At 53.3% G+C, this 54,430-nt stretch carries 35 protein-coding genes (1 of these 35 only partly in view); 9 read left to right on the plus strand and 26 right to left on the minus strand.

The genetic code is table 11. The features are described 5' to 3' along the window. The 4 genes from JIN87_RS03915 to JIN87_RS03930 form a co-directional block, all read right to left on the minus strand. Positions 1 to 182 carry the 5' portion of an Ig-like domain-containing protein gene (locus JIN87_RS03915; protein ID WP_200354216.1) on the minus strand. The gene continues 1,372 nt to the left of window position 1, outside the view, so 182 of the gene's 1,554 nt are visible here — the first part of the coding sequence; the start codon lies at positions 180 to 182; its stop codon lies beyond the left edge, outside the window. Positions 183 to 348: 166 nt separating this feature from the next. Continuing rightward, positions 349 to 1,419 (minus strand): 3-deoxy-7-phosphoheptulonate synthase, encoded by a 1,071-nt coding sequence (locus JIN87_RS03920; RefSeq protein WP_200354217.1) that lies wholly within the window; start codon positions 1,417 to 1,419, stop codon positions 349 to 351. Positions 1,420 to 1,685: 266 nt separating this feature from the next. Continuing rightward, positions 1,686 to 3,797, minus strand: coding sequence for a PAS domain-containing hybrid sensor histidine kinase/response regulator (locus JIN87_RS03925; protein ID WP_200354218.1), 2,112 nt, complete (start codon positions 3,795 to 3,797; stop codon positions 1,686 to 1,688). Then, positions 3,794 to 4,681: a thermonuclease family protein gene (locus tag JIN87_RS03930; RefSeq protein WP_200354219.1), complete on the minus strand. Its 888-nt coding sequence runs from the start codon at positions 4,679 to 4,681 to the stop codon at positions 3,794 to 3,796. Before JIN87_RS03930 ends, JIN87_RS03925 begins: the two co-directional genes overlap by 4 nt. A gap of 227 nt (positions 4,682 to 4,908) precedes the next feature. Here JIN87_RS03930 and JIN87_RS03935 point away from each other — a divergent pair, with 227 nt between their 5' ends. Beyond that, entirely contained in the window at positions 4,909 to 5,913 is a 1,005-nt protein-coding gene (locus tag JIN87_RS03935; protein WP_200354220.1) for a glycoside hydrolase family 130 protein, read from the plus strand. A 31-nt stretch (positions 5,914 to 5,944) separates the two neighbouring features. On the opposite strand, the gene JIN87_RS03940 is transcribed toward JIN87_RS03935, so the two are convergent. Continuing rightward, on the minus strand, positions 5,945 to 6,796 hold the full coding sequence (locus JIN87_RS03940) for a hypothetical protein (protein ID WP_200354221.1): 852 nt from the start codon (positions 6,794 to 6,796) through the stop codon (positions 5,945 to 5,947). A gap of 125 nt (positions 6,797 to 6,921) precedes the next feature. Further along, entirely contained in the window at positions 6,922 to 7,878 is a 957-nt protein-coding gene (locus tag JIN87_RS03945; RefSeq protein WP_200354222.1) for a glycoside hydrolase family 43 protein, read from the minus strand. A 236-nt stretch (positions 7,879 to 8,114) separates the two neighbouring features. Here JIN87_RS03945 and JIN87_RS03950 point away from each other — a divergent pair, with 236 nt between their 5' ends. The 6 genes from JIN87_RS03950 (at position 8,115) to JIN87_RS03975 (ending at position 18,807) form a co-directional block, all read left to right on the plus strand. Further along, the gene (locus tag JIN87_RS03950; RefSeq protein WP_200354223.1) at positions 8,115 to 10,220 is read left to right on the plus strand and encodes a TonB-dependent receptor plug domain-containing protein; all 2,106 of its coding nucleotides are present in this window, start codon (positions 8,115 to 8,117) and stop codon (positions 10,218 to 10,220) included. Positions 10,221 to 10,234: 14 nt separating this feature from the next. Then, positions 10,235 to 10,765 (plus strand): YfiR family protein, encoded by a 531-nt coding sequence (locus tag JIN87_RS03955; RefSeq protein ID WP_200354224.1) that lies wholly within the window; start codon positions 10,235 to 10,237, stop codon positions 10,763 to 10,765. A 3-nt stretch (positions 10,766 to 10,768) separates the two neighbouring features. Further along, a complete protein-coding gene (locus tag JIN87_RS03960; RefSeq protein ID WP_200354225.1) occupies positions 10,769 to 12,745 on the plus strand; it encodes a response regulator in 1,977 nt (658 codons plus the stop codon). A 381-nt stretch (positions 12,746 to 13,126) separates the two neighbouring features. Beyond that, the gene (locus tag JIN87_RS03965; RefSeq protein ID WP_200354226.1) at positions 13,127 to 14,209 is read left to right on the plus strand and encodes a carbohydrate kinase family protein; all 1,083 of its coding nucleotides are present in this window, start codon (positions 13,127 to 13,129) and stop codon (positions 14,207 to 14,209) included. A gap of 85 nt (positions 14,210 to 14,294) precedes the next feature. Then, positions 14,295 to 15,434 carry an aldose 1-epimerase family protein gene (locus tag JIN87_RS03970; RefSeq protein WP_200354227.1) on the plus strand — a complete coding sequence of 380 codons (1,140 nt, stop codon included), beginning with the start codon at positions 14,295 to 14,297 and terminating at the stop codon, positions 15,432 to 15,434. A gap of 388 nt (positions 15,435 to 15,822) precedes the next feature. After that, positions 15,823 to 18,807 (plus strand): hypothetical protein, encoded by a 2,985-nt coding sequence (locus tag JIN87_RS03975; protein ID WP_200354228.1) that lies wholly within the window; start codon positions 15,823 to 15,825, stop codon positions 18,805 to 18,807. A gap of 219 nt (positions 18,808 to 19,026) precedes the next feature. Here JIN87_RS03975 and JIN87_RS28715 read toward each other — a convergent pair whose 3' ends face one another. The 6 genes from JIN87_RS28715 to JIN87_RS04005 form a co-directional block, all read right to left on the minus strand. Then, positions 19,027 to 20,073: a LacI family DNA-binding transcriptional regulator gene (locus JIN87_RS28715; protein WP_200354229.1), complete on the minus strand. Its 1,047-nt coding sequence runs from the start codon at positions 20,071 to 20,073 to the stop codon at positions 19,027 to 19,029. A gap of 72 nt (positions 20,074 to 20,145) precedes the next feature. After that, positions 20,146 to 21,753, minus strand: coding sequence for an MFS transporter (locus JIN87_RS03985; protein ID WP_200354230.1), 1,608 nt, complete (start codon positions 21,751 to 21,753; stop codon positions 20,146 to 20,148). A gap of 91 nt (positions 21,754 to 21,844) precedes the next feature. Beyond that, positions 21,845 to 24,652, minus strand: coding sequence for an alpha-L-rhamnosidase (locus JIN87_RS03990; RefSeq protein WP_200354231.1), 2,808 nt, complete (start codon positions 24,650 to 24,652; stop codon positions 21,845 to 21,847). Positions 24,653 to 24,656: 4 nt separating this feature from the next. Continuing rightward, positions 24,657 to 26,285 carry a sulfatase gene (locus tag JIN87_RS03995; RefSeq protein ID WP_200354232.1) on the minus strand — a complete coding sequence of 543 codons (1,629 nt, stop codon included), beginning with the start codon at positions 26,283 to 26,285 and terminating at the stop codon, positions 24,657 to 24,659. A gap of 17 nt (positions 26,286 to 26,302) precedes the next feature. Beyond that, positions 26,303 to 27,307, minus strand: a complete 1,005-nt coding sequence (locus JIN87_RS04000) for a glycoside hydrolase family protein (RefSeq protein ID WP_200354233.1) — start codon at positions 27,305 to 27,307, stop codon at positions 26,303 to 26,305. Between the two features lie 83 nt (positions 27,308 to 27,390). After that, positions 27,391 to 30,438, minus strand: a complete 3,048-nt coding sequence (locus tag JIN87_RS04005) for a TonB-dependent receptor plug domain-containing protein (RefSeq protein WP_200354234.1) — start codon at positions 30,436 to 30,438, stop codon at positions 27,391 to 27,393. A gap of 319 nt (positions 30,439 to 30,757) precedes the next feature. Between JIN87_RS04005 and JIN87_RS04010 the strand changes: the two genes are divergently transcribed. After that, entirely contained in the window at positions 30,758 to 31,744 is a 987-nt protein-coding gene (locus JIN87_RS04010) for a zinc-binding dehydrogenase (RefSeq protein WP_200354235.1), read from the plus strand. Positions 31,745 to 31,839: 95 nt separating this feature from the next. Here the strand turns inward: JIN87_RS04010 and JIN87_RS04015 are convergent, their stop codons facing one another. The 9 genes from JIN87_RS04015 to rpe all read right to left on the minus strand — a co-directional run bounded on the left by JIN87_RS04015 (position 31,840) and on the right by rpe (position 45,530). Further along, positions 31,840 to 33,261 carry a sulfatase-like hydrolase/transferase gene (locus JIN87_RS04015; protein ID WP_200354236.1) on the minus strand — a complete coding sequence of 474 codons (1,422 nt, stop codon included), beginning with the start codon at positions 33,259 to 33,261 and terminating at the stop codon, positions 31,840 to 31,842. Positions 33,262 to 33,288: 27 nt separating this feature from the next. Continuing rightward, entirely contained in the window at positions 33,289 to 34,752 is a 1,464-nt protein-coding gene (locus JIN87_RS04020) for a sulfatase-like hydrolase/transferase (RefSeq protein WP_200354237.1), read from the minus strand. Continuing rightward, positions 34,749 to 36,188, minus strand: coding sequence for an arylsulfatase B (locus JIN87_RS04025; protein WP_200354238.1), 1,440 nt, complete (start codon positions 36,186 to 36,188; stop codon positions 34,749 to 34,751). The genes JIN87_RS04020 and JIN87_RS04025 overlap by 4 nt, the downstream gene beginning before the upstream one ends. 25 nt (positions 36,189 to 36,213) lie before the next feature. After that, entirely contained in the window at positions 36,214 to 38,613 is a 2,400-nt protein-coding gene (locus tag JIN87_RS04030) for a sulfatase family protein (protein WP_200354239.1), read from the minus strand. Between the two features lie 117 nt (positions 38,614 to 38,730). Next, positions 38,731 to 40,209, minus strand: a complete 1,479-nt coding sequence (locus JIN87_RS04035; RefSeq protein ID WP_200354240.1) for a sulfatase-like hydrolase/transferase — start codon at positions 40,207 to 40,209, stop codon at positions 38,731 to 38,733. 155 nt (positions 40,210 to 40,364) lie between these two features. Beyond that, positions 40,365 to 41,618, minus strand: a complete 1,254-nt coding sequence (locus tag JIN87_RS04040) for an L-rhamnose isomerase (protein ID WP_200354241.1) — start codon at positions 41,616 to 41,618, stop codon at positions 40,365 to 40,367. 39 nt (positions 41,619 to 41,657) lie between these two features. After that, complete coding sequence (locus JIN87_RS04045) at positions 41,658 to 42,764, minus strand: alcohol dehydrogenase catalytic domain-containing protein (protein ID WP_200354242.1); 1,107 nt, start codon at positions 42,762 to 42,764, stop codon at positions 41,658 to 41,660. 4 nt (positions 42,765 to 42,768) lie between these two features. Continuing rightward, on the minus strand, positions 42,769 to 43,839 hold the full coding sequence (locus JIN87_RS04050; RefSeq protein ID WP_200354243.1) for a galactitol-1-phosphate 5-dehydrogenase: 1,071 nt from the start codon (positions 43,837 to 43,839) through the stop codon (positions 42,769 to 42,771). A 2-nt stretch (positions 43,840 to 43,841) separates the two neighbouring features. Next, positions 43,842 to 45,530, minus strand: a complete 1,689-nt coding sequence (gene rpe, locus JIN87_RS04055; RefSeq protein ID WP_200354244.1) for a ribulose-phosphate 3-epimerase — start codon at positions 45,528 to 45,530, stop codon at positions 43,842 to 43,844. A 113-nt stretch (positions 45,531 to 45,643) separates the two neighbouring features. Between rpe and JIN87_RS04060 the strand changes: the two genes are divergently transcribed. Next, the gene (locus tag JIN87_RS04060) at positions 45,644 to 46,414 is read left to right on the plus strand and encodes a DeoR/GlpR family DNA-binding transcription regulator (RefSeq protein WP_200354245.1); all 771 of its coding nucleotides are present in this window, start codon (positions 45,644 to 45,646) and stop codon (positions 46,412 to 46,414) included. Positions 46,415 to 46,467: 53 nt separating this feature from the next. On the opposite strand, the gene JIN87_RS04065 is transcribed toward JIN87_RS04060, so the two are convergent. From JIN87_RS04065 to JIN87_RS04085, 5 genes are all read right to left on the minus strand, one after another. Beyond that, positions 46,468 to 47,415, minus strand: coding sequence for an aldo/keto reductase (locus JIN87_RS04065; protein ID WP_267909340.1), 948 nt, complete (start codon positions 47,413 to 47,415; stop codon positions 46,468 to 46,470). Positions 47,416 to 47,451: 36 nt separating this feature from the next. Further along, positions 47,452 to 48,936, minus strand: a complete 1,485-nt coding sequence (locus tag JIN87_RS04070) for an MFS transporter (protein ID WP_267909341.1) — start codon at positions 48,934 to 48,936, stop codon at positions 47,452 to 47,454. Positions 48,937 to 48,983: 47 nt separating this feature from the next. Then, positions 48,984 to 49,928, minus strand: a complete 945-nt coding sequence (locus JIN87_RS04075) for a hypothetical protein (protein WP_200354248.1) — start codon at positions 49,926 to 49,928, stop codon at positions 48,984 to 48,986. Positions 49,929 to 50,111: 183 nt separating this feature from the next. Next, positions 50,112 to 52,343, minus strand: a complete 2,232-nt coding sequence (locus JIN87_RS04080; protein WP_200354249.1) for an alpha-L-rhamnosidase — start codon at positions 52,341 to 52,343, stop codon at positions 50,112 to 50,114. A gap of 335 nt (positions 52,344 to 52,678) precedes the next feature. After that, on the minus strand, positions 52,679 to 54,025 hold the full coding sequence (locus JIN87_RS04085) for an AGE family epimerase/isomerase (protein WP_200354250.1): 1,347 nt from the start codon (positions 54,023 to 54,025) through the stop codon (positions 52,679 to 52,681). Positions 54,026 to 54,430: the final 405 nt, after the last annotated feature.

Below are 54,430 nucleotides of genomic sequence, written 5' to 3' on the forward strand. Positions count from 1 at the left end.
AAACTCCCATCGCCTACCGAGCGCTCGATATTGAAGCCATCCTCGTTATCCGAATTGTCGCTCCAAGTGAGCTGCACATCGTCGCCCCAAAGGGAGCCGGAAAAGGCAACAAGCAGAAACGCAAGGACGCTCCACTTAGCGAGACAGTTGGATGGGTTTGATAGGAAAGAGGTCGCTGACATGCCCCGCACTTCGGGGCTCGCAAACAGAATTTCACTCCCCAGTGCGAACATGAAGAGTTTGCCCACAAATAGCTGGGGAGAATTCCGACTTTTCGCAGAAGATTCTACCAAAGCCCCCCTTGGGGACTTTTACTTCCTTACGTCTAAGCGCCCTTTCAAGGCCGGTTCAAAGGCCATCCGCAAGCTCCTTGACGAGGTATTCGGTGTCCTTCCAACCGATACAAGCGTCGGTTATAGATTGCCCGAAACGACGCCCTCTCGAGTCGTTGGCATCCTGGCGTCCCTCGACCAAATGGCTCTCTAGCATAATGCCAGCGACACCGTTCTGCCCCTCCTTTACCTGGCGAGCAATCTCCTTGGCTACCAACGGTTGCTTTCGGTGGTCCTTACCTGAATTCCCATGAGAACAATCCACTACCACCGGCCGGACCAAACCGAGCTCCCGCCCTTGCTCAACGACCTGGGCGACCGTTTCCTCTGAGTAGTTCGGCCCGCATGAACCACCCCTGAGAATGATATGAGCCCCCGCATTTCCCTGGGTCTCAACCAGTACGGGCCTTCCCTCCAAGTCTTGTCCGAAGAACGAGTGAGCGCATTGGGCAGACTTCACAGCATTAAGCGCGGAAGCAGAATTTCCATCCATCGCATTCTTCATCCCCACCGGGAGCGCGAGCCGACTCGCGAGCTCTCGGTGAATCTGGCTTTCCACCGTGCGAGAGCCAATCGACCCGTAGGCCATGCAGTCCTCCAGATAGAGAGCGAGGAGAGGATTAAGAAACTCCGTAGCGCAGGCCACCCCGCTCTCGTTCAGGCGCACAGCCAAGCGCCGAGCAATCGTCATCCCCCCGCTCGGACTGCTTTCGCCTCCAGAAAGCGGATCGTAGAGCATCCCCTTCCACCCGACGACACTGCGAGGCTTCTCGAAATAAGTCCGCATAACTAACACAATCTTATCCGCGACTTCCTCAGACAAGCGACGCATCCGCTCCGCGTAGACCAACGCCGAATTCACATCGTCGATCGAACACGGCCCACAAATCACCGCCAAGCGGCCTTCGTCGCGCCCCGCGAAAATGTCTTCAAGCGCAACGCGCGTCCGAGTGACCGTATCCCGCCCAGCTTGCGAAAGCGGTATATCCCGCCTCAGCTTGCTAGGAGGTAAGATCGCAGTCGTCACATTCCGGTCCGCCTCCTCTGAAGAGGGAGACTTTAATTCAGGCAAAGCTGTCGTTTTCATGGGATCGTTCCTAATTTTTTGTTTTTCAAGATTCTGGACATGCAAAAAGCCCTGGGATTCACATCGGAATACCAGGGCTTTCTGCGGATTATTTTGGCTCTATACTAATGTGTGCTCAATCACGCCCCTGGATTCTTCCAGAAGTAATAAAACCAAAAAACGTAAGAAGTGAGCTGTCTCATTTAGATCGCCACCCTACCGCCCTCTGCCGCCAAAGGTCAAGAGCGAAGCTCACAGTCGACTCAACCACAAAGCTCGTATTCCAATCACGAATACTGTTCGAGGATTTCCCGGAAGCTCTCGATGCTGATGGGCTTCACCAAACAATCGGAACACCCCGCCGCAAGCGCCTTGTCCAATTCGCTCTGCATGGCGTGTGCCGTGTGAGCGATGACCGGTATGTCTGGCTTTATTCGCTTAATCGCTCGAGTAGCGTCCAAGCCATCCATGATCGGCATGCTTAGATCCATAACAATCAAGCCAATGTCATTGTACTGCTCGACCATCTCAACCGCCTCTTTGCCGTTCACCGCTCGGATCGACTCAATTTTCTCAAAACGGAGAAACTCCTCGATCACCAAATAGTTCGTGTCGTCATCTTCGGCGATGAGCACCTTGATCTTCGCCGCTTCCTCTTTTCGGGAAAGCCTGCCTTCGTAACCGTAATTTGCATTAGCCGCCACCGGTAGCGGATACTTGTCGGCATGGTCCTTCACTGTGAATTTGAAAACCGAACCGTGCGGATGATTATCCTCCACCCAGATACGCCCTCCCAACAACTTCACCAATCCTTCGCAGATCGACAAGCCCAAGCCCACGCCATCATTGCTCCGCCCCACGCTATCCGAGCCTTGGCGGAAACGCTGGAAAACACGCTTCTTCATCTCTGGCAAAATTCCGCTCCCTGTATCCGCGACAAAAAACTCGATCATCCCATCCGGCTGCTTCTGGTAACCAACATGAATAGTCCCTTGCAGGGTGAACTTGATCGCATTCGAAACCAAGTTGTAGACGATCTGCTTCAGACGCGTCTGGTCACACACCACGTAGTCCGCTTCACGCACATTGTTTTCAACCACCAAATCGATCAGGCCATCCGCCTGCGAACGTATCCGATCAAAAAATACAGAATAAGTCTCAGCCATCAAGAGCCCCAAATCGCAAGGCACCGGCTCTATCCTCAATTGCCCCGACTCGATTTGAGCCAGATCGATAATATCCCCCAAAATGTGCAGCAGATGATTTCCGTTGGACAAGATCACGTCCACGAATCGAGCATTCTCCTCCTCCGTCAACGCATCTCCTTTCAAAAGTTGAGCAAAACCCATCACCGCGTTTAACGGTGTGCGAATCTCGTGCGACATGTTGGCAAGAAACGCCGACTTCAACCGGTCGCTCTCCACCGCCTGCTCCTTCGCTTTCTGAAGCTCCTTCTCCCTTTGTCGCTGCTTCGTCACGTTCCGACTGTAGACGGCGACACCATTTATATAACCAGCCTCCCGTATCGGCTTCAATGATACATCAAAATAAAGCCGATCCCCCCGCACAAGAAAAGCATCTTCCACCCTCAAGGATTCTCCCGCCAAAGTACGATCAAATCGAGGCTTCCAAATTTTGACCAACTCATCGGACAAGTTTTCGATCACATCATCCCCAAGATGCAGCGACACCCCATAGGCCGCCCTCATGTCCGCCAAAAAACGACGATTAACCATTACCAAACGGAACTGCCGATCGATCGAAAACACCATATCATCGGTACTTTCCAAAATAGCCTCCAAATACGCCGAGCCTCTATCTAACTGCGCCTCCACGTGCTTACGCTCCGTCACATCGGTCAAGGCTCCCGCGATCTGGACACCGCGAGTCTCCCCTTCTACCAAGCACATCGTCACCTCGACCCAAACCAAGCTGTGATCGCGTTTCACGAAGCGACAGTCGATAGGACTTTTCCGATGCCCGCTGATGACGCCCTCAACCGCCTTATCGAAGACCTCCTTATCTTCTCTAAAAACAGACTCCTTAAACGCTTTGATCGAAAGACTATCGGAAGGATCTTCGAATCCCAAGATGTGCAATACATCCTCCGTACAATGGAATTCCCCAGAATCAACATCCCACAGCCAAGCCCCAACTCCCGCGGCGGACAAGGCCGGGTGACACTGGTTAGGCGTTATCAAGTCAGCCCTCGCCGAAGCGCTCTGCAAGCCAGGTCTCGCTTCTAAAACAAGAAATGTGGCCACCCCCACGACCATCGGCACGATGGCAAGAACAAGCCCGCTCTCCGGAAGAAAATGCGAAACGATCAACGCCGCTATTAACCCAACCGCAAGGGAAATGACAAAATGGAACAAGCGACTCTTACTCAAATCCATCATACTTCTGGACTCAAATTCAATCGAGCAACCGCTTCGTTGACATCCTTCTTCCAAATAAAGATCCGATCGTAAGCAGGCACTCGGTAGTAGTCCTGCGGCGAATACACCCCTCTTGTCGACATGTCGCAACAATAACGGTCAATCCAACGCAACCGCTCCGCCTTGCTAAGCTTCTTACCTTGCATCAGCTCCTTTGTCACCGTGTGAAGCTTCACGCACATACGAAATTCATAACCGGTCAGGGTGAGCGGATCGCTCCAAGCCCCCAGTCCATCCTCCACCGCCTTTCGCCCTTCTTCCTGAAAGAGGCAGAGATCAGAGTGCTTGGGCAGGCTCGGAAAGATAATGAAACTCGCCGCCCATCCCGAAGCGACCATCAGCAAATTGAAGGAGGCCGATTCCAGAGGCGTCATCTCATCCCGCTCCGCTCTCGTGTAGTTCGGAGCCATATAGGCAAGCAAACGTCCATATCTATCAAACGGCTCGTTTCCCGACTTCAGGTAGACGCGACGCTTTCGCCCACTCGGCTTGGTCAGCTTCTCCTCGACCAATCGCTCAAAATGCTCATGCGCCGCCTCTCCTTGCTCCCCGTGCAATGTTCCAGCCCGCCCCGTCTCCAACTTCGGCTGCAGGTGAGCCGCAAGCCCATCGTCGATTGGAGCAGCACCTTCCTGTATCCAACTCGCCAACTCAGCCAACTTCTCGTCCGACCGCGCAGGCTTCGACCGCCCCGGGTAATGCGTCTCTGGCGTGTCCACACTCAGCATCCGAATCGAAAGCGAAACGTAGGGCGTATCTCCGTCGGTGGATCGGAGATAGGAATTAGAGCCGAGCGAATCGAGCTCCAAACCAGCAGGGTCCCAGAAGATGGCAGGTTTAGGCATGGGGCGATGAGGAATTTGAGAAACGGAGCATGGATTTTTTGAGCGTGCAATGGCGCTTTCTCAAAATCCGTGTTTTTTCCTAGGAATTTACAACTACCGTGCCCTAAAAACCCGGGATTTCACGCACTTTTGGCGTTGAAAGGAATTCGGGCCAAACCTTCGCTCGCGAATGAAGTCAGCAAGCGAATTGCGACCGAAATCGACCTCGAAAAATAACTCCAAAACCTATGAGCGAAAACTCAAAAAGCACAACGATCATCGGCAACGCGCTCCCCAATCTTCCATGGGAAGATCGGCCCGAAGGCTCAATCGAGCCCATGTGGCGATTCAGCCAAAACCCAATCATCGGATGGAATCCCATGCCGAGCGGAGCCCGCGCCTACAACAGCGCCGTCGTGCCCTACGGAGACGGATTCGTTGGCGTTTTTCGAGTCGACAGCAAGTCCGGCCGCGCCGGCCTGCACTTCGGCACCAGCCCGGACGCCATCAATTGGCAGCTTGAAAACGACCTAATCGAATGGGTCGACGAAGCCGGAAACCCGAATCCCAACTCCTACGCCTACGACCCACGGGTCGTGAAGATCGAAGACACCTTCTACATCACTTGGTGCGACGACCTCAAGGGAGCCTCCATCGGCATGGGTTACACCAAGGACTTCAAGACCTTCGTCAAAACCGAAAACCCGCTCATGCCTTTCAATCGCAACGGCGTGCTCTTCCCTCGCAAAATCAACGGCGAGTACGTATTGCTCAGCCGCCCAAGCGACAGCGCCCACACGCCATTCGGCGACATCTTCCTCAGCCACTCGAAAGACATGACCTATTGGGGCAAACACCGCCACGTCATGTCATCAGGTGGATCCGGCTGGTGGCAAGGCACCAAGATCGGCGCCGGACCGATCCCGATCGAAACCAAGGAAGGCTGGCTACTCTTCTACCACGGCGTATCCGGCACCTGCAACGGCTTCGTCTACAGCATCGGAGCCGCTCTTCTCGACCTGGAAGATCCATCCAAGGTCCTCTACCGCACTCGCGGCTACTTGCTGACTCCAGAGAAGGAATACGAGACCACTGGTTTCGTTCCTAACGTCGCCTTCCCATGCGCTACCATGTACGACGCGCCGACTGGACGCATCGCCATCTACTACGGAGCCGCCGACACCTACTCAGCGGTTGCCTTCACTCAAGTCGACGACTTGATCGAATACATCAAGAACGACTCAGAAGTGTAAGCAAATCCTCACGACAGCGGCGAAGCAGCCTCTACTCTTCGCCATTCGTCTTCAAAACCTCGATACGCCGCAAGGAGATCGAGGTTTCTTTGTACAATTCCGGCACACTTCCATCCCAAGATTCGTTCAGGAAATTCCGGGCAACCTTCCCACCAGTCCCCTCCGGATTTATGCGAAAACCGACAAACTCCCGATCCAGCACCTCGTCTCGCTCCACTTCCCGCAAGCTGTAGTTCTTCTCAAAACCAAACGTGAAATCCTCCAGCAGAATCTCCAGTTCGCCCCATTGATTTAAATCCGTCTCCGGATCGAAGCTAACAAAGTAAAAAGCGTTCAACGACTCCGAACTCTGGTCATTGTATCCAGCTTCCACAAACGTGAAGCCAAGACAAGCGACCCCCTCGTCCAACGCGTCGATTTGATCCTGCGACAAATGAGCTCCATAATGCTCACGCAGCTGAGCTGGATCCGGAATAACCGATCCCTCCGAATGCACTTTCAGTGTCACGTGAACCGAATGCAAATCCCCCACCCGAATCGGACTCTCCACAAACAAAGGCTCTAACCCATTTGCGTGCTGACGCCCCCAGTCACTCAGCTTACGCACCAAAGTCGTACGAAAAACCTGAGCCCCACCAAGCTCAGCATCCCTCTCCATCGATCGCTCGTCCACGGCATAATGTTCCACCTCGCTCGCAATCAACGGAAAAGCATCCGGATCGCTCACGATGTGACTCCAGCCCTTCACCGGCCCCTCTTCGGAGTCGTAGATCGTCTGCGTCTCCAAGGCATCATGCGTCCCGCCGCACCCGGCCAAGACAACCAGCCAGCACAAATTCGCCTTACTAAAACGAGAGAGAAGCAGGGAACACAGATCAAGCATTCCGCAACACTGAGCCATCAGACAGCGAAAGCGCAAGCTCACCTGATCATCCGACGACTCCCCCAAATGAGCGTCACAGCTGAAACACGTAACCAACGAGCGGATACGTGCCATTCTCAGGCAAATTATTCGACCGGTAAGATCCGCCCCTCTTCGTCGTAGAAAATCTCTTTCACTTTCACGTTTCGGAGGTGGTTCACTCCTTTTGACAACTCGCAATCGTGATGGAAGAGGTACCACTTCCCCTTAAACTCCACGATCGAGTGATGCGTCGTCCACCCCAAGACCGGCTCGAGAATTCGACCGCCGTAGGTGAAAGGTCCATACGGCGAATCTCCAACCGCGTAGCAAAGGTAATGCGTATCTCCCGTTGAATACGAAAAATAGTACCGCCCCTTGTACTTGTGCAGCCAAGCCGCCTCAAAAAACCGGCGGTCATGATCACTCGCCTTCAGCAACTCCCCGTTTTCATCGCGTATCTCGATGCTACGCGGCTCCTCCGAAAACTCCTTCATATCCTCGCTCATGCGAGCGACCAGCGGCAGCAAGGCCGGAGCGTCGCCCGTAGGCTCCTCCCCCTGCGGGTCAAACCTCTCCCCTTGCCAATTCTGCAACTGCCCTCCCCAGATGCCCCCGAAGTACATAAAAGCCTCTCCGTCCTCGTCCACGAACACAGCCGGGTCGATGCTATAGCTTCCCTTGATCGGCTCCGGCTCGGGAGTGAAAGGTCCCTCCGGACGGTCGCCTACCGCTACACCGATCCTGAAGATACCCTCCGCATCCCGGGCCGGAAAATACAAATAGTACTTCCCGTTCTTCGTCGCCGCGTCCGGAGCCCAGAGCTGCTTGTCCACCCACGGAATATCTTCCATCCTCAACGCCGGACCATGATCCACCACCTCGCCACCAATCTCATCCAAAGAGAAAACATGATAATCCACCATGTCGTACTGGTCCCCGTTGTCGTTGGTCGGCTGATCCGTTTCACGGTCGTGTGAAGGGTAGATGTAAAGCTTACCCTCGAACACGTGAGCCGAAGGATCCGCCGTATAAGTGTGAGAAATGAGAGGTTTGTCCGACATGAGCTTCTTCAAATTAACAGGTTTCAATCAAGCGACTCAGCCCAAGTCGCCACTGCCGCAACCTCGATCAGGACCGGCCCAGAGACAAATCGATTAGAGCGCTTCCCCTCTCGTTTTCGGTCTAGCTATAGCTCAATTTCCTGCATCACGCACGAGGCGAACCCCTAGAGACGCCCCGACCTCAAAAAGACATTGCCACCGAGGGCGATTGTGTAAGCATTCGCCGCAATATCCGTATGTTACCCTCACCCTCAACCCCGAGCCTATCAGCGAGCCTGCGACTCTTTTGCCTAGTCGGAATCCTGGCAATCCTTCGTCTCGCCTCCGCTCAGCCCGCTAGCGACGATCTTTCGCCGGGCCCTTCGCCGCTCTCGCTCGAGGAACTCGCCAACAAGCCTGCCATCGTTTCCTCCCGACTCGAATCCCAGGTTTTCAACGCCCCCACCGGCTCCTTCGTCTTCGACGAAGACGACATTTCCAACCTCCCCGTCGACTCCATCCCCGAAATGCTGCGCTACGCCCCCGGCGTGCACATCATCCGGCCCAACAACGGGATCTGGGGACTCGGCATCCGCGGCATCAACTCCCGCTTCTTCAATCGCGCCCTCTTCACCGTCGACGAGCAAAACGTCTACGGCTCCATCTTCGCCGGCCTCTTCGGAAACCAGCACGACCTCCTCATGGAGGACGTGTCCTCAGTAGAAGTCGCCTACGGTCCGGGAGGCGGCACTTGGGACAACAACGCCGTAAACGGCATGGTAAACGTCCGCATGAAAACCGCCTTCGAAACCGAAGGCTCCCTTCTGCGGGTCAATCTCGGCACCGAAAACTACGGCGTCGCAGGCCGCATCGGCTGGGCTGTCAACGATACCACCTCCGCCCGCGTCTACGCCAAGGCGAACCACCGCGACTCCAGCTTCACCCGCTTCCCCTACGAAAACGATTGGGACACCGCCCGAGCCGGCTTTCGGATAGACCATCGCCCCACCTCCCACGACCTCGTCAGCATCTCCGGAGAGGCCTTCTACTCAGACCTCGGCTACGCCTACGATCTAGCAAACTTCGACACCGGAGACCTCAGCTTCGTCGCCACCTCCGAAAAGCTAGCCGGAGGAAACTCCCAGTTCAAATGGACCCGCAACCGCTCAAACGATAGCTCCTACTCCGTGCGAAGCTGGGTCGGCTACTCCGACCTCGACGCCGCCTATGCCGCCTTCAGCACCTGGAACGGCGGAATCGAAGCCCGCGGGAGCCAGCGGTTCTCAGACTTCCACAGCCTCAGCGCCAACATAGGTTTCGCCTATCACGAGGAACACACCTCCTCGACCGCCGCGTCAGATTTCACCGATCGCCAACTCGACAACCCATCCTATTACGCCGGGTTCCAAGACGAGTGGGAAATTAAACCCGAGAAAATCAAATTCTCCTGGGGCCTCGATTTCCGCCACGACGAACGGGCCAACGACTCCACCTACTCGCCCAACGCCCGCTTCATCTACGAAATCGACGACCGCAGCCGCTTCTGGCTCTCCTATTCGCAAGCCAACCGCACCCCGCCCGTTTCCCTCAGCGTCATCGAAAGCCTCCGCAGCGGAAAAGCCCTCGACGCCCCCATCACCATCCCCACGCCAGGCGGTCCACTCACCATCGAGCATAGCCTCGCAAACGCCGTCTCCCGCGAACAACTCGATGCCGAAGAGCTCGACTCCTACGAATTCGGCTACCGCGTGCTCTTTCCAGAAAACAAAGGCAGCTTCACCCTCAACGCCTTCTCTTATAAATACGACAAGCTGATCGGACGCGTCGGAGTCGACCAGTCCCTCTCTCTTTTCACCCCCACTCCCTACGTCGACATCGAGGTCGCCTACGACAACCTTCTAGAAGGCGACGCCCGCGGCTTCGAAGCCAGCCTCGACTGGCAATTCTCCCCGTGGCAACGAGCCCGCCTCAACTACTCTCGCATGACCGACGACTTCGAGTCGCTCATCATCCCCGAGAACGACTTCCAAGCGGGCTTCATCGCCTTCTCCCTCGACGAATTCGATAACAGCACGCCCAAACATCTGGCCACGCTAAACCTGATCACCCAGCTCCACGAAGATTGGAATCTGGATACAGGGTTTCGCTACTCCAGCGACTATGACTTCGCAAAAGGCTACCAGCAGGATATCTTCCAGCTTGATGCCCGACTTTCTTGGCAAAAATCAGAGTCCCTCAGACTCTCGCTTGTAGGACGCAACCTCCTTGACCCGACCACTCAGGAAGCTCGGCTCAAGGACTATTTCGGCCATTGGACCGAAATGAAGCGTGAAGCGTATTTGGAGATCACAGCGCAATTCTAAGCGCGTCCCCAAGCATGCGACCCGTAATTCACAAGCTTGCCATCCTCGTCATCATCGCTCTCGGAGCGATAGGACTCCCCTCCAAGCTGCAGGCCCAAACCCTGCAGATCGACTCCTTCACCGCAGATTGGATCGAAGGTTTCGCAGACTTCACCCGTTGGCCAAACGAATCCCAAAGCCACAACATAACCATCGCTCTGATCGACGCGCCTGAAGTCGCGAACTACCTGAAACGGCGAGCCGCCGAGCGCACCAGCAAGCCAAAGCTCAGGATTGTCAACCTATCCGCGAACGACTCCTTCGAGTACGTTGACATCCTCTTTGTTGGAGCAGGAAACCGAGCCAACTGGAAAACCATCTTCGAAAAATGCCAGGGAGAAGGCATCCTTAGCATCGGATCCCAAGAAGGCTTCTGCCAAAGCGGCGGCTGCGTAGAGCTCGTGGTAAGGAAAAACCGACTACGCTTCTTGATAAACACCGACAACGCGAACCAAAGCGACGTCACCCTAAGCTCCAAACTCCTCGAACTCGCAGTCCATCCCTAAGCGATGAAACTCTGGACCAAGCTCAAAGCCCTCGTGTGCGACTGGCAGATTTCATCAAAAATCGTCGCCATCTGCGCCGTCACCAGCTTCGTCACCATATCCGCGATCAGTACCATCTCCGTCTATCGCAATTGGTTAGAGTTCAAGGAAAGCAAACTCGCCTCGCTCAGCACCATCGCCGACATCATGGCTAGCAACAGCCAGGCCGCCCTCCGTTTCAACGATCAGCACACCGCCAACGAACACCTCCGCTCGCTAAGCTACGAACCAGACGTCCTCCAAGCCGCCCTCCTTGACGAAACAGGCTCCCTCTTCGCACGCTTCAATCCAGACGAATCCGCCACTCCGCCCAGTATCTATCCGTCAGATGGCATCGAGTGGCAGCCACGCTCGGTCGTATTCACAAAATCGGTCTACCTCGCCAACCAAAAACTCGGCACCCTAATCATCGAAGTCGATACACGCCCCTTCAGAGAATCCGTCTACCAAAGCATCGCCGCCGCCATCGCCCTCCTCGTAGGAGCGATGGCTCTCTCCATCTTCCTCGCGTCAAGAATGCAGCGGCTCATCGCCACCCCCATCAAAGATCTTGATATCATCGCCGCGGAAGTACGCAACTCGGAGGAATACACCGCTCGAGCGATCAAAAAATACAACGACGAAGTCGGTTCGCTGGTCGACAGCTTCAATGCGATGCTCGATAAGATCAGCGAACGCGATAGCTCTCTCCGTGAGATAAACGCCAATCTCGAAAACATAGTCGAGCAACGCACCAAGGACCTGCGTATCCAAAACTACGCCCTCCAAGAAGCCATGGAAGCAGCAAACGCAGCTTCCGTCGCCAAAAGCGAATTCCTCGCCACCACCAGCCATGAGCTTCGCACCCCATTGAATCCGATTATCGGATACGTGGAAAAAATCCAACGAGAAGCCCCCAATGGCCCCCACGCCCAAGAGCTCGGGCTCATTCGCCAATCCGCCGAGCAACTGCTCCGCCTAATCGAAGACATTTTGGACTTCAGCCGCATCGAGAACGGCACCCTCCGACTCACCCCAGAACCCGTCGAGATTGAGACTCTCGGTTCCGACATAGTCACCCTGCTCAAACCGCAAGCCACCGCCAAAGGACTGTCCCTGAGCTATCAGTTCGAGAACAAGATCAAGGCCTACAAAACGACCCCACTCGTCAGCATCGACGAAGGGCGGCTTCGCCAGGTGATGCTCAACCTCGCCAACAACGCGATCAAGTTCACCCACCAAGGCACCGTCTCCCTATCCGCCACCCTCCACAGCTTCGGCGACCAAACCGGGAAACTACGCATCCAGGTCGACGACACAGGCATCGGCATAGCCCAAGCCGATCAAGAAAAGCTCTTCAAACCCTTTTCCCAAATCGACGCGTCATGGACTCGCGAATACGGAGGCATGGGGCTCGGACTCGCCATCAGCCAACGCATCGTCGAAACCATGGGCGGAGAGATCTACTGCCAAAGCGAAGCCGGCAAAGGCAGCCAATTCACCGTCACCATTCCCGTACCGCTCGAAACTCGAGAACAGGACGCCGAAGAATCAGGCGAAGAAAACTCTTTCGCCCTAGCCTCAGCTGCGAAAGTCCTCCTCGTCGAAGACGAAGCCGTCAATCGAGAGCTAATGGACGCCCTTCTCTGCAGTCTCGGGCACGACGTCGAAATAGCAGTCAACGGGGCCGAAGCCGTACGAATGGCAGCCACCCAGCGGTACGACTTCATCCTGCTCGACATCAGCATGCCCAAAATGGACGGATTCGAAGCCTGCCGACAAATTCGGGCATTGGGCAACGGCAACGCCAGCACACCTGTCGTCGCCATGACAGCCCACGTGACCCCTGAAGACAAAGATCGCTGCTACGAGGCAGGCATGAGCGACTACCTCTCCAAGCCCGTATCCTTCTCCAAACTCAAAAAGGCGCTTTCGAACTGGCTAGAAAAACGCCCCGCCTAAACGGCTCCAAAAAAGGCAAATACCAGCCCCAAGCATTTGAAAAACGGGGCGGTAGGACGAACTCGGAAAAGAGAGCGCCAAGATCTGTGGATCACCGGACTAGCTTCATCGCATCAGGCACCCAAGAATAGGGATCGCCGACGAGAAGCGTTCTATCGGGCAAATCCAACTTTCTAGCATCCCAGTGGGTACAATCTTCGCGATGCCGTTGGCCCGCAGCGGTCAAGAAAGCCCTAGAAACGGTCAACTTAGTCAAAAAGTACAAACATCTTGTCAGTGAGTGCATTTTGCTCCGAAGCACTTTAAGATATATTAAGACAGTTTTATCGTTAATCTCATCCCGAAATGACTTGGGCTACGACAACAGCCCATGAGCTCAATATGGAAAACTACACAAGCTTCCTAAACAACATCAGTGGAAACGTACTTCTCGGCTGCGACGGATTTGTCGACGAGGTCTACCAAATCGTGGATGTCAGACAAAGCCTGACCGAGTTCACGCCGATGGACAACCTGAAGGAATTCGGCGAATTGATCACCAAGCGAGCAGATGGCGGAGTCGGCCTCGAAATCGTCCCTAAGCGCAGATGCTCAGGAGGCTTCACTCCCAACACTGGACGAGTCGCCGCTTTCCTCGGTCTTAAGCCTACCCTAACCGGACTCTACGGCGAGAAATCGATCGATCCAGCATTCGAAGAGTTCACCGAAAACTGCGATCTCATTTCCCTTGGCGACCCAGCCCTTACGCTTGTATTCGAATTTTCTGACGGAAAGATTCTCATGAGCGCCTTAAAGTCAGTAGCGAACCTGACATGGAACGACTTCACCGCTTTCTTCGGTCAAGAAAAGCTCGAGGAACTTTTCGCCAACACGGACATTCTTGGGCTTGGCTATTGGTCCCTCACTCCGGACTTCGACAACTTCCTTGAGGGCTTCATTTCCCAATACGAAGACCGAACGCCTCCCAAGCGCATGTTCTTCGATTTCGCCGACATCAAGAAAAAGTCCAATGAGTCCTTCATGGAAAGTTTGGCTTTAATCAAGAAGTTCAACGACAGAATCCCCATGACGATGAGCCTCAACGAACACGAGGGAGCGGAACTGTTCTCTCGATTCGACATGGAGTGGAACGAACAACCAGATCAGGTTGCCTCTGGATTAACCGCCCTCCGTGAAAAAATCGGCATCGACGAACTCGTGGTCCACACTCCACATTTCGCCGCAGCCTCAAACGCTTCTCAAGGCGAAGACTTCGCTCTACAGGAGCTACAAACGAATGTAATCCGTACCGCTGGCGCTGGCGATACATTCAATGGCGGCTACCTCTGCGCCTCGCTTGGGGAACTCTCCATCAAGGAACGTCTCGCAATCGCAAACGCAGCCACAGCTTTCTTCGTCACGCATGCGACCGCTCCCACACGCGATGAGCTGCTCGAGCAAATAGAGAAAGCTACAGACAAATAGTCCTTCCTATAAGATCTTGAATACGTCACTCACAGCAAATATGACTTACCAACGCTCTCTCCTAAGCCCTGATTCTCAAGAACCTATGCCGACTCTACGCATAGACAGTCAGACTCTAGCGGTCGGAGGGAAACACAACTGGTCAATACAGACCCGCACATTGCACGGCGGAACACAGGAAGGCGTAGACGTAGTAGAGATTAACAACGGGAAACTGTGCTTCGCCGTCTTACCGACACGTGGCATGGGCATCTGGAAGGGAAACTGCGGGGATGTACGGCTCGGCTGGGACTCTCCAGTTAAGCAACCCGTACACCCTTCCTACGTGAACTCGTTGGAAAATGGAGGCATCGGCTGGTTGCGAGGCTTCAACGAATGGATCGTGCGTTGCGGACTCAGCAGCATGGGCGCCCCCGGGACGGACACCATCGTGGACAATAACGGCAACGCTCTCGAAGCCTTTCTCCCACTACACGGCAACATCGCCAACTTGCCAGCGCATACGGTCTCAATCGAGATCACGGATCGAGAATTGATACTCCGCGGCGAGGTAGATGAAACCATGCTCTTCGGTCCCGCTTTGCGGCTTCACACGGAGATTCGCACTGAATTCGGAACCGGGAAGCTCACGATTCTGGATACGGTCACGAACCTTGGCGACAACCCGACTGAGCATGAACTGCTTTACCACGTGAATTACGGAAGCCCGGTGCTAGAGCAAGGAGCACGCTTCCAGGCGCCCTTCAAACAAATGGCGCCGCGCGATCCCCGAGCAGCGGAAGGGGTGGACAGCTACGATCAATACGATGCCCCACTCCCAGGATTCGTAGAACAAGCCTATTTCTTCGAGCTCGCGGGCAAGCGAGGCAGCCGTGAGAGCCTAGCGATGCTGAAAAATGCAACGGGCGACCAGGCATCGCTTCTACGATTCTCCCTGAAAGACTTTCCCTGTTTCACTCTCTGGAAGAATACTGCAGGCAGTAAGGACGGGTATGTCACGGGACTAGAGCCAGGAACAAGTTTCCCCAACACGCGTCGCTTCGAACGAACAAAGGGTCGCGTCATCACCCTTGCCGGCGGGGAATCTCGATCAACCAAACTCGTCATCGAAAATTTGGATACAAAAAAGGCGGTCAAGTCCGCTGAAGCCGAAATCCGTGCCGTACAGAAATTGTCTAAAGCCAAGGTCCACCCCGAAGCAATCAGTCGTTTTTCAGATATATAGAGCTCTTTCAAAAAGCTCTGGGCAGGTGCCCTCCAATACGTAAGCGCCGGATTGCCAGCGCACGGGAACGCTCTTGCCCGCATTTCTGAACGTGCTTGAAGCACAAACACAAAGTGCATTCGTGAGTCGCAACCAGAGCCGACAACACGAATGCACTCTCGTTTCATTGAGCAGACTCAAAATGGGTGGCGCTTCGTCCTCAATATCAAGCACCCACGGGAAAGCACAGGCACAGCGAGTGTATAATTGACAGTCAATGAATACGTTTATGGACGCCGGCAGGACTCTTCCGGTACAAAGTTTCCATCTAGGCTCACACTCCCCCGATGAGCTCCCCAAAAGATCAAGAAACTTTATGTTAAAGCGAATCCTCATCCCCGTCCTTCTCATGACATTGCAATCGTCCACGCTCTGGAGCAGTGCCGCAAACCGTAGTGCCACTCCACCCCAGGAAAATGTTTACCAGAGCGATCTGATCGCCTTTCCGGGGCCATGGGCATTCGCCTTCGGAAAACAAGGCATCATCCTGGTTACGGACGAACAGTTAATGCAATTGGCAAGCAATCCGGACACCAAGGTCAACACCTCGGTAAAGACCGATGAAAGGATGCGCTCGCTACGCGATATATGCGAAGCAGCAGTCGCCAACAAGCAACCGACCATCCGCATCGCCTTCGACTATTTCTGGGCGCAATACCGCGAGGACGCAAAAGGAACCGTTCGTAAGCTGTTTCCTGATACACCCGAATACATCGAGCTAATCGGAAAGATAAGCGCATTCGCCTCGAACTATGGGCTTGGCTTCGAGCTGAGCCTATTGAGTCCCTTGGAAATCGGTCGTGGCTATTGTCGTGAGACCGGCGAATCAGGACGTTGGATGCACTATCGAGAAGGTTTGAGGGATCCCCGTACAGGAGCGTACAGTGTACAGCTGTGGCGACAGAAAACATGGGCAAACAACAAAGGCATCATCCCCCTCACCCCCGACGGGATCCGCGTATTCGCCTTTCGCGAAACAGCCATTCCAGGATCCCCCTACTCGGAAGTTTCGCCCAAAGATATCGTCGAAATCAGCGATAGCGTAGAGGTCGAACGATTCGCAGGAATAAAACGAGGGGCAGAAGCTGCCAGCGATGGCGAAGCCGACCCGACTGCCCTCCCTGGATACACCGCGGAACGGATACGCGTTTTCGGCAAAGGAAAAACCGATATCGGCCCCCTCGATCGCGTCTTCGTCGTTCAGCAATATCGAACCGAAGAAATGGACTATTTCAGCGACAATGCAGCTCCCTACCTCCATGGACTGATAGACAAGTACGCCGATGCCGGCATCCGAATCAATGCCTTGTATTCAGATGAAACACACATCCAAGGCGACTGGACCTACAACGAACACCATGACAACGGAGAGTTCTCCGTACGCTACGTAAGTCCCGGATTTGAAGCGAAGTTCGCCGAACTATATGGTCAGCACTATTCGGATTTCGCAAAATGGCTGCTCTACTTTTCACGCGGGCAACGCGACAGCGAGAACGATCTATCGGCTAAACGAGGCAGCATGCGCGTTACGGACGCTACCCCTACGGGCATTCAGCAAACCGCCTTGCTTCGGGCCCGCTACTACGAACTTCTGCAGGAGCATGTGGTCGACCTATTCGTCGACGCCAAGGAATACCTTGAAGAAAAGATGGGCCACCAAGTTCACTCCAAAGCCCATGCCACCTGGGCGGAAAGCCCAACAATTGACCAGTGGGATTCAGGTCAGCTCAATCCCTATGCTCAGAAATACGAATACACTTCAAATTTCATCAGTTCCAACACCGTCCATCAAGCGGCCTCCGCTTGCTACGACTACTTCAAGTGGGGTGACTTTCTTCACGGCACCGGCAACGACACAGCAGAAGTCGGCTGGCTCGATCGCAATTACTGGGGTTTCGCCCTCGCGAGTTCGTTGGGACCGTTAAATCGCATCCGCAACGCCTATGCGGCTCACTGGGGCATGCCCAAGGAAATCAACGAACGCCGTCGCCACCTCATAGACGCATGGGGAACCCACGCATGGAGAGCCCAGGCCAGCCTCCCCTACACCTTAGTCCAGGATTTCGATCATCGCCTTGTCGATATTCTCACCCTCTACCCTATCGACCTTGTCGCAGTCGACGAACGCTTCGGGAGCTGGATGACCCAGTACGCCTATACCAACTACATCACCGCAAACAAGTTGGCCGAACTCGGCAAGGTGGTCGACGGAAAGCTTGTGGTTGGCGATCGAAGCTACTCCACCTTGATGGCTTCATTTGAGCCCTTCCCCTCCGAGAGACTCTTGACCTTGATGGAATCCATGATCGACCAAAGCGGACAAGTCATTTGGAGCGGTCCACCTCCGATCCTCGATAATTCAGGAAGCCGCATTCTAGACCGGTGGCAGTCACTCTTCGGTGTCGAATATCTTCCAACACAAGATAACGGATACATCGCGGCAGGTCGTCAGATCTCATTCGAAGGAACCTTAAGACACATCGGGCCGCAAACTGTATTAACAGACCTACTACCGGACCGGATCTATCCCGTATCCACAAACAACAGCGAAATCATCGCTCGCACAGGGCGTCATACAGTAGGAACACGCCTGCAACATAATAAAGGAGGTACAGCAGTTTATCTGGGATTCAGACCGAGAGACGACCAATCCATGAGCCTGGGCTACGATGAACGCCATCTGTTCGACATTCTCGCCGGCCTCGATTGTTACCCCGCGTCCTCACCGAATGCTCTTGCGAACGACAATACCGAATACCTTTCTCGCACTTCCGAATACTTCACCGCCCGTTTCCCAAATGGAGCAATTTCCGTGGCCCCTCACCTGCGCCACGTCGAAGAAAATTGGCCGGGAGGCTACCACCGAGATCCCGAAGTTGATGCGAAGATACTCTCCCAAATCGAGCTTCCCGACGATCGTCTCTCTCTAGAGCAGTTCCATGTAAATGGTCATTACATAGATTATGAGGGCAGCGGAGCTCTCAGCTTCCGAATTGGCGACACTGGCAAGCTCATCTCCTTCGCTGGTAAAGATTGCAGCCGGATTCGTATCGACGGCCAAGAGCACATTCTCGCCAAGCAAGACCACACGCTCATCGCATGGGCTCCGGTTAGCGATGAGCGCAAAGTCGAAGCCGGGGCTCAATGGGTAGTCGTCGCGGGCGGAAAAGGCGAAATCCAGATTCCTCTCGGGATCGAAAAACCGGTTACAGTATGGAGGCAGGGAAACACTCCCGGCAGTCGAGGTGACAAAGTGGCGTCCAAGACCCGCAACGGAACCCTTTCGTTCAAGCCAACCTCAGAGGTCGCTATCTATTACGTGGTGCCCAATTGATACGTTCACAACCAAATACAGCACATTGCATCAGTTGTAGCGCCTAAAAGGTAGCGGCCGTTGTCCCAACGGCCATTGAGTCTAGGTGTGACCGTTGGGGACAACGGTCGCTACCAGTTTACTCAAACGTTTTTGCCAGTGGTATCAATTATCCACGATGATGCAGCCGCTCCTCGGGTGCACGAATCGGCAAAGGAAAAAAGTTCCACCAACCGACCACTAGCGCCCTTGCTTGCGCAGCGTGTATCCATCTACCCAGTGACCGTCGATCAGTACCGTCTTCGGGATTTCGGGCTCCCCCTTAACTCCGTCGCGCATTCGCTCCAAAACCAGATCTACCGCCGCCGAAGCAATCATCCTAGGATGAACATTCACGCATGAGATATTCCAAGCAGGATCGTGCTCCTCCAAAGCAATGTAGCCAACATCCTCCGGTACACGGATCCCGTTTTTCCTGAGGTGAGATAGCGAAGGAGGTTCGTGACCGATAATCACATCCGGCTGATAGCGTTCATACCAGTCGAGCAGTCCCAGCATTTCCTCCTCTTCTCCCACGAAAACCGGAATACGATTCTTCTTCATGAACATCCGTTGCTCATAGAGAAAGGCGGACTCCCAAGTGTGATTGCCTCGCGCCGAAGTCGCACGCTTCACCGCCAAGCCCGGGCGTTTGTATCCAAATTCCTTGGCCTTCTCCATGGCGATGCACATACAATTATGGATATCCACATCCGCCGCATCGATCTTCAGGGTTTTGATGAACTTGCAGATCGAAGCTACACTGAACTCCGAAATATCGAAATCGAAATCCGGTTGCTCACTTCCGTATTCGAAAAGCAGAACAACCCCCTCCACCCCGCGCGCCTTCAGGATATCGCTCAAACGCTTATTGCTCATTCCCTCTTCCGCCAACCAAAAGGAATTCAAGCCCACTCCCAATTCCTCAATTCTCCTTTCGAACCCACGATAGAAGCGATTGAGCAAATCATTCCCCTTCCAAGGCGGGGCCGCTTTAACCTCCTTCGCGCTCACGATCGCGATTTGTGTCATTGCCCTTCGGGTATCGTCTTTAGCGATGCCCGCCATCACCTGAGCCACCTTCGGGTCGACCTTATAGTCGCACTCGGCTGCGGTCTTGAGGATTTTCTCCCTCATCTCATCCGATACCCCTGGCTTGCCGTTCAAAGCCCAAGAAACCGTAGTCCGCGACACGCCACACACTTCAGCAATCGTTCGAACCGTCGGTCTTTGCACTTTCTTCTTCACTACCTCAAAAAGAAATCAAATCCGTCACACCGCAAGTCAAAGACACGCCCGCTTAATTGGAGCGCATCGAACTCAGACCGCACTCGAATCCAGTTTCGCCCTCGTTTCTCTCGCCATCGCTTCCGTCAGCGAACAACGGGATGCCAAATATATGGATACGAACAGACACACTGTGGGAATAAGGGCATAAGCCAGCCGCATCCGGAAAACAGTATCCGCTGACTGCAATTGGTCCAGCTCTGGGTTCACCCCAGTAAGATCGACAATCAAACCACTCAAGAGCAAGGCTACTGCCAATCCCAGTTTGCTGATCCAAGCTAAGGTTGCTCCAAAGATTCCCTCGCGCCGCTTGCCGTTCTTCAATTCATCTAAATCACAAATGTCTGCCACTAACGAGTTGGAGTTGATCCACACGCAGTTCAAACCCGCGGCAAAGAACACCGGCAACAGCAATTGCATCTGGGGCGCGCCCGGTGAAAAGAGGAAAAAGCTCAGCACGCAACCGCAAGCCACCAACCCTAGGCCCCCCACCATCACACTGCGTTTCCCGAATCGCCTCGTGGCATAGCCAATCAAAGGAACCGAGCCAAGTCCGACCAAAGCATAGACGATGCCCACCTTGCCCCCCATCGCTCCAGAGAGCGCCTTCGCTTCCGCAATCGGCAATTCCCCAAAGACATAATAGATGTTGATGTATAGCTGAAGAGCTTGAGTAGAAATGAATCCCAAGAAGATCCCAAAAATGGCCGCTCCTACGCTGAGTAAATTCTTGTCCCGAGTGACTACTTTCATCGCATCCACAAATCCAGTACGCTCCTGACGAACCAAGCGATCCTTGCGTTCTTTAGTGAACAGGGCTGGAATCGTCGCGAAGACGAACATCAACACACCGAAGAACGCCCCAACGCAAACAACTCCGTTGAGCTCAACCTTCTCAAGCGAGGCCCGTTCCGGAAAAACACTGAAGTAGAGTGAAAAGAAGGACTCCACCAAGGGCTGGAAAAGGATCAGGATCTTGTGGTAGACCCAATTTCCAAAAAAATCGACACTATCCCATACCGAACCTTCAGCCCCTCGGACGAGAATCTCCTCGATCTTAGCAATGCTATCTCCAATCGCCGGCGTGAAGTCGAAGCAGAACTTATAGGCGTAGGGATACAGAAAGGTCGCCATCATCGCGATAAATATCCGATAGCCCTGAACCGAGGAACGGTCCGCGTAATCGTCCGAAAGCTCCAGCCCAAGACCATTCCAAGGAATCGCGAAAATCGTATAGGCCGTATAAAACAGCAAGAGCATCACCAGGAAGAACACCAACTTAGTCGATTCTCCCCAATCGGTAGACGGTGCCCACATAAGGAAAAAGAAAAGTCCAGCCAAAGCGCCTCCAATCGGCAAATACGGACGCCTGCGCCCCCAACGCGTACGCGTATTGTCCGAGATATTTCCCATCATCGGATCCGTAAACATATCCCAAATACGAGGAACAAACATGATCAACCCCAGCAAGCTCGCGCTGAGACCATAGCCCAGACTGTAGATCGCCAAAAAGAGCACCCCCACCGTGTTATTCATCAAGGCATCAGCAACCGCCCCGCTCCCCCAAGCGATCTTTGAGCGGGTCGCCGCCTTATGTGAGCTCCTCGCACTTTCCATACTCTTTTCTTTTATGGCATTCATCTATGAAATTTCGCCGAGTTCAAGCGTAGGCCCGAGTTTCTCACGACACGGGCTCCTTCGCAAAAAGTTCTCGCTAGAGAGGGTTCAAACTTCAGATCGAAGACAACTTATCGGCTTCATGATCTACGAGCTCCGATGAACTCGAGGGCTCCTTCCAAACAAGCGCCTTCACCGAGAAGGTAATGAGATAGCTCCCAGCCTCCAATTCAAACTCGCAAAAACGGCCCTCACTGGATCCTAAAGCTTCCCCTTCCTTCTCATCCAAGAAGCGACCATCTATAAGTAGTCCTTTTCGATACTCACAGGGTAGCCGAACCAGCGCGCGAGTATTGGCCGGCAAGACAACATGCCACTTGCACTCATCTCCCTTCAACTTCCACGAACTTTCGACCCGTCCATAGAGGGTATCGTGCTGAGCGTTTACCGTATCGAGATTCTGAAGCCGAGTCACCTCCGGCTGCAATAAGACTTTCCGGTAGCCGGGAGACAGCGGGCGGATCCCGGCCATGTTTCCAAACATCCACTCGCAAACCGCTCCAAACGCATAGTGAGAATACGAATTCATCTCTGGAGAGAAAAATCCAGTCTTGTGACTATAGCTATTCCAACGCTCCCAAACAGAGGTCGCGCCATTCACCACAGAATAGCCCCAACTCGGGAAGTCGACGTTACATAAAAGCTTATAAGCGACATCGGATCGTCCAATCGCCGAAAGAGCCGGCATCAAAAAACGCGTCCCGATAAATCCAGTCGCCATACGGCCTTCAGCCTCGTCAACCAGACGCATCAAATTGCTTCCCAATCGAGCGTTCATCGCTTCAGGTAGCACCTCCATCACGATCGCCATCGCATAGAGCGTCTGCGTGTCCCCTTCAATCACGCCCCCGTCATCCACAAATCTGGATACAAACGCAGTTTGAAACTGCTCGAACTTCTCGGAATAAAAGGCGTAATCAGATTCTTTGCCTAAGATCTCAGATATGCTCGCCATCAGCTTTAACGCGTATCCGAAATACAAATTCGCTATTTGATGCTTCGGCGTTTCCTTCCCCAAACACAGCCAATCTCCCCAGCCACCACTAGGAGTTACATTTCGAAACGCCCCCTTTTGGTACACCATGGACTCTCCTACCGACTGAAGGTGGAAGGTCATGAACTTCTTAAAACTATCGTAATGCGTTTCTAGTATGCAGGTATCTCCATAATTGAGATACATGAAGTAAGGACAAATAATCCCAGCTTCCATCCAAGCGGGCGAGTACTTGTATCGCGGCCTGTTAAACGGACGTGGGGCGAAATTAGTATAGGCTCCGTTCTCCCACTGAGCGTCTACAACATCACGCATCCATTTTTTGAAGAAACCCGCCACATTCGTATTGTAAGTCGCGGCATTCACATAGATTTGGGCATCGCCTAGCCAGCCCAGTCGTTCGTCACGTTGCGGACAATCCGTTGGCACATCGATGTAGTTAGCTCTCTGAGTCCAAACGATATTCTGGTACAGCTGATCAATGAGAGGGCTACTTGTTTTGAAGGATCCTACGGCCTCCAAATCCGATCCTATTACCAGACCAGTCAACAACTCGAGATCAGGCTTCTCCTTCAAACCCGACACTTCGGCATATCGGAATCCTTGATACGAGAAACGCGAATTCCAAATCTCTCCCTCCGGATTTCCACTACACGTATAGACGCAAGTCGCTCTCGCCTTGCGTAGGTTTTCCGTCATCAAACTCCCGTCCTCGTGAAGCATCTCGCCATGACGTACCGTAATTTTCTGACCACTACGGCCAATAACGGACAATCGAACTACTCCAGCAAAATTCTGCCCGAAGTCGAAAATCCATTTTCCGTCTGGGTCTTGATGCACATTCACCGCAGGCAACTCCTGAGTCACTCGCATTGGCTCGTGCGGTGTAGCCTGCAATGTTCCCGGCTTACAACGAACAAGCTGGCTCTGTACCCAATTGCTGTCGTCATACTCAGCATACTTCCAGTTTCCTAAACCCATTCTAGCATCGTAGACCTCCCCCATGAGAATGTCCGATTGCCTGACGGGACCAGAAGTCGCCTTCCACGAGGAGTCACTAGAAATCGATTCAGTAGAACCATCTTCATACTCGATTTCGAGTTGGCACAACAAAGCGGCTCCTTTGCCGTAAAAATCCTTCACCTTAGGTTGCTGCACCAACACCGCATACCCGATGTATCCAGAGTACCAACCATAGGACAAAATAGCTCCTAAAGCGTTACCACCTTTGAGCAGGAGATCGGTAACGTCATAGCAATTATAATACAGACGTTTCTTGTAATCCGTCCAACCTGGAGCTAGGACGCGATCTCCGATACGCTGCCCATTCAACCAAAGCTCATGCAAGCCTAGTGAGGTCGCATACACGCGAGCAGCCTTTACCTTCTTTTCCACCTCGAATCCCTTTCTCAAATAGGGCGATGGCGGCAGCTCGTATTCCGGGTCGTTGTTCTCCGCACTGAGATCCAGACCGATCCAATCAGCATTCCAATCGTCCTCTTCCAGCAGGCCCATCCCCCAGGAGGCAATCTCGCTCCACTCGGATTCCTTATCCCTATCATCCCATAGCTTAACCCGCCAATAGCATTGCATTTTTGAATACAACGGTTGGCCACTATAAGTGATCTGCTGACTCTCGTCCGAGACGGTTTTCCTCGTATCCCATAAGTCTGCGACACCTTCTTGCAACTTGCTCCTTGTCGTGGAAACCTGTATTTGGAAGGCCGTCTGACGAGCACCCTTTCGTTTGCTCACCGATCTCCAGCCGAGCCTTGGACTTCGTTCGTCAATCGCCGAGGGATTAAGCAGATACTCGCACCGTAGATTCTCAGTGCTGAGCCGATTCAGATCATCAAATTCGCGAATCATATTTCTAGGAATCAAAACGCCCTTTCAGTTTTTCCTTCAACTCCTCGAGCGGCACATAGGCCCCATAGGGCAACTCGCCATTAGGATCAAAGTTCGGATTTGGTTTAGGCAAATATGCTTCGTGGCAATTCTCTTCCAACCAATCGGTCAGTTGTACCAGCATCTCATAAGCTAGCTGAGGCCTAGAGGGAACGAGATCGTTCTGTTCGAGCATGTCCTGCGAAATATCATACAACTCAACCTTCCCATGATAGTCGTAATGCAACTTGTAGTCCCCCTTCCTCAGGATAGCCCAACTTGCAAACTGGTGAAACCCTGAGTAGCCCAGCTTGCCATAGAACTGATAGAACTCATCGCGACTGTATCCCTTCTCCGAGTTCTCTGGGTCTTCAAAAAGAGATAGGAACGATTCGCCATCCGTCGTTTCATCAGACTTGAAATCCTCATAATCGACTCCAGCCATCTCCATCAAGGTAGGATACATATCGGTCACCTCCGCAACGACATTGGAAATGGTTCCAGCCTTCGTTTTGCCCGGCCAGCGAACAATCATCGGCACGCGAATCCCGCCTTCGTACAACATTGATTTTCCACCACGCAGAGGGTCGTTACGGGTAAAGACAGGATGCCCTCCGTTGTCGGACATGAAAATCACCGCCGTATCCTCGGCTAACTCCAGCTCATCGAGCTTATCGAGAATACTCCCGATGCTTCGATCCATCCCTTTCACCAACCCCGCATATTCCGCGTCTTTATGCCCGATCAAGTCTGCTTCATTATTCTTTCTCTCAAAGTACTCACGATCATCCGCTCGCGACTGAACAGGGCCATGGCAAGCAGGATGCGACAAGAAGAGAAAGAAAGGCTCCGCGTTCTTCATGCCCGCCCTCTTGCTCAAAAAGCGATTTACCCGCACCGCCACATCATCGCTTAGATAATCAGGCTGCGGATCTATGGGATCGCCTAAATTGTCCCATTCCGGTGTCTTGCCCGCTCCCACTCGGAACGGGTGATAGTATGTCGACCCTCCTCCATCAAAGTAAGCAAGCGTCTCGTCGAAGCCGCTATCCTCCGGACGAAAACCTTCATGGTTGTGACTTCCCAAGTGCCACTTTCCAATAAAAGCCGTGTGATAGCCCTCCAACCCTTGAGGGATCGTTTTCACATCGTGCAGCGCCGTCGAGGAGACAGGAATGTTCACAGCTCGGTCCGCAGGAGCATTCACCGACTTTCGGTCGAGGAAATGAAGCCCTTCCGGAGTCGATTCGCCAAGATTCTCAAAGGTTGTATTCACAACTGCATACGCGTCCCACATACCCATGCGGTTGCTCATTTTCCCCGTCATCAAACTGGCCCGCGTCGGAGCGCACACCGAGTAGGCATAGAATTGGGTAAACATCATCCCTTCGCGAGCCAGTTGGTCGATGCGAGGGGTCTCATAGTAGAGTTTTTCCGTCTCCACATTGTTGAGACGCGAGGCAAAAGCCCCCACATCAGCATACCCCACGTCATCTACCAATATGAGCAAAATGTTAGGCGAGTCCCCCTTGGAGCTTCTACCATGCGTCATCGCTGCAGCGACCGCTAGCAAAGCGATGATCGTCTTTCGAAATAATAATCTTCTTATTTTCACAATATCTATAAAATTCACTAGGATTTAGTTGGCGGCGTTAGCGGCAGGTCCAACCACGCCAAACCGATGTGCCGTTTCATATGGCTAACGCTATTTCCCTCGGGAGCATCGTAGAAGAGAGCCAACCGGTCCCCTGCTCGCACGACCGAAGGCAAACCGATGCATCGACTCGAAAAACTGCAATTGCTGCCATCGAGCACCACCGCCTTATTCTCCGGATCCCACTCATTCAAATCCGTTGTCCAATACACCCATATCGCATCCGTATACTCCTCTTCTTCGATGCCGATGTGATTGGTAAATAAAAACCAAGTGCCATTGCTCTCCTCGAAGTAAAGGGTCGAATTTTCGATCTGCTCCTCGATCGGCACCATCGGCTGAGGATCGACAGTCCACGCCCGATCTAGGTCATTTGTCCGAGCAACGCCCAAGGTCCGTTGCACGCAGGCCTTGCCAGGAACTTCAGTGGTCGCGCTGAAAAACTGGATATACCCTTCATCTGTTTTGATGACCTGTCCTGGGCTAGCTGTAATTGAATAATAAGTACCAGCCTTCGGTCGAAACGGAACAACCTCCTTCTGTTTCATCCATGGGCCTCTCGGCCCCTTCCCTTTCGCCTTCATCGTATTGTAGGGGAAGGAAGGAACGAGATCCGGCGCCGGGCTTACATTGGGTGTTCCTAAATAAAATAAATGCCAATCCTCTCCATCCCTATAGGTCACACCATAAGAAGCCGACTTCGAGTCATCCTCTCCTGCATCGCCGAAATCGAGTATAGGTCCTTTTTTTTCCCAAGTTAGCATGTCCTCACTCACCGCAAGCGAGCAAAGCCAACCTTCCGGCCCAGCCGCATCATAGTGCATGTAATAGGTGTCGTCTTCCTCATAGACCCAAACGTCGCGGGCACCCAAGTAGTCGCAGCGATCCGGTCCATCGCCAAAGCGAAGCACGATCCCATGATCAGTTGCATCCATCCGCAAGCTCGTGCTCGGACGGCCATCCCTGTATAATTTACTTTTCAAAATATATAGATTTTTTCCCCTGCCCCATAATCAAAAAGGTGGCGACCCCAACAATAAGGCCGCCACCTTCGGATAGAGGTAACTTAGAAATCAAAAGTCGCTGACATCGCGATACTGCGTCCTTCTGGCAAAACCCAACGACTATCGAAACGTTGACCGTTCACTTCACGCGATAGTAGCGGGTTGAGCGATTCATCATCCAACAGATTGTCGATGTTAAGCTGCAAGCGCATGCGAGTTCCGCCTTCAAACTTCATGCGGTAGCTGGCGAACACACCGAGCCACTCCGTCGAATCATTCATGTACGGACGCGTCGCATCGAGAGCCCCGCTTCCATTATCCTGCAGCTGATAGCCCACTGCAGCGGAATCTCTCCAACGGAAGCTAGCGCCCACTCCGAAGTTCTTCAACGCTCCTTCCTTGAAGTCATAAGCGGTCAGGAAGTTTGCTGACATCTCGGGTTGACGTTGATCGGCGAATCCTTCCAGGGACGAGATTTCGACAATCCGTTGATCATGCACGTCCAGATTGTCCGCGACTGTATTGTAGGTGACTCCGTCGGAACTCAAGAGTGTCGTTTCCAAGGCCTTCAACTCCGGGAAATCATCGAAAGCTGTACGAATAAACTTCGCCCATTCTTTCAAGGCAGGAGCGACGTTGCTGCTAACGTTTTCCTGCTTAGAGAGATTGAAGGTCATACGCCAGTTTGGCGTGGGGTTTGCCGTAAGGCTCAACTCCCAACCTTCGGATGAGAAATCCTGAGTATTGTAGTAGGTATCGTTGTTTAGATAGCCACGCGTATCCCAGATCTCAGCCAACTCTGGCTGCATGACAACATCTTCATAGTACTCTTCGATAGCAGCACGCGAGGCAACCCGAGACTGATCGAAAGACCCGACAGGGCCTGCCCGAGGTCCACGCGTCGATTGGTTTTGGAATGTCGTTTCGAAATAGGCCAACGATCCGGTCACCTTGCCGTCCATCAAGTAGAACTTCAGGCCATAATCCTCCCCTTCGCCGGCTTCATTGCCAAGGCCCTCACCGAAGATATTGACCTGATCCGCATTGGACGGACGGAAATTGCTAGACTCATTATAGAAGAAGCCGAGCCATGGAATCGGAGTGATGACGATACCCTTACTGTTCGTATCTCCACCCGCTGAAACCGAGGATGTCGCTCCGGTCTTGGGATCTACCAACGATACGTTGCTTCTCAACAGCGTATCTGGATCAACTGCTGCATTTACATTCCAACTGTCCACATCATCCGAACGCCAACCGAAGGTCGTAACAATTTTATTGTCCCAGAAATAGTTCTGCATCGCGAACATCTCGGACGTGGTTTCCGAGAACGTATTCGTTCCTGCAACGCCGAACCAGAAAGGCGCTACACCACTTGGATCGCTCCCTGGCAGATCCTCAGCGTTCTCAGCCCAGACGCGCGGTGCCATATGAGCTATGTCAGGCACATCAAAGACTTGATTTTCGATATCTATATAATTTTGAAGAGCAACCCAAAGCCCTTGACCTGGTTTCAGGTCCGGACGGCGCATCGCATTTCTATGATGATACACCTGATTTAGGTAGCCTTCATCGTAAGTCTCATACATCGCAGCCAAGCTGTGACGTCCAAGGATGGTACCCAATTTGCCCTCGAAACGTTCGCGCAAGTCCAACTCGTAAGATACCATAGCACGCAGCGTTTCATCATCATAATTCTGATTGAAGGTCACTGGCGTATTATTGAAAGTGAAGTACTTTCCGAAGTTCGGATTCGTTATTTCAATACCCGTCTCCGTGCGTGGATTGTTTGGGTCTACCGTACGAATCGTTGGCTTGATATCTTTGTATACCGTGTCACGAGAACCTGTCGCGAAATTCGGAGAATTGTTCGTATCCTGTCGATTGTAAGCGACTTCAAAGAATAGATTCTCCATGAGCTTTTGCTCAAAGAAGAGCGATGTATTGGAGAACTCCTGCATGTTTCGATTACCATTGCCCAACACATTCGCCGTCATAGGAATCACCGAATCGTCCGTAAACGAAACCGTTCCATTCTGACCTTGACCGTAACCAGGAACCAAATTTTCCGCAGTACGGATTGCCCAACGACCTGCATGAAAGCCAGTCTGATCCACGTCACCGACAGTCATCACCGTGTGAGCTGCAGGCCAAAACTCCGCCATGCCAAGAGCCGTTCTCTCCGCTGGAGTGATTCTGTCGCCAGCGGTAGTAATATTGTACAAATCTTCAGGTAGAGCAGGCGAACCGGCTGCTTCCCAGACGGATATACCGTCACTTGGAGCCCAAGATCTTACGTTATAACGTTCCGCGTCACCCCACTCGTGCTGAGCACGCAGGGTAGTTTTCTCGAATGGCTTATAGGTGACCGCCCCATAATAACGATCACTTCTATTGTGCCATGGATTCCGATGGTTACGATGGTCGTCGTACACTGTCGAAAATCGTACCGCCAACTTGTCATCAATCAGCTCGCGATTCAAAGAAGCATGGAAACGCGTGCTGTCCCAAGTATCGAAGCGCATACCGACACGGTTTGTATCCTCAAAAGAAGCACGAGTGCTCACCGCGTTAGTCACACCACCCGGCTCCGCGATCCCGAAAAGAACAGAGTTCGGTCCACGCGAAAAGGACATACGTTGCGTATTGTACGAGTCAGGAGCGACTCTTGTCTTGAAGAAATCACGGCTGAACCCAGTCAGCAAAAATCCGCGTACACGGTATCGTACACCGAAGATAGACTCATTTCCGGTCGGGTCCGACGAGAGGCCTCCGCTTTCCGCTGGCGCTGAGTTTGGAACGTAGTTGAGAACATCCTCGAAGTCATCGATGTTCAAATCCTCCAGAAGTTGCTTGGTAACCTCCGTAACAGATGCTCCCACAAAACGATTTTCTGTATTCAAACGATTACCAGAAAGGGTATTCGTCGCCTGGTATCCTTGGTCCTTAGAACCATCGATAGTAAAAGGCGATAATTCGTAAACATCATCCGAATCTTCTTCAGAATCGGTCTGAGCATATGCAGAAAAACCTGTAAGGGCTAAACCACATAGAGCTGCATAGAGTCCGGACCTTCCGACTCTTAGCTGGGTGGGTATAGTTCGTTTCATAGTATTGTATTTGGATTGGGCCCTCCAGCTGAGTGAACAGGCATCAACAATACTGGCGATAAGGCAGACGCTCATCGTTATTTTGATAACCTGCGCTCGGGGCAACTCAGCGCACGAAGGGGTAAGATGGATACGTTATCCCCTATCGTTTTTCGCTTCACAACAAGTTCGTACATTGACTGTCAATGTCGAGTAGGATAGCCAACAGCGGAACCCAATGGCTTAAGTCACAAAAGACAACGCAGTAGCTCCAAGAGAGCTAGCATCCCTTTGCCCACGCGCACATATTCAATCCAGAACCGATTCCTGAATCATCACAATGAAAGCCAAGGCCGTCGTATTCGAAAATAAGAACGAAGTCGTTTTCCGCGAAGTGAATTGCCCGGATCCAATTGCGGGGCAACTCGTCGTAAACGTCACCCACTCATGGATCAGCAACGGAACCGAGAGCTCCTATCTACGCGGCGAACGCGTCAATGGAGAAACCGCAGTCCTTCCCGGAGATCCGGCCCCCTTCCCCATAGTATCGGGCTACCAGAAAGTGGGCATCGTTGAATGGGTCGGCTCTGAGGTTCACGACTTTCAAGTCGGCGATAGGGTCTTTGTCACCACAAGCGAAATTGAAGGCATGTTCGAGCCAAGGGCGGGGCATGTTTCACCGTCGGTATCCAGCCCTGCCACTGTGACAAAATTACCGAAAGGCATAGATCCTGTCGCTTACGCCGGCTTAGTGCTCACCCAAGTCGGCTACAATTGCGGAAATCGTCCGCGTCTAAATCCGGGCGATCCCGCGGTAGTCATAGGCGACGGTTTAGTAGGACAATGGGCGGGACAAATGTTAGCAGCCCGTGGAGCGGAAGTCGTGCTCGTGGGACGACATCAAGACCGACTCGCCCGCTTCTCCAAAGGACAAACGCTACTCGAAAATGACGGAGATTGGGTTGAACTCGTCAAGGAACGCTTTCCGGAAGGTGTACAGGTAGGAGTGGATACAGTCGGATCCTTAAAAGCGATGGAACAGCTCGACAGCACCATGCGTCGTTTCGGCCATCTCGTTTCAGCCGGATTCTACGGAGCGAACGATCGCCTCGCCCTACAACCGTACCGCTACAAAGAACTCTCCATAGATCTCGTTTCAGGAGAAACGCCCGAGCGTCTCGCCGCAACAATGGAGCTAATCTCCAACGGCACTCTCGAAACGCTCCCACTCATCACCCACCGCTTCCCCGTCGAAAAGGCAGCAGAGGCCTGGCGTTTGATCGAATCCAAAAGCGAACCCGTCCTAGGCGTCATCCTAGACTGGTAGGGCGTGACCGCCGGGCACGCCACAGAGTATCACTCGTTCAACTACACCGTCACCTGGCTTCACTCCCCCCCCCCAAAGAACCGCCAACAGGTGCATCACTTCATTTCCCGACCGACGCTTCGATTGTAGTCTTCCCAGAATCCCAGCAACTCGTCTGTTTTTTCCGGATACAGTTTGGAGAGATCGTTCTGTTCGCCAATATCATCCTCGAGGTTGAACAGTAGCCATCCATCCGTAGGCCCTTCGTTGGTAGCCAAATCGGTATTCGCCCCGACGCGTTGCTTCAAGTTCACTAGCTTCCAAGGCTCTTTGATCACGCAGACTCCCGACTGCCCGTTGTTCACAAAAAAGGCTTCCCTAGGGGAGATCGGTTTTTGCGGCTGTTCGAGATACGGCATCAGAGAAACTCCGCGAAGCGGATGATCTCCATTTGTCGGCGGAACAGGCACGTCGGCGAAGTCCAGAATGGTCGGCAGGATGTCGACCCCCATCGTAAAACCGGAAACGGTTTCATTAGCGGCAATTGCAGAGGGACAACTCAACAGCATCGGCACGCGGATACCACCTTCGTAAGGAACCGCTTTGCCGGCACGCAAGCCCCCGTTATTCCCAGACGCGTAGAGCGTGTAGTAAAACTCCGGCGTAATCGCTCCGTTGTCGCTCATAAACAGGACCAGTGTATCCTCGTCTAGATTCTGCTTTTTCAGCAGCTCCAGCAGATCGCCAATCCGGGCGTCCATATGCTCGGTAACGGCGATATAGTCGATCAGGTTACGCTGCTCCCAGGTCTCATCCGGTAGCTTGTATTTGGTTTTTACTGACTCCACCCACTCGTCGGTCGCCGAATACTCCGGATGCATCTCATGATAAAGCCAACCGTGCGGCGCGTTATAGCTCAGGAAGAGAAAGAAGGGTTGATCCTTGTTCTCACTCACAAAGTTCATCGCCTTATCGGTCAGCAGGTCAGTCATATGCTCCCACGGTTCATCTGACACTTCCTTGCCCTCGTAAAGGAGCTGCATGTGCGGCTCGGGTATGATATGGCGGATATGCGTTTCCTTCGCTTGCTCGTATTTATAGCGTATCCATCCACCATAGAAACCGAACCATTCATCGAAGCCCCGATCGATCGGATGGTCGCCCTCTCCGTTGCCCAAGTGCCACTTGCCGAAGCCACCGGTCGCATAGCCCGCGTTCTTCAGAAGCTCTGGGAGTAGGCTCACATTCTGTTTGATTCCGTTTTTAGCCGCATGCGGCTTCTCTTCGCAATCCAGCGTGTATTGGCCGCTCATCAGACTCACCCGACTGGGCACACAGACCGCATTGACATGGAAGGAGGTAAGCTTGACGCCCTGCTCCGCGAGCCGATGAATGTTAGGGGTTTGGATAGCGGAGTCGCTATTGAAACAACTCAAATCGCCAAAGCCCAAATCATCGGCCATGATCAGCACCACGTTCTTCGGGGCCGCAACGGCCAAACTCGTGATCAGTAAAAAGAAACTTACTAAAAATTTCATACTAACTCTTGTTATAATTCGCATGCCCTACTCCGCCGTATCGGGTAGCGTAGTGTGCATATTCACACGCCAGACGTCTTTGCCAAATCTCGTGCGCTCCTCTGGAGAAAGTAGAAACGATGTGTTCCACTCATGAGACGAGTGCCGGTCTCTCTCCGCCGCAATGTCCGCCCTAATTCGCTTGGCTTGAGTGACCAGCCGTTGCGCAACTTCCGGTAGCTCGACAACTCGGTTTCTCTTTTCGCGAATGTCCGTACTCAGATCGTAAAGTTCAAGGTCATCAAACCCTTCGGTCGCCAAAAGCTTGTAGTCGCCATCGCGCAGGGCGATATGGTGGCGGTCACGCCCGGCAGACCAGAAAAAGAGAGCTTGCTCCCGCTCGAACACTTTCCCCTGAAAGACCGACAGGATGTTTTCGCCATCGATATTCCGGTCGGGCAACGGCTGCTTCGCTATAGCGCAAAGGGTTGGCATGTAATCGAGTGAAGACATCGGCTCTGAACAGACCTGCCCGGGCTCGATAACCCCTGGCCAAAAGGCCAGCGCGGGAACGCGGATTCCCCCCTCGTAGTTGAATCCTTTCCAATAGCGCAGCGGCCCAGTGTTTCCGTGATTCGTGTCGTTGCGGGGATCGATTTCGTCGTCTCCCACGATGAACTCGCAACCGTTGTCGGCGGAAAAAAGAATCAGCGTATTGTCGAGCTGCCCCTGCGCTTCCAACTCATCGACGAGCATGCCAATGGCGGCGTCCATATGCGACACCATGCCATAAAAGACGCACTCGTTTTCACGATAGTGCTTACGATACTGGTTTATGTACTCATCGGTGGTCCCGTGCGGCGAGTGCGCCTCATGCGTCCAGAAGTTTATAAAAAACGGCTTGTCCTGATCGGGACGCTCTTTCAGCCAACCAATCGCTTCTTCCGCGCAAAGCTTCGCGGAAAGCCCTTCAAGTCGGGGCAAAGGGGTTTTGTTGCGAATGAAACCCGCCGGATTCAGAATGCTGAACCGCGCGTCCTGCTCCGTCCAGAAGGCGTGATCAAACCCGAAGTCATTTGGGGTAGGATCGCCTTTTTGTCCGATCAGATGCCATTTCCCAACATGACAAGTATCATAGCCCGCCTCTTTAAGAACCTGGGCAATGGTGACTTCTTCCGCGCGTAAGTGCTGCAGATTCGGCCCATGCTTCAACATTATCGGCCCATAGATTCCGGACCGGTAAGGGTGACGCCCCGTCAACAACGCCGCACGAGAGGGAGAGCACCAGGGCGAGCTGGCATAAAAATCGGTCAGAATCATTCCTCGCTCGGCGAGCTTGTCCAGGTTGGGTGTTTCGATCACCGGACCACCACTGAATCCAGTATCCCAATACCCCATGTCGTCAGTCAAAATGACCACAACGTTGGGCGTGCGCGCCTCCGCCGCATTTCCAAGCATTGGAAAGATCATTGCGGCCAGAGCCAATCGTACAACAAATGCTTTCACCCTCATTTTGAATCCTGTTTCTTTCTATTCTGTGCTCTCTGAAGCTCCCTTTTGGTCGGTGGGAGCCCTTTGACATAGGGTTCTAGCCATGGCGGAGGGTTCGCATTCTCCTCCTCGCCGAACACGAGCAGCGGCTCATCGATTGTCTTTGATATATTCGTATGCGTTTCCGGGATACGTCGCTCCGAGGCGAGCTCAAGCAACCTCTGGTGCAGGGCCTGATATATCTCTGGATGAGCACCGGCAATATCCGTCTCCTCGCTCGGATCCTGTTCAATGTTGAACAGGGCTTCACCCAGCAGCTTATAATCGCCTTTGCGGATCGCAATGGGACCGGTATCCGCCTTCTCCCACCCCGGCACCGAGTACACAACTTCCGAGCGCTCGGACGGTTTACCTGCCGTGATCGTATCCCACATATCGATACCGTCGATCGGAAGGGACTGATCCAGCGAGCCTCCTCCGATGCCGAGTAGCGTCGGATACAGGTCTACCACGTGCATCATCCCATCCACCTTTTGCTTCGCCGGAACGTTTCCCGGCCAGTGAAGAATACAGGGAACTCGAACCCCTCCTTCAGTGTTTTCGCCTTTGCCACCGCGATAAGGGGGATTGCTCTTTCGTCCGCCATTGTCGTTGAAGAAAACGATCAGTGTGTTTTCGAGAACCCCCTTGGCTTCAAGCGTGCCGAGCATCTTGCCGATGGATTGGTCCATGGCGTCGAGCATGGCGTATTTTTTCGCCTCAAAATCGCCTTCGCCAGGGCGCTTCGCAACGAGGGCACGATATTTCTCCAGCAGATCGACTGGAGCTTCATCGGGACCATGGACCGCGTTAAACGGCACATAGGCAAATAACGGTTTCTTAAAATCGTGAGCCTTGACTACCTTCGCGAACTCCTGGCCAATCAATGTAGTGGAATATCCCTCTTCGCGGAGAGTCTGTTCGTTGCGGTGCCAGTCATAATAGCGTTCCCGACACTTGTCCCAATACCCAATCAGCGCGCCGTACAGGCCGTATTGATAGTCAAAACCACGTTGCATCGGCAGGTGGCGCTTATGCCAGTTTCCCAAATGCCATTTGCCGATGATAGCGGTGTAGTAGCCCGCCTCGCGAAGCCCTTCGGCAAGCGTTCGTTCATCGGTCAGCATGCCGGCAACATCGTTGCCGTGAGAGCGCTCCTCCATGCCGTTACGAAACGGATAGCGCCCGGTGAGAAAGGCCGCACGCGTTGGCGAGCAAACCGAATGGACATAAAACTGCGTCAGACTGGATCCTCCGCTAGCCAGCCGATCCAAATTGGGAGTTTCGGCCGGTCCACCGTTGAATCCCGGATGATGCCAGTGCATGTCGTCAGCTAGGATAACAACGATATTAGGCGCTCCCGTCGCGCCCTGCGCCATCGCATTCACCCCCATCAGCAAGGCCAGAAAGAGTAACATCGATACGACCTTTGCACGAATCATCCTACCGCGTATCCACATTAAAGTAGTGCTTAAACCAAGCGGCCTCAGAAGACGCTCCATCCATCGCGAATCCGGGACGCTGCTGGGTTTCGCGGAACTCAGCCAATTTCTTATCCAAACGCTTGGCGATCTCTGGGTATTTCTGAATCAGGTTTCGGTTTTCATGCTCCTCGGATTCCATATCGAAAAGCATGCTCACCCCGTTTTTGAAATAGTAGTATTTCCACTTCCCTTCGCGAATCGCCGACTGCCCCCAAAAACGCCAATACAAGGCCTCATGCGGATCGCTCTCGTTCTCTCCGGTAAGATGAGGAACAAGATCCACACCATCGATTTCGCCAGGAGCGGTCTCTACCCCTGCTAGAGCCAATGCAGTCGCCCCCGCATCCAATGAAATAACCGGACGGTCGTAAACCTGTGCGGGTATCCGATCTTTCCAATAAACGACATAAGGCACACGCACACCGCCGTCTGAAATCATACCCTTCTCGCCGACCATCGGACCGTTGTCCGATCCGTCCCACTGGCCGGGCACCGTAAACGGTTGGTCCTTGCGATGGATTTTCAAGGGAGCGCCATTGTCACCGAAGAAAAAGACAATCGTGTTCTCCGCCAATCCAAGCTGTTCAAGCGTGTCGTTGATTTTGCCAACTCCGTCATCAACCGCCGCGATCGAGGCAAGCGCCCAGCGTCGACGTTCCGGCATTTCGCCCGGGAAACGGGCAAAGTGCTTTTCCGTAACCTCCATCGGCACATGAGGAGCAAAGTAGGCCAGATGCAGAAAGAAGGGTTCGTCTTTGTGACGCTTGATGAAAGAGACCGCGGCATCTGTCTGGTGATCAATGCGGAACTCATCTTCCTTGATCGTGAAATCCTTCGGAGGCGCTACATCCTTTCCATCCGTGTCGTAGTTACGCAGATAGTTTTTCCAGGCCCCATCGTAGAAATCATCGAAGCCCTTGCTCATCGGCATATGCGGCTTGCGCAACTCGAAGGGAATACCGAAGGGCGGCGTTTTCTTCAGCCCCTCCGGAAAGCTGCCCGCCATCCACTCCTTGCCTTCCCATGTCGGGTCGAGGTGCCACTTCCCCACAAATCCCGTCGCATACCCCGCGTCCCGCAGGCGCTCGGCGACCGTTACCTCATCCACGGGGATCGGCACGAACTCGTTGCCATCGACACCAAAACGGCTCTGGTAGCGCGCGGTTACAATACCGGCTCGCGACGGCACGCATTGTGGCGCCGTAACATACCCGTGCGTCATCAACGCTCCCTTTCTCGCCATCTTGTCGAGATGAGGTGTGCGAATGTCCTCAGAAAGTCCATACGCACCTAAATCAGCATAACCATGATCGTCAGTGATAATTACGACGACATTTGGCCTATCAGCAGAACTCGCCTTCTTTGAGACTTGTTTTGGCAAGTTCTTCCCTTCTTTCGCATAAGCAAAGCCACGGACATCCTCAACCGCTCCGAGCACCAAGTAGTATTCATATTCAAATACACTATCCTTGTTCATCGCGTACTCGGTAAGCGGCGCGATGTAAGAAGTAGAGTTGGCCATCGAACCATCGCGGTAGTTATCCCGATCCAAGAGGTTTACAAAACCACACAGCCAGGTCGCATCTGCACGAGGGCTATATACGCCGAACCCTTTTCCTGTTTTCGGGTTCACGCAGGCCGCCCACGGCTCGGTCGGCGTAAAGCGATTCCAAGGAAACCCATTTGGATCAGTCGGCGGCAAATCCACCCGATACCCTTCCGGATTATCCGGCATCCTCACCGTCTCATCCCCCGTCCAAGGTGCATCACCCGTATAAGTATAACAATGACGCAAGCGCGCTATCGGATAGACCGCAGGAAGCTCCTGGTCTCTCACTACCCCCTCTTCCCAAGTATCATCAGTCCGCTGGACGGTGACTTTGTTTCGCACTCGGACGGCACTGCCTTCAAGCCACATCCATTGCTCGAATACACACTCCGCCGCTTCACCTGGCATATCCCAAAGTCGCGGAACGCATTTGATGTACATCGAATCCTCGCTTCGCTTGAACTCAAGAATCTCGGAGCTGGAGTTCGGGTGCGGAGGGTTGGCCACGCTACCAATCCCGCCAGCCTGGATCGGGTTCCAGGTCCACGGCGAATAGTTGGCATGCTGCCCTTCACTTCTACGATCTATAGGCTCCCCGCCGTAATAAGACTGCTGGATGTAGCGGCCTAGGTCATGGATGTTCACCATGTTGTCCTTCTCCGCATCTGCGCCGTCCGACAAAAAGCAAATCGTGCCCCCGCGTTCCAAGTCTATGCCAAGCCGAACCTGTCCATTGTCCAAGTAAGCCTTCTCAGCTAAAGCTCCCATCGTACACGCCAAGGCGGCCGCAATAAATCCAAACTTCTTCATTTGATAATTGTCTCAAAAAAACAGCATAGGCGAATCGCTCGCCCCAATCACCCTCCCGAAACCGAGAAACGCAACAAGGGCAAGCGACTACGACCTAGAACACTGACTAAAAAATCTTTATGGCGTTACACCAAAGTAATACTGAAACCATTCAGCCTCTTGCCCAGCTTCCTGCGGTCTCCCCTTCCCCGCATGGCGATCCGGATACTGCATGCCATCAGTCCAGGCATCGACCTCTTTCCTAAACGTATCCATAAGTTCAGGATACTTATTAGCGAGGTTCTTGCTCTCGCCAATATCCGAATCCAAATCGAAGAGGAACTCCGTATTGTCGCCAACTTCCAAATACTTCCATTTCCCCTTTCTCACCGCTCGCTGCGTCCAAAACTTCCAGTACAAGCTGCGTTCCTCCAACTCCGAAACTTGTTTCGTCATAAGTGGCATCAGGTCTACGCCATCCGCATTCCCGGGCACGCCTTTTTCCGTCTGCCCCATCACTGTCGCACTGATATCTAATGCAATCACGGGATCGTCGATCACCTGACCTCCCGGAATCTTAGACTTCCACCAAGCTACGAAGGGCACGCGAATGCCGCCCTCGGCAAGCATCCCCTTTTCTCCGTTAAGAGGCCCATTCAAGGATCCGTCCCAAGCACCTAGCTTGTAGGAAATCGGCTTATCCTCCTTCGTCATTTTGATTGGAGCTCCATTGTCGCTGAGGAAGAAGACCAGCGTATTTTCATCGATCCCATGGTCCTCCAAACGCTTCATGATACTACCGACTCCATCATCCACCGCTGACATCATAGCGAGACAATAGCGACGACGCTCCGGCATGTCGCCAGGAAAACGGTCGAGATACTTCTGCGTCGCTTCCATAGGTACGTGCGGAGCGTAGTAAGGAACGTATAAGAAAAAGGGATCCTCGTGGTTGCGATCGATGAACTGCAAAGCAGCCTCGCTGACCACATCCAGACGATAGTCCTTGGTCGTCACATAGCGCGGCTCTTCGAAGGTGTTTCCCTTGCGGTCGAAGTTGATCCACCATTCCTGCTCGTATCCAAAATAGACTTCATCGAAGCCGCGTGCCTGCGGGAAATAATCGATTAGCTCGTCGAATGGGATTTTCGCCTCGACCCCTGGCTCCGGCTTCAACTGCGGCTGATGCGCCTTGAGCCATCTCTCAGAGAGGCGATTGAGCTCCAAGTGCCACTTGCCCACCAAGCCAGTCGTGTACCCGATTCGCTGCAGACGCTGCGGCAAGAGCATCACGTCACGGGACAAGGGCGAATACGCGTTATCGTCCAAACCAAAACGCCCCTGGTACTGCCCCGACAACAATCCCGCTCGCGAAGGCGTACACTGAGGAGAACTCGAGTAGCCATTGGTAAAGCGAACCCCCTCCCGCGCCATGCGGTCTATGTTCGGGGTTTTTATGTCATCGAGAATCCCCTGAACTCCAAGATCGGCCCATCCTTGATCATCCGTGAAAAACACGATCACATTCGGTCGCTCCGCCTGAGCGAGACTAGAAGCCGCGAATGCAAAGATTGATAAGACAGCCAACAATGACCGCTTGAGAGCATCAGAACTCAAGGGAAGCGAAGGGAAGCGCTTTCTGGGGTAAAGGAGCATATACCAAAGGAATACTGCAGCAACGCCCTGCCGCAAAGCCAATCGAGATTGACAGTCAACTTAGCTCGGCGAGCAGAAGCGAAGCACAGTGCAAATGGATACAGTCGTCCCGCGTACTATCGAGCGAGCAACACGTCTTTTTCGTAAGCCTTCACCGAGCTCAACCACTGGTTGTCCGCTCCGGTTTCCTTACGAGCGCAATACTCGTTCCAGACCGCACCCCATGGCAGCGACCGAGCATCTTCCATCATCGCCAAGCGGCTGGTGTAGTCGCCGGTCGACTCGACTTCGCGCAACTTTTCCGTTGGCTGGAGCAAGCCCTTGAGCAGCCCCTTCTTGGCGTTTCGTGTGCCGATCACCCAGGCGGCGATACGGTTGATCGAGGCGTCAAAGAAATCGAGACCGACGTGGATTCGATCCATCTGCCCACTGGTGACGCACTCCTGAAGAATCGCGGTGGTCGGGTCATCGAGCGTGATCACATGGTCGCTATCCCAACGCACGCCGCGGCTCACGTGCAACAACAACTCCGGCACATAGAGCAAGGCCGCTGAAATCTTGTCGGCTACGGACTCGGTGGGATGAAAGTGCCCCGCGTCGAGACAGAGCGCGATCTGGCGCGTAGCGGCATAAGCGAGATAAAATTCGCTGGAGCCCACGGTGTAACTTTCCACACCAATTCCAAAGAGCTTACTTTCGACGGCATCGATGTTCCATTTCTTGGAAACATCCGCAGCGAAGATCGCATCCAACGATTCCTTCAAACGTTCACGCGGAGCAAGGCGATCCGCTGGGGTGTCCTTGTAGCCATCGGGTATCCAAATGTTATTTACAACAGGACTATTCAACTCTTCACCAATCGCGGCCCCAATCTTGCGGCACGCGATGCAGTGATCGATCCAGAACTGGCGAATCCCAGCATCCTGATGGCTCAGCGTAAAGCCGTCTTCCGCCTTCGGGTGGCTGAAGCTGGTGGGATTGAAATCGATACCGAACTGCTGCTCCTTGGCCCAATCGACCCAGCTGCGGAAGTTATCGATTGTAAGCTCGTCACGCTCTGGCAGCGGTGAACCGTCAGTCGCATAGCTCGCATGCAGGTTGAGACGCAGCGGACCTGGAATGTGCGAGGCGGCCTGCTCTAGGTCAGCCATCAGCTCGGCTGGATTGCTTGCCTTGCCAGGATAGTTCCCTGTCGCTACGCAACCATTACCCGCGCCCGCCTTTTCGGGGGCCTCGAAGCCTGCCACATCGTCGCCTTGCCAACAATGCATTGAAACCGGGATCTGATCCAGCGCTTCTAACGCTGCTTCGGTATCAACGCCGACTGCGCCGAATTGTTCTTTTGCGGATTCGTAGATTGAAAGACTCATAGTGATATAAAATTTCAGTGATTAGTGTGTTCGAAGAGCTTAGTCTTCCCAGTTAATGATGACTTTCAGCGAGTCCTTGTCCGCGGCCCGTTGGATCGCTTCGATGATTTGAGTGTAGTGAAAACGTTCGCTGTCATCAGTCATCAAATCAAGCTTTGTCATGCCTCCCGCGATCAGCATATCGCGAGCGAGACCAATGCCATGCCAGTTCGAACCATGCGTCGCCTGGTACACCTGCAACTTGTAGTGGATGTCGTTGTTCAAATCCACCTCATGAGCGATGCGCGGCTTACCGTCCGCGCCCTTCACTCCAGCATGACCGTCCAACACCGTTCCGTAACCCATCAACTGGGTCGCCAAGCGGTAACCTGGCTCTGCCGGGGCGTTGACCATCACGAAATGAGGTTCGTTGAACGGAGCGCACTCTCGTAACGTATTTTCAACTACATCATCGTCCCACAAGATTCCAACCGTCCGCTCGTCACCAAAGTCGCGCAGCACGCGCTCCAGACGCTCCTTGCCTCGATTGATCAAGATGATTTTTCGGGCACCCATCGCTTGAGCGCACTGCAAGGCATAAGTGCTCTGCGAACCGGCGGCGATGAGTACCACAATACGGTTTTCAATACAGTTATTGACGCGCGTCATTCCCTCGAGACCACAAGCGAGCGGCTCGACCTGACAGGCCTGATCAGCGCTGAAGCCCTTCGGGAACTTCGCGATCGGCCCCAGTCTAACGAACCAGTCCGGCAGGATCGCGTACTTGCGGGCGAATCCAGGAAACTCGTGCCCGGTCGCCTGCGTATTCGGGCAATAGGTCCAGTCGCCTGTCCCCTCGTCGCCGCAGTAGATACACTCGGAATCGCCACAGGGAATATCGCAACCGATGCCGACTAGGTCGCCCGGCGCAAAATTCGTAACGCCTTCGCCGACCGCATCCACTTCAGCGCTCACCTCGTGCATGATAATCGCAGGCCATTCCTTAATGCGCGGCAAACCGACATTATAAATCACCACGTCTGACTGACAGACCGAAGTACGCAAGACGCGCACGCGAATCTCGCCGGGAGCAGGATCGCCAATTTCTTCTTCAACCGGCGTGAATGTACCACCGGGCTTATCCAGATAATAAACAAGATTCTTCATAGTACTAAGACGATGGGTGCAGCAGCACCTTGGTAAAAAATTCGGATTGATCGCGCATCATCTCCAATGCGGCGATGCCCTCACTGAGAGGCACCTTGTGAGTGATCAAAGGCTTCAGATCGAGCGTGCCGCTAGCGACCGCTTCGAGCGTAGTCCGCCAGTCATCATCATCGCCATAAACGCTGAACCCGGAGTTCCAGGTGCCGATCAACTCGACCTCGCGCCGCATGAGCTGAGAGATCAACGCAGCTGGCAAAGTCACATCGCCAGAAGGGTTGCCGAGCATAACCATACGACCGGCACGACGGATCGCCCTTAAGGAAGCCAACATCGTTGGCGGCACTCCAGCCGCTTCGAAAGCGACATGAACGCCCCGTCCCCCGGTAGCCTCCTCGATCACTTCAGTCGAGTCGCACTCGCGACTGTTATACACATCCTCGAAGCCCAACTTTCGTGCGAGCTCCAGCTTTCCTTCGACCAAATCGAATAGGAAAATTCTCGAAGCTCCCATCGACTTCAGCCACTGGGCCAGCATCAAACCAATCGGACCGAGACCAAAAATCGCAACGGTATCTCCCAATCGGATACGGGCTCGACGAGCCGCATGTAAGGCCACCGCTGCAGGTTCTGTCATCGCAGCCTCCTCCAGCGAAACCGAATCCGGAAGCTTTATGAGGTTGCGCGTGGGAGCGATCACATATTCCGCAAAACCGCCATCGCTTCGGGAACCCAGATAGTCGTAGCCATCGGACTGAGCGTACTCGCCCTCCTCGCAGGCCGGATGATCGTCGTTCCACAACAGCGGGAAAACCGTCACCCGATCCCCGACAGCGTAGTCGCTCACATCGTCCGCTACCGCAGCCACTGTGCCGGCGAATTCATGCCCGCAAATCGTCGGAAAGGAATACGTCCCCTTCGAGAAGGAACGCGGTATATCGGAACCGCACACGCCGCAAAAGGCGAGTTGCACCCGAACCGTTCCAGGCCTCAGTTCCGGCACCGAAACCTTCTCGTATCTAAGCTCGCTGATGCCGTGCAACACAACGGCTTCCATGGTATCGTTTGAAGCGCTCATTGTTATGATGCAGAGATTGCGACTTCGCCCGCAGTCTTGCGTTCCGCAAGTCCCTTGGAGATCGCGGCCTTCGTCTTTTCAATGTTCTCCGGCCAGCTAGCGGCCGAATTAAAGATACTGCTGGTGCCGGCAACCAAATTGTCAGCTCCAGCGGAGACCATGCCTGGAATATTCTCGAAGCTCACATTGCCGTCTACCTGAATCGGAACATGCTCATAGCCTCTTGCATCCAAATAGGCGCGACAGTCCGCGATCTTCTGAATTGAAGCAGGCGTCATCTTCTGGCCGGCGAAGCCTGGATTGACCGTCATCAATAGCACGTAGTCAATTCGCTCGAGAATAAAATCGAGCTCACTCAAGGATGTGGAAGGATTTAGTGCGACACCCGCCTTGGCTCCGATCTCGCGGATGCGACTCAGAGTACGATCGAGGTGCTTACATGCTTCCGCGTGTACAGAAATCTGATACACATTCCAACCCTCCATCAGACTAACGAAGAAATCGTTGTCCGACACCATCAGGTGCACGTCGACAGGCAAGTGGGTGCGCTCTTTCAGCGCTTCGATCACCGCCAGCCCCATTGGAGCATTCGGCACGAAGTGCCCATCCATCACATCCATGTGCAGCATTCCCGCTCCCAGTGCTTCGACGCGACGCAAGGCGGATTCGAAATTGAGCGGATCAACGCACATCATCGACGGAGCGATGATCACTTCGCTTTCATTCGGCGTATTTATTTCTGGAATACGAGAAGCGATCTCCTCCGAAACCGGAGCCTCTTGCATGAAGTTTTCCTTTAGGTAAGCTAGCGACTCACGCAGCTGGGCTTCGACATGGCCGTCAGAGTAATCGCGCCCAAGCTTCGGTCCGCCGATCTCGAGATAGCAGCCCATTTGATCGACCGGAATGACGCTCGCGTTTTCGATCAGCATCTCGCGGAAATGCGCCACATCGACGATTCCCTTTTCCACATTTTCAGGTTCGAAGCCAAAGGTGGAATTGAAGCGGTTGTCAGTGTTTTTCAGATGGATCTCATAGAGCCAAGGCAAAGACGCCTTGAAGAGATCAATATGGGAATAGCCTTCGCTTTCGTCAGCGTTGAGATAGCCGTGAGCGATATCGGTGCAATATCCGATCTTGGAAGTGCTGTTCGGGTTGGCTTCGTGGTAGGCCGTCAGCTCTTCGCCCATCAACTTCATTTCGGCGGGCAGCGTCGGCGGTTCGGCGAGGCAGGACATCGGCTCGATGGTCAGCCACTCGATACCCTTGTCCGCGGCGAAGCCCATCAACTCCTTCATGTTTTCAGTGTAGCAACGAATGCCAGCCTCCTTCAGCCCCATCATATCCCGCGGGACCGCGCCAGGATTCGAGCCGACCGACTTCGCCCCTAAGATAGCTCCGATTTCGATGAAACGTTCGAAATTGCGACGGGCGACTGGAGCCCACTCAGGATCCTCCCGAAAGAAACCGCCGAGTTCGCGGTGGGCTGTGAAGAGACTGTCTATGGTGATGCCGAAATCATCCGCCTGCTTTTTCAGACGAACGAAATACTCATCCGGCAATTGGTACATCTCGAAAAATGACCCCAGCTGAAGAGAAGTCACGCCTTCCTCCGCCATCAAGCGAAAGAGCCAAGGGAAGGAATTCCGATATTCGATCGGATCGGATTTGATGCCTAATTTAAAGTCCATGGCATCGAGTTAATCCTCATACAATTGATCACTTCGATCAGTTACCGGTTGCTAATGATCGTTTTCTGATCATCATCATGATTCTTTTTGATCGCAAACAACGGAAGTCATTGATGAACAAGAATGAACGCCATGAGCGAATCCTTCACCTGGCCGGCGAGCGCGGGATGATCTATCTCGAACGGGCTGCTCAAGAGACTGGAGCAAGTCTCCCCACCATCCGTCGGGATTTCACCGAACTGGCCGAAGCGGGCTCGGTCGAACGGATACGCGGAGGCATCCGCGTCAGCCGCAAAGAAGAGAACATGCCCTTCAACCTGCGCCAAGTGCAGCACTCCAACCAAAAGGCGATGATCGCTCGCAATGCAGCCAAACGCTTACGCGCCGGCGACGTGCTATTCATCGATGGCGGCACTACGACCTACCATATGTGCTTCCATCTGCCCAAGGTTCCCCTGCGCATCATCACCAACTCCCTGCGCCTCTCCGCCCATCTCGACGATCCAGCCCACCATCATCCCGACTGGGAAGTCTACCTCACCGGAGGTCGCATACAACACGGTAGCAGTATGCTCACCGGCCCTGGGACGGTCCACTCGCTCAACTTCTATCATGCCGACTGGGCCTTTTTATCGGTCGGCGGCATCACCACAGACGGGCTCTACAACACTTCCGAAGCGATCGTCGAAACCGAACGCAAAATGATCGAACGCAGCGACCGCAGCATCATCCTAGCCGATCAAAGTAAGATCGGCAAACGCACCATGTGTCGCATTTGCGGGATCCAACGTATCGAACGTCTCATTACAACCCCACCCGAAGGTCGCTCTCTTATCGAGGAAGATATGCGTGAATCCGGCTTGGCCATTACTCATGCCAGTTGAGAGCCCTGCGTTCTCACCCGCATTGGGCTCACCACAGGAACCTTACCCATTGTTTACTGCGAGAGAATTTCTGCCGCTTTCGCTACCAGCACTTTAGTCAGTTCCGAACTAAGAGGCTCCCTCTCCGCCGCATCGATAGCGGACTGGTAGTCCTGCAGATTTTTCGCCCCCATGCAGACCGTATTAGCCTGATCATGATCGAGCGCCCAGCGAATCGCGACCTGCGCCAGGCTCATGCCTTCCGGCAACAGATCCTGCAGAGCAGAAAACCGGGTGTACTGTTCCGCTTTGAAGTGCAGCCTCCGGTGGTCATCGGCCGCAAACTTCGGACCGCTCTCAAGATACTTTCCACTTAGGAACCCGTGCGCCATTACACCGCGTACCTGAGTACCCCAGTTGTTTTGAGTGGCGAGATCCCATATTTTGTCATGCGGATCGCATAAGTTGCTGGCGAACTGAAGAACCTCAACACTCCCCTCTTGCGCCATCTCCTTTAGCAACTCCAGATCATTGGTAGAGATGCCATACGAGCGAATTTTGCCTTGCTCCTTTGCTTTTTCCAGAATCTCACGCGCAGGAACAATGTCCTTAAGCTTTGGCGGGCAATGATAGAGAAAGACGTCAATCGTATCACAGTTCAAACGTCGCAGCGACCCCTCCAAACTTCGAAGGATGGTTTCCGGCGACGCATCATCTTCCCTCGAATTTTGAGGACTTACCCGGTATCCGAATTTTGTGGACAGCACCCATTCATCTCTCCGACCTCGAATGGCCTCACCCACACGCCGCTCCGATTCGCCATTGCTGTATTGCTCCGCCGTATCGATCGCGTTCACACCCAGATCTCCCAGCTCCCGAATCATTCGGATGACAGTGTCTTTGCCAGGATCCGGATGCCCATCCGGCTTACCGTCAAAGGACAATGGTCCTCCCAACTGCCAGGCTCCTATAGTAATGGGCGATACCGATAGGCCCGTTCTACCTAAGATACGATTCTTCAAAGAGCTGCTACGCTGTCCGCGTGTAAAAGCCTGCGTTTACTGATCCTTCTCTCGGTTCTGACTGTCGATTTTCTCCATGACCGCACGGTTGAGCGGATACTTGGCAACGATCACGAACGCAATGATCATCACGGCAGGACCGGAAAGGAAAGTGGCGGACGCTATGCGGTTGATAGCTTCCAAAGTCTGGCTTTCAGCTTGAGAGATAATGCCAGCCCAGTCGACAAGCCAACCCGTGATCAACAGGCCGACGGCCGAGCCTAGCTTAAGAACAAAACCAAAAATTGCGGAATAACTGCCATCCTTGAGCTGCCCGCTCTTCGCATAGTTGGCGGCGGAAACATCGGCGATCATCGAGACGGAGGTAGGAACAACAATTCCGGTACCGCCCCACCAAAGCGCCTGTCCAAGCCCAAACAAGATGACCGCAATAGGAATCTCTGTCTCGCCAAGCATCCATACCGCGTCGCGAGCCACAAGCCCTCCGGAGAAGAGAACATATGAAACCAGTCCTCCAAAAATGGATACGGCGATCCCGATATAGGCCAATGCCTTTTTATCGAACCTCTTAATCAATCGCGTCACCCACAGAGCGGCCAGCGCAGTGGCAATCATTCCCCCGCCATGGACGATGGTTTTCTGCAGGGCAGTGAACTCCATGTAGAAAACATAGGTGAACATCTGGACCTGCGAGACGAGCATCATGCCCAAATTGGCAAAGGTGAAAAACAGGATGACGATCAGGGCCAGCCGGTCGCTGATGGTTTCCACGAAGTCCCTTACAAAAGCCTTCAGATTGTTACCGGGCAGTTCCTCATTTCGGTTATCCACGGCCCGATCCCTTGTGGCGTAGATCGACCCCAGAATGAGCATCAGGGCAAAAATCGCGAGTACGACTCCCATCACGACGTAGTTCGACTCTACCAGCGTGCCGTCGATCCGAGCACCGTCCTCTCCGGTTTTGTCGCCGAAGAAAAGCACCCAAGCGCACGCGCCAAAAATGAAATTCGACGCCTGGTTTACAAAGATGCGAATCCCTTGCAAGCGGGAGCGATCATTGTATTCGGGGGCGATTTCAAATCCGAGAGCGGTATACGGTATCACAAAAACGGTTACAGCCGTGCGAACTAAAAGATTAATCAACAACACCGCCCAGAAAGCGGCCTGAGCAGTACCGGCGTGCTGCGGGATCACCCATAGCAAGAGAAAGGAAACCGCTAGAGCGAAGCCTCCGAAAAACACATAAGGCAAACGTCGACCGAAGCGACTGCGGGTGTTGTCGGTCAAATGCCCCATGAGCGGATCGGTGATCGCGTCCCAAACAAGGGTAACGCTCAAAGCCGTGCCAGCATAGCCTGCAGAAAGCCCGAGAATCTGCGTGTAGAAGAGCATCGCGAAGTTCCCTATCCCGTTCATGGTGATGGAAACCGCGCCCTCCCCGAGGGCGTATCCAAATAACTTAACCGTCGATACTTTTTGGCGGATTTTACTCACAGTCGAAATTTCCTCGCTGGCTTTCATTTCTAACTCTCTTTGTTCAATTTAACGCAAGACCGAATTCACCCGACCTAACTGTCCTCGAGCTTCAGTGTCTTGCCCTGTTTTTCGTAGGCAAAGCCACGCACATCCTCGACGGTTCCGAGAATCAAATAGTACTCATATTCGAAGGTGTCATTCTTCTCGAGTTTCATCCAACGAAGCGGTCCGATAAAGCAGTTGGAATCTGAATACGGGCCATCGCCTTTCGCGCCGCCACCCTGGAAAAATCCGCAAACCCAACGGGCTGTCGCTGTAGGATTATAGACGCCAAATCCAATACCAGTCTTCGGATTTACATAGGCCATCCAGTGTTCCGCCGCATCGAAGCGATTCCACGGGAAGCCGCCTGGCTGCGTAGGCGGGATGTTCACATCATAGCCCTCCGGGTTGTCCGGCATCTTTACAACCGCATCCGAAGTCCATGGCTCCTTGCCCGTATACGTGTAGCCGTCGCGCAATCGGGCAATCGGATAGATCGAAGGCAGCTCCTGTTCACGTAGCTCGCCATCGCCCCAGATATCGTCAGTACGGTTAACCGTCACCTTGTTTCTCACCCGTACCGAGTTGCCTTCAAGCCAGATCCACTGCTCGAAAAAGCACTCCGGAGTTTCGCCCGGCATGTCCCAGAGACGTGGCACACACTTCAGATACAAAGACGTGTCCTCTTTCTTAAACTCCAGGACTTCCGAATGGGCATTCGGATGAGGAGGATCAAAGGTACATCCGATGCTGCCCGCCTGAATGGGATTCCATTTCCAGGGAGAAAAGCGTTCGTGCTGTCCTTCTTCGCGGCGATCGACCTCTTCGCCCGCATAGTAACACTGCTGGATATAGCGTCCGAGATCATGGATGTTTACCCAATTGTCCTGCTCTTCCTCCGAACCGGTCGAAAGAAAGGCAATCGCCCCCCCTGCATTCATATCAACCCCGATGCATATCTCACCGTTGTTGAGGAACTCAAATTTGTGGTCCAATTTCGCTTTTGGCTCCGTGGAGCAGCCACTCAGGCCCAACCCAAGCAAGCCCAACAACAATAGCCCTGTCTTACTGCAATTCATCTTATCGTTCTTTTCTACTAAATCGTGTCTATTGAGAGCGGCAAGGGATGCCAATCATCCACACTACTGCCGCAATTTTCTTCAATCAAATTCTCCCTTTCAAGCAGGCATCAGCTGCTCAGAGGAAACCCGGAACTCATGGAGTCCTGCATCAACGTTTTCCATACGGTCCGGCAAACGGATCTCTGCAGGAACCGCAGTCTCCACCTTGAGCGTGAATCCGTCATCCGTCTTCTCCCAAGCGACCGAGATCTTCCCGGAAATCGAATCGTAAGAGGCACGCACGAAATCGAACTTGCCCGTGAAAATCGGCTCTACCGTTACCGTCTTGAACCCGTTAGAGCTCGGCCTGATTCCAGCCAGCGACTCCATCATCCATTCGTATACCGCTCCAAAGGCGTAATGGTTGAACGAGTTCATCCCGATATCGCCAAAACCGTCCTCCTTCGTCCAGCTGTTCCAACGCTCCCAAATGGTAGTCGCGCCGTTGTCCACCTCGTATAGCCAAGATGGATACTTGTCGTTCAACAGCAGCTGCACCGCCAAATCGCCCCGCCCGATTCTAGACAAGGCGGGACACAATAGTCCGGTGCCCACAAAGCCGCAGGTCAGATAGCCCTTACTTTCCTCCAGAAGCTCAACCAGCGTATTGGAGACCAGAGCGAGTTCTTCGCCCTCGACGAGATCCATAGTGACAGCTAAGGCGCAAGCGGTCTGCGTCCGAATCGCCATCCGGTCTCCGTCGAACAGTTCTTCCTGGAAAAGCGAGCGACTCCGCTGCAGCTCTTCCTCGAAATGGGCGACATCACCTTCGAGTCCAAGCGCGTCAGCCATCTCCGACATCATTCGCGCATCGAATGCGCGGTAAGCCAAACCGATCAAGCGATCAGGGGTCGGTGAATTGATATGCAGCCAGTCCCCACAGGAATACTTGATCCTGTCGTTGTGATTGTTCCCCTCGGAAACGATATACTCCATGTACATCTTCATCTCCGACCAATTGTCGCGCACAAAGGAGAGATCGTCGTACTGCTTCCAAAGAGTGTAAGGGCAGACAATGCCGGCATCTCCCCAGGCCGCCACACCGAAGTTGAACATGCCCATATAGGGAGCCACCTCCGGGTAAGCCCCGTCTTCGCGCTGCGAATCGTTCAGATCGACCAGCCACTTCTTGAAGAACTTCCGGATATCGCCCAGATAAGTCGCCGACTTGACGAACATTTGCGCGTCCCCCGTCCAGCCCAGCCGCTCGTCGCGCTGCGGGCAATCGGTCGGAACCTCGAGATAGTTACCACGGAAAGACCAACGGATATTTTCAAACAGACGGTTCACTCGCTCGTCAGAACACTCAAAGGTCCCGGTCTCCTTCAAGTCCGACATCCAGACCACACCCGTAACGGTATCCAGAGAAGGAGGACAATCCGCGGGAAGCCCTTCGATTTCGACAAACTGAAATCCGTGAAAAGTGAAACGCGGCTCCCAAATTTCTTCACCGGTTCCCTTGGCAATAAAGCGGTCAATACAGTCGGCGGTACGCAGGTTCTCGCGATAAACCGTTCCATCGGCGTTCCGCATTTCGCCATGCTTGATGACTATTTCCGTTCCAGCCGGCACGTTGACCTTCAGCCGTACCACGCCGACCATGTTCTGCCCCATGTCGAAGACATAGGTACCGGGCTTCGGCTCGCTGACTGACCGAGCAGAAAGCGTTTCAATCTCGCGGACTGGCACCCCTGGATGCGGTTCAACGATGTCCGGCGGGGTCTCCATGCGGTTGATGAGAACCACGTCCTGCCATTCACTCAGGTCGATCCCCGGTTCACTCCAGCCGGGCGTCTCTTCGCGGGCATCATAAGTTTCCCCTTCAAGCAAGTCGGCTTTCAGCAAGGGACTATCTTTCCAAACCCATGAAGAGTCAGTCACCAAACGTTCGCGACTGCCATCTTCCTTTTCCATTTCCAGGACACAGGCGAACCAAGCGTCACGCCCCCAGTACCCCTTTTGGTGATTGAAGCCCCAATGCCCAGCGAACCAGCCTTGCCCCAGAAGGGCTGACACTGTGTTGGCGCCCACTGTCAGAACATCGCTGACATCAAACGAGTGATAATAAACGCGCTTGTGATAGTCGGTGTAGCCCGGAAGCAGTTTCACATCGCCGATCTTCTTGCCGTTCAGCCAAGGTTCGCAAACCCCGAGCGCCGTCACATGCAGCGTGGCGGAGACGACATCCTTATCGACGCAGAAATCCCGTCTCAGCATCGGACAGGTACGCGTCGCCCATCCTCCCCTGATCCATTCAGCATTACACTCTTTCAAAATATTACTGTTCATCACTATTCATTTGCTCCGCCAACCGGAGCATCAACGCCTCAAGCGCCTCCCTACTCGTTTGCCGTAACTAGCTTAGTTATAACGAAAAGCGGAAGCCAATACTCTTGCTATTGCGACAATCACACGGACTATTGCGACATTCCCGGACAGAAGCCTCCTGGATTGTTGACTACACCCTAGCACCTACGCAGTTCCTCGGCACGAGCCAATCATTACGGCGCCCTTCAAAGTAGGCCGCTAAGAACTGGATGTTCGCTGGCAGCCCTGCCGACTGAAAGACATCACAGGTTACTTTGACGCGGTTGGTATCCAATTTTGCCCACCTATTGCCTTCTTCACTCCTCAAGAAAATCGAACAAATACAAGACGACGCCAATATGGGCGCTGTACCACCACTGGTGATACCAAAATCCCGTCACAATCCGATCGTCGGGCTGGAGGTAATAGGTGACATAATTCGCAGTCTGCAAGGCCCGCTCTTTCATTTTCTCGTCTCCGGCAGTTTCTCCTAGTTCAAACAACATTGACGCCCAGTTAACGCTATGAACCCCCATCACGACATTACATTGAAGTTGTTCCCGAATACCTTCAGCTGGTTCAAAGCCCTCTATCTTATCCATAAAAGTCGCTTCAATCCAGGCATTGAGCTCCAAGGCTAATTCAAGATACCCGTTACTGTCTGTCCTATTGGCCAAGAGGTATCGAATTGTGTCTATACAATCGAAATTAGTACGTCCTTCAGCGCTTTCAGGAATGTCCTCATAAAAGCCTCTAAACTCTTTGGTCTTGATAGGACCGTTCAACAACCAAGACCATGTTTTATCGCGATACGACTTATAACTGCTATTCCCGTTAAGCGTATCCAATTTTTCAAACAGCATAACAGCATAGATTACACTACTGGTATACTCTTCGATAACCTCCTCCGTTTTTGGGTCGACACGGAAAGGCCAGGTACCATTGGAGCGCTGCTTTTCACAGAGCGTGTTAGCGACCGCCTCCGCAACATCCTTAAACCTCTGCTCCTTACATGCTTCATATAGCTCTAAATAAACCAGGGCCATAATCGCTGCCTTGTCAGGCATGACACCACTCCCATCCCTGAACCCTCCGGGCTTCCTTTCCTCGAACGTACTGTAAGGCATGTTACCGTAGGCCCAATCGGCCGGAGTACTTTGCTTGATGTTCCAGTCCGCCAACTTGATAGCGTCCCCCAATGCCTGCTTATTGCCCGAGTATTCCGAGTAATCAATAAAGGCTCTAATCATACCAGCGTGGTGCAATGCCGGATAGGATACAAAACGGTCCACGGAAGCAGGAAATGGCTCACCGTTGTGCTGAACATTCGAATAGTAAACCCAGGGCATCTGAATACGGCCTTCTTCATCTTTAAGACTTTCTGTCGACCCCTTGAACCAATCGAGGTGGCCATCCAACAGAAACGACATTCCTCGTCGAATGGTTTCGTCATAAGACTGGAGCGGCAATAGCTTGCCTGATTCATCCCGTTTTTGGTCAGCAATTACCATGCTGCTTTCCCAATCGTAGCTTCCAAACGGGCTGATTCCGACCTTTCCCTTTTCCTCACCTCCAGCCAGCTCTCCTGCAAAAATGGCTGCGCAAATGATGATTGCAGACGCAAACGCTCCAATTGACGTGTTTTCCAACTTATTAATGATCATTATATCTTTTATTAGACTTCAAAACTACCTTTAGCGTCAGTGTTCCCTTCTTACTTTTTCCGATTAGTTCCGGTTTCCCTACGAACCGGCAATCGGCGGGGAGACACTGTATCGCCTCCCAAAGTCAGTAAATCGCTACTACACTCTATCCCAATACCCCTATTATTCATCATTCTCGACCGGCTCCGCAAACCAGAGCAAAACCGCCTAAATCCTCCTGCCACCTTTTCAGCGACCGGGTCAGTTATAGCAAAGATCGCTCTCCAATACTCTTGCTATTGCGACAATCGCACAAACTATTGCGACATACCTAGACTCAAGTATCCTAACGTGCTGATTACATCAGCGAGGCCAATACGGTTTCCTCGGCACAATCAAATCATTACGACGCTGCTTTCCCCCCCC

Origin of the sequence: Pelagicoccus mobilis, from assembly GCF_016595505.1 — a bacterium.
Classification (GTDB): Bacteria; Verrucomicrobiota; Verrucomicrobiia; order Opitutales; family Opitutaceae; genus Pelagicoccus; species Pelagicoccus mobilis.

Bases quoted from the DNA above. Each gene is read 5' to 3' on its own strand.
- JIN87_RS04010 (WP_200354235.1), top strand. From the start codon at position 30,758: ATGAAAGCCAAGGCCGTCGTATTCGAAAATAAGAACGAAGTCGTTTTC.
- JIN87_RS04030 (WP_200354239.1), bottom strand. From the start codon at position 38,613: ATGAAGAAGTTTGGATTTATTGCGGCCGCCTTGGCGTGTACGATGGGA.
- JIN87_RS04050 (WP_200354243.1), bottom strand. From the start codon at position 43,839: ATGAGCGCTTCAAACGATACCATGGAAGCCGTTGTGTTGCACGGCATC.
- JIN87_RS04085 (WP_200354250.1), bottom strand. From the start codon at position 54,025: ATGATCATTAATAAGTTGGAAAACACGTCAATTGGAGCGTTTGCGTCT.
- JIN87_RS03960 (WP_200354225.1), top strand. From the start codon at position 10,769: ATGAAACTCTGGACCAAGCTCAAAGCCCTCGTGTGCGACTGGCAGATT.
- JIN87_RS04080 (WP_200354249.1), bottom strand. From the start codon at position 52,343: ATGAACAGTAATATTTTGAAAGAGTGTAATGCTGAATGGATCAGGGGA.
- JIN87_RS04070 (WP_267909341.1), bottom strand. From the start codon at position 48,936: ATGAAAGCCAGCGAGGAAATTTCGACTGTGAGTAAAATCCGCCAAAAA.
- JIN87_RS04025 (WP_200354238.1), bottom strand. From the start codon at position 36,188: ATGTTACTCTTTCTGGCCTTGCTGATGGGGGTGAATGCGATGGCGCAG.
- JIN87_RS04005 (WP_200354234.1), bottom strand. From the start codon at position 30,438: ATGAAACGAACTATACCCACCCAGCTAAGAGTCGGAAGGTCCGGACTC.
- JIN87_RS03965 (WP_200354226.1), top strand. From the start codon at position 13,127: ATGGAAAACTACACAAGCTTCCTAAACAACATCAGTGGAAACGTACTT.
- JIN87_RS03950 (WP_200354223.1), top strand. From the start codon at position 8,115: ATGTTACCCTCACCCTCAACCCCGAGCCTATCAGCGAGCCTGCGACTC.
- JIN87_RS03940 (WP_200354221.1), bottom strand. From the start codon at position 6,796: ATGCTTGATCTGTGTTCCCTGCTTCTCTCTCGTTTTAGTAAGGCGAAT.
- JIN87_RS03920 (WP_200354217.1), bottom strand. From the start codon at position 1,419: ATGAAAACGACAGCTTTGCCTGAATTAAAGTCTCCCTCTTCAGAGGAG.
- JIN87_RS04045 (WP_200354242.1), bottom strand. From the start codon at position 42,764: ATGAAGAATCTTGTTTATTATCTGGATAAGCCCGGTGGTACATTCACG.
- JIN87_RS04015 (WP_200354236.1), bottom strand. From the start codon at position 33,261: ATGAAATTTTTAGTAAGTTTCTTTTTACTGATCACGAGTTTGGCCGTT.
- JIN87_RS03945 (WP_200354222.1), bottom strand. From the start codon at position 7,878: ATGTCGGACAAACCTCTCATTTCTCACACTTATACGGCGGATCCTTCG.
- JIN87_RS03990 (WP_200354231.1), bottom strand. From the start codon at position 24,652: ATGATTCGCGAATTTGATGATCTGAATCGGCTCAGCACTGAGAATCTA.
- JIN87_RS03935 (WP_200354220.1), top strand. From the start codon at position 4,909: ATGAGCGAAAACTCAAAAAGCACAACGATCATCGGCAACGCGCTCCCC.
- JIN87_RS04060 (WP_200354245.1), top strand. From the start codon at position 45,644: ATGAACAAGAATGAACGCCATGAGCGAATCCTTCACCTGGCCGGCGAG.
- JIN87_RS03985 (WP_200354230.1), bottom strand. From the start codon at position 21,753: ATGAATGCCATAAAAGAAAAGAGTATGGAAAGTGCGAGGAGCTCACAT.
- JIN87_RS03975 (WP_200354228.1), top strand. From the start codon at position 15,823: ATGACATTGCAATCGTCCACGCTCTGGAGCAGTGCCGCAAACCGTAGT.
- JIN87_RS04040 (WP_200354241.1), bottom strand. From the start codon at position 41,618: ATGAGTCTTTCAATCTACGAATCCGCAAAAGAACAATTCGGCGCAGTC.
- JIN87_RS03970 (WP_200354227.1), top strand. From the start codon at position 14,295: ATGCCGACTCTACGCATAGACAGTCAGACTCTAGCGGTCGGAGGGAAA.
- rpe (WP_200354244.1), bottom strand. From the start codon at position 45,530: ATGGACTTTAAATTAGGCATCAAATCCGATCCGATCGAATATCGGAAT.
- JIN87_RS03925 (WP_200354218.1), bottom strand. From the start codon at position 3,797: ATGATGGATTTGAGTAAGAGTCGCTTGTTCCATTTTGTCATTTCCCTT.
- JIN87_RS04020 (WP_200354237.1), bottom strand. From the start codon at position 34,752: ATGAGGGTGAAAGCATTTGTTGTACGATTGGCTCTGGCCGCAATGATC.
- JIN87_RS03930 (WP_200354219.1), bottom strand. From the start codon at position 4,681: ATGCCTAAACCTGCCATCTTCTGGGACCCTGCTGGTTTGGAGCTCGAT.
- JIN87_RS03955 (WP_200354224.1), top strand. From the start codon at position 10,235: ATGCGACCCGTAATTCACAAGCTTGCCATCCTCGTCATCATCGCTCTC.